Here is a 55,344-nt window from a genome sequence, read left to right on the forward strand (position 1 = left end):
TATCCGGGCAAGTGCTTCTTAGGGACTCCAGGCGATGACCTGTCCATAGAGCTGAAGACCTGATCCCATGTTTTCTTGTGAGTAGTGCTGGGCACGTCAGGTGGGGTACCCGGCTTTAGGTGCGCGTCAGGTGCGTGATGTCGCGTTTCCGAGGTGGTCACCTGGCTGTGGTTGCGTCACAAGCGCTTTGGATAAGAGCGGGGTGGTCGGCGGCGGTTTCGGTGGCCGATCAAACCCGCGAGATGCCCGGCGCCGGTTTCGGTGCGCGATCAAGCCGCAAGGCCACTCTCTTAGAGCTCCGTCCTGGTGAAACCTGTTGGTGCGGAGGGCTTCGCAGGGCGTGCATACCCTTCACAAAGGCTTTATACCCTGTGAGCCGTCGGGTAAGGGACCGGCTTAGGCAGCCCGAACCCGTGATGGTTCAGACACAGCGGTGTACGGATAGGTCTTCGCGTTTCTACCTGGCCGTGGTTGCACCCTGCTGGCTCCGACGCGATGAAACCCGTTGGTGCGGAGGGGTTCACAGAGTGTGCATACCCCTCACAGCGTGTCTAACTGTTGTGAGGGGTATGCACGCTCTGTGGGTCCGACGTAGGCGGGCCGCATCGCACTAAATCTGCACCCTCACTCGGGATCTGCACTCGGAATAGGGCCCTAAAGTCAGTGCCGATCCCGAGTGAGAGTGCAGATTTGCAGAGTGGGTGTGGCTGTTTGCTGCCCGGGGTTGGGCGCGGTGGGTCGCCGGGATTCGCACCCCTCGGAGCACCCCAAAGGGGTGCGAATCCCGAAAACGACCGCAGCTCCCCAGAAATCACCACCCACTCTTCCCTGCAAACCTCTCGGCGGGGGCGGCCCAACCTCACACCGATTCGCGCAGCTCCGGGGGCAGGCCGAAGAGGGGGAACAGTTTTTCCGTGTCGAGGAAGAAGCACATGCCGGAGATGGCGTTGGCGTCGAGTTCGAGGACGATGACCGACCAGGGGATCCATACGCCGGGCTCGTCGCCCGGCTTGTACTGGCCGAAGGCGGGGTCGCCGTTGGCGCCTTCCAGTCGGATCATGCGGGAGTCGCGGCAGGCGTTGCCGTGGCCCAGCATGAATGCGGCCACGTTCGCGGGGCCGGAGACCCAGAATTCGAGTGGCGGCATGGACAGGGAGACATCGGTTTTGAGCAGGGTGGTGAGGGCGTCCATGTCGTACGCCTCGAACGCCTCGACGAAGTTGTCGATCAGCTTGCGCTGATCCTCGTTCGATTCGTCGTAGGTGTCGGTGGCGGCGGGCTGCACCTTCGACATGGTGGCGCGGGCGCGTTGCAGCGCGCTGTTGACCGACGCGGGGGACATGGTGAGGGCCTCGGCGGTCTCGTTGGCGGAGAAGCGCAGCACCTCCCGCATGATCAGGATCGCGCGCTGGGTGGCGGGCAGGTGCTGACAGGCCGCGACGAAGGCCAGGCGCAGGGTGTCCTTGGCCGAGGCGTGGTCGGCCGGATCGGCGCCGAAGGCCAGGGCGTTCGGGATCGGCTCGATCCAGACGTAATCCGGCTGTGGCGCGGGTAGTGGTGAATCCGGTCGCGACGGTCCGGACAGGTCCATCGGCCTGGCGCGCCGCTGCGGTCCGTCGAGCATGTCGAGGCAGACGTTGGTGGTGATCCGATACAGCCAGGAGCGCAAGCTCGCGCGCCCTTCGAAGGAGTCGTAGGACTTCCACGCGCGGGTGAAGGTCTCCTGGACGGCGTCCTCGGCCTCGAAGGAGGAGCCGAGCATGCGGTAGGCGTAAGCGCACAATTCCCGGCGGTGCTTCTCGAAGGATTCGAGCACGTCGGGAGCGAGGCCGGCGGACGAGCCGGACAAGTCGTTCATGGGTGTCACCCTGCCACAGCCCACCGACACATCCCAGACCCAAAAGCCTGCCACCAGCGCGATCAAGATCATCGCCGGGCTCGCCGCAGTGCGGCCTGTCACATCGTGTGGGCGAGCGATGAGTTCGGCAGCCGGGGTTCGTCTCTATTTGTGCGCAACTAAACAGGCGGACTACGAAAAGGTGCCGACATGACCAGCCGGATGATTTTCCTCAACCTACCCGTCGCCGAACTGAACCGGGCGAAGGGTTTCTACGAGGCACTCGGCTGGAAGGTCAACCAGGAATTCTGCGACGACAACGCGGCCTGCATCGTCATCGACGACAACATCTGCCTGATGCTGCTGACCAGACAGTTCTTCACCACCTTCAGTAAGCGCCGGGTCGCGGACACCACCGAGAACATCGGTGCCAGTTACAGTTTGGCGCTGACCAGCGTCGCGGAGGTGGACGCGCTCGCGGCGGCGGCACTGGCCGCGGGCGGTACCGAGGAGATCAGCGAGGACAAGCGGGCGCAGGAGGAGCAGGTCGGCATGTACAGCCGCACCTTCCTCGATCCGGACGGTCACCAGTGGGAGCCGTTCTGGATGGACTACCCGGGCTGCTGAGCACGGCGAGGGGTCGCCCCCGGTACCGAATGGTGCCGGGGGCGTTGCTTTCTCAGCTGCCGGTGAAAGTCGGCTTGCGCTTCTCCGCGAAGGCCTTCGGGCCCTCCTTGGCGTCGGTCGAGCGGAAGACGGCGGTGCCGAGTTTCGCGTCGATCTGGAATGCCTCCTCCTCGTGCATGCCCTCGGTGTCGCGGATGGTGCGCAGGATGGCCTGCACGGCGAGCGGACCGTTGGCGGCGACCAGCGCGGCGAGTTCGAGTGCCTTGTCCAGCGCGCTGCCGTCGGGCACCACGTGGCCGATCAGCCCGATCTCCTTGGCCTCGGCGGCGGTGACGTGCCTGCCGGTCAGCAGGATGTCGGCGGCGACGGTGTACGGAATCTGACGGACCAGCCGCACCGCGGACCCGCCGAGCGGGAACAGCCCCCAACGCGCCTCGGACACACCGAATTTCGCGCTTTCGCCGGCCACCCGGATGTCGGTGCCCTGCAGGATCTCGGTGCCGCCCGCGATGGCCGGGCCCTCGACCGCGGCGATCAGCGGCTTGCTGAGCCTGCGACCCTTGAGCAGCGCCTCGATCTTGGACAGATCCCAGCCGCCGCCCGCGAACGAATCGCCGGGGTGCTGGGTGGTCATCGCCTTGAGGTCGGCGCCGGCGCAGAACGCGCCGCCCGCGCCGGTCAGGATGGCCACCCGGATGTCCGGATCGCTGTCCACCTGGTCCCAGGCGTCGCGCATGATCGCCATCATTTCCGCCGAGAGCGCATTGCGCGCCTCGGGGCGATTCATCGTCACGATGAGGACATGGTCGCGTTTCTCGACGAGGCAATGTGGCATTGGCGAATCTCCTGACCTTCGAGCCGATCATTTCGAGCGACCTGCACGCAGTCGCACGGCCTTGCCAGGAACGGTAACACGTTCTATTTTTAGGCTTGTGAGCTACAACATAGCGGACCTTGTCGAACACTCCATCGACCTGATGCCCGACCGCGTCGCGCTCGCTGACGACGGCCGCGAGGTGACCTACGCACAGCTGGAGGAGCGCGCCAACAAGTTGGCTCACTACCTGCTCGAACACGGTGTGAAACCGGGCGACAAGGTGGGCATCTACTCGCGCAACACGATCGAGGCCGTCGAGGCGATGGTCGCGGTCTTCAAGGCACGGGCAGTGATGATCAACGTGAACTTCCGATACGTCGAGAACGAGTTGCAATATATCTTCGACAATTCGGACATGGTCGCGCTGATCCACGAGCGCCGCTACACCGATCGAGTGGCCGGGGTCCGGCCGAATACGCCGCTGCTGCGGACGGTGCTCGTCGTCGACGACGATACGACCGGCACGGTCGCGACCGCAGCGGATTCGGTCGAATACGAGGCGGCGCTGGCGGCCTCCTCGGGCGAGCGGGACTTCGGCGAGCGTTCCCCGGACGACGTCTTCATGCTCTACACCGGCGGCACCACCGGCCTGCCGAAAGGCGTGATGTGGCGGCACGAGGACTGGTGGCGGGTGCTCGGCGGTGGCATCAACTTCATCACCGGTGAGCCCATCGAGGACGAATGGCAGCAGTCCAAGGTCGGTGCCGCCAACAATCCGAGCATGGTCCGGTTCCCGATTCCGCCGATGATCCACGGCGGCTCGCAGACGGCCACCTTCCACAGTCTGTTCGACGGTGGCAAAGCGGTGATGCTGCCCGAGTTCAGCGGGCACGGGGTGTGGCAGGCGATCGACCGGCACAAGATCAACCTGATCTTCATCACCGGCGACGCGATGGCGCGGCCGATGCTGGACGCGCTGATCGAGGGCAACCCGGAAACCGGTCAGCCCTATGACCTTTCGAGCCTGTACGTGATGGCCAGCAGTGCGGCGCTGTTCTCGCCCGCGATCAAGGACCAGTTCCTCGAGCTGCTGCCCAACCGGATGATCTCCGATTCCATCGGCTCCTCGGAGACGGGATTCGGTGGCATCTCGATCGTGGCCAAGGGCGTCAACCACACCGGTGGGCCGCGGGTGAAGATCGATGGCTCCACCGAGGTGCTCGACGAGGAAGGCAATCCCGTCCGGCCCGGCTCGGGGCAGGTCGGCATCCTGGCCCGCCGCGGGCACATTCCGCTCGGCTACTACAAGGACGAGGCGAAGACCGCCGCAACGTTCAAGGAGTACAACGGGATTCGCTACGCCATCCCCGGCGACTACGCCAGGGTCGAGGAAGACGGCACGGTCACCATGCTCGGCCGCGGCTCGGTCAGCATCAACAGCGGCGGCGAGAAGATCTACCCCGAAGAGGTCGAGGGCGCGCTCAAGACCCACCCGGAGATCTTCGATGCCCTGGTGGTCGGTGTCGACGACGAACGCTGGGGGCAGCGCGTCGTCGCGGTAGTGCAATGCCGTGGCGAAAACCGTCCCACCATCGATGATCTGCGTCCTTTCCTCACCAAGGAGATCGCGCCCTACAAGCTGCCGCGCAGCCTGTGGTTCGTCGACGAGATCAAACGCTCCCCGGCGGGCAAGCCCGACTATCGTTGGGCCAAATCGCAAACCGAGGAGCGCGCCGCCGACGAGCACGCCGAGGCGAGCCGCAAGTAGCACCATCGGAAACAGGGGGAAATCGAAAGTGGTTGTCCGCTACGGGTATTTCGAGGCGACCGAGCGCGGCTTCGAGCCGTTGCCGTTCGCCGCGAGCGCTTGGTCGCCCACGATGATCAATGGGCCCGCCGTGTGTGGACTGATGGCCAGAGCGCTGGAACAGCAACATTGTTCGGCAGGCTTCCAGCCCGCCAGACTGACCGTTGATCTGTTCCGGCCGACGCTGGCCAAACCGCTGACCGTGGTGACCGAGCTGGTTCGCGACGGTCAGCGGATCAGAGTCGCCGACGCCGCCCTGATGCAGGACGGCGTGGACGTCGCCAGGGCGACGGTCGTCTTTCTCAAGCGATCGGTGCAGCCGCCGGGGCAGTTGTGGACGCGGGCGGAGGTCCCGCAGCCGCCGTCGGTGCCGGTCGCCACGGAACCTACCCGTCCGCTGTGGGGCAGTGATGCCCATGCCGACGGTTGGTCGGGCGACATTGCCGAGCACCAGAACGACAGTCGAAAGCGCATGTGGCAGGTGCCGTTATGCGTGGTCGAGGGTGAGACACCCTCACCCTTCGTCGGTGCCGTGGTGATCGGCGAGGCGACAAGTCTGATGACCAACTGGGGCAGCGCCGGGGTCGGCTTCATAAATACGGATATGACCCTGGCGCTGGCCCGGCAGCCGGTGGGGTCCGAGGTCGGCGTGGAGGCCGACAGTCACATCAGCGCGGACGGTGTCGCGGTCGGTAGCGCGACCCTGTTCGACCGAACCGGATCCTTCGGCACCTGCGTGGTGACCGCGCTGTCGAATGCGCAGCGTCAGGTCGACTTCACCAACGAGGACTTCCGCTCGGCGAAAGCCAGTATCCAGTAGCGCCTTTCAGCGGTTCGCGAGTTCGGCCAGTCGGTAGGCGAGGCCGCTGCGGACGGCGGGGATGGTGGTGAGGGTGGACATGGCCAGATTGCGGACGGCGCGGGCCGAGGGGGAGCGCAGGGTGCCCATACGGGTCATGCGGTCGGTGAAGCTGACCACGTCGAGTGCTATTGGGCGCCTGGTGGTTTCGTAGGTGTTGAGCAGTGTTTCCGGTTCACCATTGAGTGCGCGGGCGAGGAGCGGGCCGAGGGTGGCGGCGTCTTGGATACCGGTGTTCATGCCCTGGCCGCCTGCGGGGCTGTGCACGTGAGCGGCGTCGCCCGCCAGGAAGATTCGGCCGGCCCGGTAGTGATCGGCCACGCGGTGGTGGACGCGGAAGCGTGAACTCCACAGCACCTCGCGGACTTTGATGTCGCCGCCGGGGCCGCGGGTGTCGAGGATGGCCTGGACGTCGTCGCGGGTGGGGTGTTCGGGTGCCTCGTCGACGGTGGCGACTACGCGGTACCGGTTCGGTTCGGCTTCGTCGGGGAGTGGTGCGACGACGGTGACGCCCTCCGGTGAAAGATGCAGCGCTACTTCGTCGCGGGCGACCGGCCAGTCCATTCGGACGTCGGCGAGCACGAAGGAGGCGGGGTAGGTGTCGCCGGTGAAGGCGATGCCCGCCTGGTCACGGACGACGCTGTGCATGCCGTCGGCGCCGATGACGTAGTCGGCGCGCAGGGTGCCGGTGCTGCCTGCCGCGTCGGTGTATTCGACGGTGACGCCGTTGTTTTCGTCGGCGACCCGGGTGACCTGGTACGGCCGGTGGACGTCGCCGCCTGCCTTGCGCAGCCGGGCGAGCAGTACCGCCTCGGTGATGTCCTGCGGGGCCATCAGGGTGAAGGGGTACTGCGTGGGGAGGTTGTCGAATCGGATGGTCGCCAGGGTGCGCGAGCCGTCGTGCACGGTGAATCGCGGCACCACAAGACCTTTGGCGATGAGCTCCTCGGCGATACCGAGTTCGTGCAGCACCTCGAGGGTTCTGGCGTGCACGACGGCGGCGCGAGAAGTGTTGGCGCCTTCGGCAAGACGGTCCAGCAGCACGAAGTCGACGCCGGCGTCCGCGAGGGTGATCGCCGCGGTCAGCCCGGCGGGGCCCGCGCCGACGATCGCGACGGAAGTGCTGTCCGGCAGCGGATTCTGGGTGGTGTTCATCGGAACTCCTGAGGTCAACATCTGTAGGCCAACGCCTGTTGGCATAACGGTAGCGCGCCTCGCATTGCGAAGTCAACAGTTGTTGGCCTACATTCGTTGGCATGAAGATCGAGCCTGATCAGCAGCCTGTGCGCCGCTCCGACGCGACCCGCGCGACCATCCTCGACGCGGCCCGTGCCCGGTTCGCCGCAGAGGGCTACGGCAAGGCGACCATCCGCGCCATCGCCGCGGACGCCGCCATCGACCCGTCCATGGTCATGCGCTACTTCGGCAGCAAGGACGGTCTATTCGCCGCGGCGGTCGACATCGATCTCGCTCTACCCGACCTGGCCGCCGCCGACCAGGACGCCGTCGGCGAACTGCTGATCCGCCGCTTCCTCGCCCTCTGGGAGGAGCCCCCCGGCAACGAAGTGCTGCTGACCCTGCTGCGCTCATCCATCACCGACGAAGCGGTCACCGAACGCTTCCGCGACGTCTTCGCGCAGCAGGTTCTCCCCGCAGTCCTGCGCTTCGGCGACCCCGCCGATGCCCCCCGCCGCAGCGCCCTCGTCGTCACCCAGCTCCTCGGCATCGCCCTGTGCCGCTACATCCTGCGCATCCCCCCGGTCGTCGCCTTCACCCGCGACGAGCTCATCGCGGACATCGCGCCGACTCTCCAGCGCTACCTGACTTCGACCAAGCCCTGAGCGCTGGCCGGCTCGCGGCAGTCGGAGGTCCGGGACGCGGCCTCGTGCCAGGTACTCGGCGCTTCGGTCTCGATGTCGGGATGCGCGGTCGCTGCCGGAGCGGTGCCCGAGACGGCGAATACTTCGAGGATTGCAACCGAGATACGAGCGAGGGTGGACCGTACGGTGGGGATATCGTCCTCCGGAATCGTCGGGGTGCACGGTGCGCGCACCGCGGTGTCGTGTGGAACCTCTCGATATTCGGTGCGAGTGAGCGTTCGGATCGGTGTCGATGTCGACCGAGGGCAGGCTCGACGCTCGCAAAATCGCTTTGCCTGCAACGGAACTGGTGAAGGGCACATCCCGAATGAGTTCGGCACAGACAAAAGAACGCCCCGCCGAGACCGGCGGGGCGTTCCAGTGCGACGGATCAGGACGGGGTAGCCGCCAACAGCGCGCCGAGGGCGCGGAGGTGGTCGGTGCCGCCGCCGAGGGCGAATTCGTGGTGCTTCGCGGCGGTGAAGTAGTTGTGCACGATGTGATCTCGGTCGATGCCGACGCCGCCGTGGATGTGCACGACGGTGTGCGCCACCCGGTGGCCCGCGTCGGCGGCCCAGAACTTGGCGGTGTGCACGGCTGCCGCGCTGGGCAGGTCTTCGGAGATCTGCCAGGCGGCCTGGGTGAGCGCCAGGCGCAGGCCTTGGACGTCGATGTAGGCGTCGGCCAGGCGCTGGGCGACGGCCTGGAAGCTGCCGACGGCCTTGCCGAATTGCTCACGCTCGCGGGCATATTCGGCGACGAGGTCGAGTGCGCGTTCGAGCGTGCCGAGTTGGAGGGCGCTGAGTCCGAGCCAGGCGCGGGTGAGCAGCCAGTCGAGGATCTCGGCGCCGTTCTCGACGGTGCCGATCAATTCGCCGGGGGTATCGGTGAGTTCAACGGCGTACTCGGGGGTGCGGTCGACGACCTCTTGCGCCGTCACCGTGGCTGCCGCCGGATCGACCAGGAATACCGCAGTGGCGCCGGACACCGTGGCCGGGACCAGGATTCGGTCGGCCCGGTTGGCGAACGGCACCGTGATCTTGGCGCCGGTGAGCCGCCAGCCACCGTCCGCCGCGACGGCGGTGGTGGTGGGCCGGGCGGGTTCCCAGTTGTGCTCCTCGGTGAGCGCGGCGGTCAGGATCACCTGCCCCGCACCCGCCTGCCTCGCCCGATCCTGTTGCGCCGCATCGCCGAACTTCGCCAGTGCGCCCGCACCGACCACGATCGACCACAGGTACGGCACCGCGGCGACGTACTTGCCGAGCTCACGCAGGACGGCGGTCTGCTCGAGCACGCCGAAATCGTTGCCACCAACGGACTCCGGAAGTGCCGCCGCGAGAACACCGGTCTCGGCAAGTGAACTCCAGAGCGCCTCGTCGAATCGCTCGGCCGCGGTGTCGAGTTCGCGCAGCCGGTCGGCCGTGACGAGCTTGCCGCATACCTCGCCGGTCAGCCTGCCCAGGTCGAGCTGGGCTTCGGTGGGAGTGAAATCCATTTCTGCTTACCTGCTTTCCGACTCAGCGCGCCGACGCGGGCTGCTTGAGGGCGGTCATCGCGATGATGTCGCGCTGCACTTCGTTGGTGCCGCCGCCGAAGGTCAGGATCAGCGCGGCCCGGTGCATCCGCTCGAGCCGTCCGCGCAACGCCTCGCCGGGCGAGTCCTGGCGCAGATATGCCTGCGGGCCGAGGACTTCCATGAGCAGCCGGTACGCCTCGGTGGCCAGTTCGGTGCCGTACACCTTGCAGGTGGAGGCGTCCCACTGGCGCGGCGCGGCGTCGCCGCCCGCGTCGGCCCGGCTGGCGATCTCCCAGTTGAGCAGCTTCAGGTATTCGACCTTGGCGTGCACCCGCGCCAGGTTGAGCTGCACCCATTCCTGGTCGATGACGCGGGAACCGTTGGCCGCCTTGGTGTTGCGGGCCCATTCCACGGTCTGGCTCACGGCCAGGCCCAAAGGTCCGGCCGAGGTCAACGCGACCCGCTCGTGGTTGAGCTGGTTGGTGATCAGCGACCAGCCACCGTTTTCCTGGCCGACCAGCGCGCTCGCGGGCACCCGGACGTCCTGGTAGTAGGTTGCGCTGGTGTCCGGCCCCGCCATGGTGTGCACGGGTGTCCAGGAGAAGCCCTCGGCCGTGGTCGGCACGATGAGCATGCTGATGCCCTTGTGCTTCTTGGCATTCGGATCGGTGCGCACCGCGAGCCAGACGTAGTCCGCGTAGGCGATCAGGCTGGTCCACATCTTCTGGCCGTTGATCACGTAGTCGTCGCCGTCGCGCACCGCGTTGGTGCGCAGGCTGGCCAGGTCGGTGCCCGCGCCGGGCTCGGAGTAGCCGATGGCGAAGTGCAGCTCGCCCGCCGCGATCTTGGGCAGGAAGAAGCGCTTCTGCTCCTCGCTGCCGTAGTGCATGATCGTCGGCGCGACCGAGTTGATGGTCAGGAACGGCACCGGCGCGCCCGCGATGGCCGCCTCGTCGGTGAAGATCAGCTGGTCCATCGTCGGCCGGTCCTGGCCGCCGAACTCCTTCGGCCAGGCCAGGGTGAGCCAGCCGTCGCGGCCCATCTCCTGCACCACCTCGCGGTACACGTTGCCCTGGCCGTACTCGCCGGTCTGCGCGCTGAGCGCAGCCCGGCGCTCCGGGGTGATGAGTCGCGCGAAGTAGTCGCGCAGCTCCGCGCGTAGCTCCTCCTGCTGCGGCGTGTACGCAATGCGCATGGCAAATACCTCAGGCCTTCGTCGATGTGGGTTCACCCGATCATTGCATATGGACTGAAACATGTTCCAGTATTGAGGGGGAATCGGGTCGATGGCGCCACGTCCGGCGGCATCGGCTTGTTAGGCTTCGGCAAGGATCGCGGTAAAGGAGTTCTCATGAAGGTCAGCGTCGATCTGGATCAGTGTGAAGCGAACGGAATCTGCGTCGGAATCGCCCCCGACGTGTTCGAACTCGATGACGAGGACCAGCTGCACATCCTCGAGGCCGACGTTCCGGCGGACCGTTTGGCCGACATCGAGGACGCGGTCGCGCAGTGCCCGAAAGCGGCGCTGCGGCTGCAATGAGACCGACCCTTGCCATAGAATGGAACACGTTCTAGGGTCGGGCTCGTGAGTGATGATGTGAGTCTTGCTGGGCGGGTGGCAATTGTGACGGGGGCCGGAGCTGGGCTGGGGCGGGCAGAGGCGCTCGCGCTGGCCGGGGCCGGCGCTTCGGTCGTGGTCAACGACCTGTCGGAGTCCGACGCGGTCACCGACACCCTGTCCGACATCCGCGCGCTCGGCGCCAAGGCCGAATTCGTCGCGGGCAGCATTGCCGAACGGGCGACCGCGGACGCGTTGATCCGCACCGCGGACGAGGCCTTCGGCAGCGTCGACATCGTGGTGAACAACGCGGGCATCACCAGGGACCGGATGCTGTTCAACATGTCCGACGAGGACTTCGACGCCGTTGTCGCGGTCCACCTGCGCGGTCATTTCCTGTTGTCCCGCAACGCCGCAACGTACTGGCGCGGCAAGTCCAAGGCGGCAGGCGCGCCGATCTACGGCAGACTGATCAACACCTCCTCCGAGGCGGGCCTGCTCGGTCCGGAGGGGCAGGCCAACTATGGTGCTGCCAAGGCGGGCATCACCGCGCTGACCCTGTCGGCCGCGCGGGCGCTGTCCCGGTATGGCGTGCGCGCCAACGCGATCGCGCCGCGTGCGCGGACCGCGATGACCGAGGCCGTGTTCAGCGCCGCGCCCGAGGGGGAGGTGGACCCGCTCTCGCCCGATCATGTGGCCCGGCTGGTCGCTTACCTCGCTTCACCCGCCGCCGACACGGTGAGTGGCCAGCTGTTCGTGGTCTACGGGGGGATGGTGGCGCTCATGGCAGCCCCTGTGGTCGAGCAACGCTTCGACGCTACCGGCGGGCAGTGGTCCGCCGATGATCTCGCCGCCACCCTCGGCGGCTATTTCGCCGAACGCCCTGCCGGGCAGACATTCTCGGCTTCGGCCCTGATGGATCTAGGCTGAGTTCGTTCGATGCGGTCCCGCCGCGCGAAACATGCGCGGCGAGGACCCACTTCTGCAAGGCCCGCTGACAATGAACTGCTGATCGGCCGTCCAACTGTTGATCAAGGGTCGGGCACTTGGTAGACATTGGTGTGTGAGATGTGTGCCGCCTCACAAAGGTGGGATCTATCTCCTGACACTCGTTCCAAATTCACATGCCGATGTAAAGAAAAAGTGCAGTTCAAAAGTGGCAAACATCTTCCGGCAACGCAGTGAACGTGTTCTAATCGTGGAGGCGGTGCGGCCTCGGTGAAGAATCGTGCCGTGAGTAGTACGCGCAGATTTCAGCAAGGAGGTTCAAAGATGAACGAGGTCCTTGCTGTGCCATTGCGGGCGGTCGGCGGGTTCTTCGAACTGACGGCCGAAGTCGCGCGTTCCAGTGTGCGCAGACCATTTCAAGGACGCGAGTTCATCGACCAGTCCTGGTTCATCGCACGCGTTTCCATCGTGCCGACGCTGTTGGTCGCGATTCCATTCACCGTTCTGGTGAGCTTCACGCTGAACATCCTGTTGCGCGAGATCGGCGCGGCCGACCTGAGCGGGGCGGGCGCGGCCTTCGGCGCGGTCACCCAGGTCGGCCCGATCGTCACCGTGCTGATCGTCGCGGGGGCCGGCGCCACCGCCATCTGCGCTGACCTGGGTGCCCGCACGATTCGCGAGGAAATCGACGCGATGCGGGTGCTCGGCATCAACCCGGTGCAGCGGCTGGTGGTGCCGCGCGTGCTCGCGTCGATGTTCGTCGCGCTGATGCTCAACAGCCTGGTGTGCACCATCGGCATCGTCGGCGGATTTCTGTTCTCGGTCTTTCTGCAGGACGTGAACCCCGGCGCCTTCGTCAACGGCATCACGCTGCTGACCCATTTGCCCGAATTGGTCATCTCGGAGGTGAAGGCCGGATTGTTCGGGCTGATCGCCGGGCTGGTGGCCTGTTATCTGGGTCTGAATGTCAAGGGTGGTCCCAAGAGTGTCGGTGATGCGGTGAATCAGACCGTTGTCTTCGCGTTTATGGCTTTGTTCGTGGTGAACGTCGTGGTCACCGCCGTTGGTATCAAGTTCACGGCGCGGTGACCGCATGGCCTTCGTGATCGAATCCCGCTTCCCGCGTACCGTGCGACGAGTGCGTCGGATGTCGGACTCGCTCGATTCTGTTGGTAAACATGCTGTGTTCTATGCACAGGCCCTGGGGGCTATTCCGCGTGCCTTGACGCACTATCGCACCGAAACCATTCGGTTGATCGCCGAAATCAGCATGGGCAGCGGTGCTTTGGCGGTGATCGGCGGCACCGTGGTGATCGTCGGCTTCCTCACCCTGTTCGCGGGCGGCACCATCGCCGTGCAGGGTTACAGCTCGCTCGGCAATATCGGTGTCGAGGCGCTCACCGGCTTCTTCGCGGCATTCATCAATGTCCGCATCGCGGCGCCGGTGATTTCCGGCATCGGACTGGCCGCCACCATCGGGGCCGGGTCGACCGCGCAGCTGGGCGCCATGCGGGTGGCCGAGGAGATCGACGCGCTGGAATCGATGGCGATCCGGCCGGTGCCGTATCTGGTCGGCACCAGGGTGCTCGCCGGGATGATCGCGATCGTGCCGCTGTACGCCCTCGCGGTGATCGCGTCGTTCCTGGCCAGCCGGTTCGCGACGGTGGTCATCTACGGGCAGTCGGCGGGCGTGTACGACCACTACTTCTCCACCTTCCTGATCCCGAGCGACATCCTCTGGTCGTTCGCCCAGGCGATCTTCATGGCGCTGGCGGTCATGCTGATCCACACCTATTACGGCTTCCATGCCTCGGGCGGACCGGTCGGGGTCGGCGTCGCGGTCGGCAACGCGGTGCGGGCCTCGCTGGTCGCGGTGGTCACGGTGACCCTGCTGATCTCGCTGGCCATCTACGGCACCTCCGGCAACTTTCACCTCTCCGGGTAAACCGATATGGCGGATTCGAACAAAGTGCGCGCAGCAGTGGGATACAAGTTGGCCGGTGCCGCGATGGTGCTCGCGCTGGTCGCGATCGTCGCCGTCGCGTTGGTGATGTTCGTCGGCGGGTTCACCTCGACGGCCACCGTGACGATCGACGCGCCGCGCGCCGGGCTGGTGCTCGACCCGGACGCCAAGGTGAAGGTGCGCGGGGTGGAGATCGGGCGGGTGGTCTCGATCGATCAGACCGCCGACGGCGCCAGCCTGAAGCTCGCGCTCAATCCCGGACAGCTGAAGCTGGTTCCGGCCAACGCGGGCGTCGATATCCGCTCCACCACCGTCTTCGGCGCGAAGTACGTGAACTTCACCGTGCCGCAACAGCCTTCGTCGGCCTCGTTGCAGCCGGGCGCGCGGGTGACCGCGCAGCACGTGACCGTCGAATTCAACACGCTGTTCCAGCACCTGTCCGACGTGCTGGCCAAGGTGCAGCCGGAGAAGCTGAACGCGACGCTGTCCGCGCTCGGCACGGCGCTGCAGGGCCGCGGCGAGAAGCTGGGCGACCTGCTCGCCCGCAGCGACGCCTACCTGCGCGACATCAACCCGTATCTGCCCACGCTGCAACAGGATCTGGTGAAGACGGGCGACGTCACCAACCTGTACGCCGACACCGTGCCCGACCTGTTGCGCACCGTCGACAACGCCACCGTCACCAGCCAGACGCTGGTCGACGAGCAGCAGAGCCTGGACGACGTGCTGGCCAACCTGATCGGCTTGGCCGACACCACCGGATCGGTGTTGCGCGAGAACGAGGCCAACTTCAGCACCGCGCTGGATCTGCTCCGGCCGACCACGAGCCTGCTCTTCGAATACGCTCCCGCGCTCAGCTGCATCATCAACGGCCTCGGCCCGATGATGCCGCTGGCCGAGGAGGTGTTCGGCGGCAAGCTGCCCGGCATCGGGATGAACACCAACTTCATGTTCGGCGCGCAGCCCTACAAGTATCCGGACGACCTGCCGAAGGTGAACGCGACCGGCGGCCCGCACTGCGAGGGCGTGGTCGATCGGGTGCCGGACAGCCATGCGGGTTACGTCGTCACCGACACGAACCAGGGAGCTCCGTACGTGCCGAACACGGGTTTCACCAAGCCCAATGAAGCACCGAAGGTGTTCCAGCTGTTGTTCGCCGGGCTGCCGGGGGTGGGCTCGCTGTGAAGAACACCGCCACGACGGTCAAACTGCTGATCTTCACGCTGGTGATGGCGCTGGTGTTCGCCGGTCTGGTGATCGTGTTCAGCCAGATGCGCTTCGCCAGGGAGTACGGCTATCACGCCGTGTTCACCAGTTCGTCGGGGATGTTGCCCGGCTCGAAGGTGCGCATCGCCGGTGTCCCGGTCGGCTCGGTCTCTTCGGTGAAGGTGGGCAAGGACCATCTCGCGCACGTCGAGTTCGACGTCGACCGCAAGTACCGGCTGCTGACCAGCACCCGCGCCACCGTTCGTTACGAAAACCTGGTCGGTGACCGGTATCTGGAGCTGCTGGAGGGGCCTGGCACGAACGAGGTGCTGCCCGACGGCGGCACCATCGACAAGGACAAGACGGCACCCGCGCTGGACCTGGACATGCTGCTCGGCGGGTTCCGGCCGCTGCTGCGCGGTCTGGACCCGGCCCAGGTGAACGATCTGACCGGCGCGCTGCTGCAGATCTTCCAGGGCCAGGGCGGCACCCTGGTGTCGCTGCTCAACAGCGGTGGCTCGTTCGCCAAGACCCTCGCCGATCGCGACGAGCTGATCGGCAATGTGATCAACAATCTGAACACGGTGCTGGCGACCATCGATCAGCGTGGCGACCAGTTCGCCACCACGCTCGACGAATTGCAGCGGCTGGTCAGCGGTTTGGCCGCCGACCGGGACCCGATCGGTGACGCGCTGCCCCGCATCGCGGGCGCGACCCGCGACCTCACCGGACTGCTGCAGACGGCCCGGCCGGACCTGCGGTCGACCATCGAGCAGACAGGGCGGCTGTCCACCAATCTCGACAACGGCTCGGACACCCTGCAGTGGGTGCTCGACAAGTTGCCCGACACCTACAAGAAGCTGATCCGCATCGGCGCCTACGGCTCGTTCCTGCAGCTCTACGTCTGCGGGACCAATTTGGTCGTGGACGGCCCGAACGGGCAGCCGATGCAGGTCAACCTGCCGGGTAAGCAGACGACCGGAAGGTGCACGCCCTGATGAACGAGCGATCACGCGCCGTCACCATCGGCATCGTCGGGTTGGTTGTCGCGGCGTGTGTTGCCCTGTCCGCCTTGCAGTTCGGCCGGTTACCGTTCATCCACGGCGGCGCGACCTACACCGCGTACTTCGCGGACGCGGGCGGCCTGCTGCCCGGCGACGCGGTCCAGGTGGCCGGTGTGCGGTCCGGCGAGGTGGACGACGTGCGCTTGGACGGCGCCAAGGTGCTGGTTCGCTTCACCCTCGACGAGTCGATCGTGCTGGGCCAGAAGACTTCTGCCGCGATCAAGACCAACACCGTGCTCGGCCGCAAGTCGCTCGAGCTGACCCCGACCGGATCGGGCACGCTGCGGCGCACCGACCCGATTCCGTTGGACCGCACCACGTCCCCGTACTCGCTCAACGACGCGCTCGGCGACCTCGGCCGCACGGTGCAGGGGCTGGATATGGATCAGGTGGACAAGACCCTGGACACGCTCTCGGCCACCTTCGCCGACACCCCGGCGCCGCTGCGCGCGGCGCTGGACGGCGTAACCGCCTTGTCGCGCAGCATCAATGCCCGCGACCAGGCCCTGTCCGAGCTGCTGACCAGGGCACAGAACGTCACCAAGATCCTGGCCGACCGGAGCAACCAGATCAACGCGCTGCTGCTGGACGGCAACAACCTGCTCGGCGAGCTGGACCGGCGCCGCGCCGCGATCGGGCAGCTGATCGTCTACGTCAACGAGGTGGCCAAGCAGCTGTCCGGCCTGGTCTCGGACAACGAGCCGATCCTCAAACCCGCACTGGACAAACTGAATTCGGTGCTCGGCCTGCTGCAGCGCAACAAGCAGAACATCTCCGACGCGCTCGACAGCCTCGGTCCGTACGCCGCGGCGCTCGGCGAGCAGGTCGGCAACGGGCCGTGGTTCAACGCCTACGTCGTCAATGCCACCAGCACCGAGTTGCAGCCGCTGGTCGACGCGCTGGTGTGGCCGGAGCATCTGCCCGAGGACCTGCGCAATATCTTCACCAACCCGGCACCGCCGTCGATCGGGCCCGCCATTCAGGAGCCACCGCGATGAACATGCTGGACAGAGCTCGCAAGTTGCCGCGCTGGGCGCTGCTGGTCGCCGGTGGGCTGGTCGCCGTGCTGGTGCTGGCCGGGGTGTACACCGGCGTGAGCCGGATCGGGAAGACCTCGATCACCGCGTATTTCCCGTCGACGTCGGGGCTGTACCAGGGCGACGAGGTCCGGGTGCTCGGCGTCAGCGTCGGCCGGATCGACTCGATCGAGCCCGGCAAGGACCGGGTGAAGGTCAAGATGACCGTCGATCGCGGGATCGACCTGCCCGCCGACGCACGCGCGGTGATCATTTCGCCGTCGCTGGTATCGGCGCGGTTCATCCAGGTGGCGCCCGCCTACGTCAGCGGCCCGAAAATGCGTAGCGGCGCGGAGATTCCGCTCGAGCACACCGCAGTGCCGGTGGAGTGGGACGACATCAAGGCCGAACTGTCCAAGCTGTCAACGACTCTCGGTCCGGTCGGGGACGACGCGCAGGGCTCGTTCGGGCGCTTCGTCAACACCGCCGCCGACAATATGGACGGCAACGGGCAGAAGCTGCGCGACACGTTGCGCGAGCTGTCCGCGACCCTGAATACCTTGTCGGACGGGCGAACCGATCTGTTCGGCACCATTCGTAATCTGCAGAAGTTCGTCGACGTGCTGTCGGCGAGCAACGAGCAGATCGTGCAGTTCGGCGGCAGGCTCGCGTCGGTGTCCTCGGTGCTCGCGGGTACTTCGCAGGAACTCGGTGCGGGACTGGACAATCTGGATACCGCGCTCGGCGACGTGAAGCGATTCCTCGACGGCAGCGGCGCCGAACTCACCGAGGGCGTGCAGCGGCTGGCCGATGTCACCCAGCAACTGGTGGACAAGCGGCCCGAGCTCGAACGAGTACTGCATTCCGGGCCGACGGCGCTGGTGAACTTCTATCAGATCTACAAGCCTGCCCAGGGCACGCTGGCCGGCGCGGTCTCGCTCAACAACACGGCCGATCCGCTCGGCTTCCTCTGCGGCTCGGTGCGGGCGCTGGAAACCAATGACTCGGATCGCTCCGCCGATCTGTGCGCGCAGTACCTCGCGCCGGTAATCAGCTCGCTCGCCATGAATTACGCGCCGATCATGCTGAATCCGGCCACCGGCGTGCACGCGTTCCCGAACCAGCTGACCTACAGCCCGCCGAGCCTGGCCGGGCAGACCGCACCGCCGGCGCCGGCGCCCGGACCGGCTCCGGTGACCGTGCCGAACGGCCTTACCGGACTGGCTATTCCAGGAGGAGGGCGATGAGGCGGCCGCGCCGGATGGCCATGCTGGTGGTGGGTCTTGCGGTGGCCCTTGGCATCTCGGGCTGCGAGTGGGACGGACTGAACTCGCTGCCCATGCCGGGCACCGAGGGCACCATGGACGGCGCGTACAAGGTGCGCATCCAGATGCCGAATGTGACCACGCTGACCAGGAACTCGCCGGTTCGGGTCGACGACGTGACCGTCGGAACCGTGTCGAATATCGAGGTGGAGGGCTGGCACGCGCTGGTCACCGTCACGTTGAATCCCAGCGTTCGACTACCCGCCAATGCCGTCGCCAAGATCGGGCAGACCAGTCTGCTCGGCAGCAACCACGTCGAGCTGGCCCCGCCGAGTGATGCGGTGCCGCAAGGACAGTTGAAGGACGGCGACCTGATACCGCTGGCGCGGGCGGGTGCCTATCCGACGACCGAGCAGGTGCTCTCGTCACTGTCGGTGGTGCTCAACGGCGGTGGCATCTCGCAGCTGGAAACGATTACCCGCGAACTGAATTCCGCGCTCAACGGGCGGGCCAACGATATCCGCGATCTGCTGCCGCAACTCAACGAGCTGACCACCAACCTGGACAAGCAGCGCAACGACATCATCGCGGCGATGAGCGGACTGGACCGGCTCGGCGGCCAACTGGCCCAGCAGCGCGACGTGGTCGCCGCCGCCATCGAGCGCATCCACCCCGCGCTCACCGTGCTCGCCGACCGCACCAAGAACATCACCGCCACGATCAACGCGCTCGGTGACCTCAGCGACGTGACCGATCGGCTCATCGCCAGCAGCGGCGACAACCTGAAGGCCAATCTGCGCAGCCTCGCCCCGGTGCTGCAGACGCTGGCCGACACGGGGTCCAACCTCATCGAGTCGCTGAAGATCATCCCGACCTTCCCGTTCCCGATGAAGAACCTCGACAAAGCGATCATGGGCGACTACCTGAACCTGTTCATCACCGTCGACCTCACCGGAAAACGCCTGGACAGCAACTGGTTGACCGGCACGCCGCTCGGCGGCCGATTCGGCGGCGTCGAGGGTGTGATCGGCAGTTTCGCGCCCGACACCGCGACGCAGAGCGGTAATCCGGCGACCGGACCGCTGCAACCGGGGCCCGCTCCCGGCGCCCAGCCCACGCCGACCATTCCCGGCCTGCCGCCGATTCCCGGTCTGCCCGCCATTCCCGGGCTGACCGTGCCGCTGCCGGGAAACACTGCGCCACAAGGGGGTCCGGGCCGATGACGCTCACCCGATTCGTCCGCGTCCAGCTGTCGATCTTCGCCGTGCTCACGGTGATCGGCCTGGTGATCATGGGCGGGGTGTATGTGAAGGTGCCCGCGATGTTCGGCATCGGCCGCTACGACGTCACGGTGCAGCTGGAGGCGACCGGTGGGCTCTACCCGACCGCCAATGTGGCCTATCGCGGCACGAATGTCGGTGTGGTGCAGGATGTTCGGCTCACGTCGAGCGGGGTCGAGGCGAAGCTGTCCATCGACAGCGACTACAAGGTGCCCTCGGACGTGAACGCGTGGGTGCGCAGCGTCTCCGCGGTCGGCGAGCAGTACGTCGACCTGATTCCGGCCGACCACCCCGTGGGCGGCAACCTGGCCGACGGCGCGGTGATCCCGGTGGGGCGCACCAAACTTCCGCAGGACGTCGGCTCGCTGCTCGACCAGTCCGACCGGCTGCTGTCCAGTGTCGCCGACACCCGGCTGCGGCAGGTGATCGACGAGGCGTTCAAGGCGTTCAACGGCGCGGGTCCGGACCTGCAGCGGTTCATCGACTCGGCCTCGCTGCTGGTGCAGGAGGCCCAGAACAGCGCGGAACCGACGAAGAAGCTGCTGGATCAGATCGGACCACTGCTGGACACCCAGATCCAGTCCGACGCGGCCATCCGATCGTGGACCAGCGACCTGGCCACCGTCACCGACCAGCTGCGCGCACACGATCCGTCGCTGCGCAATGTGCTGCGCGACGGGCCGTCGGCGATGCGGCGGGTCAGCGCGCAGTTCGAATCGCTGCGCCCGACGCTGCCGCTGCTGTTGACCAACCTGGTCAGCACCGGGCAGGTCGGCGTCACGTATCACGCTGGGCTGGAACAACTCCTGGTGGTCTTCCCGCCGCTGATCGCGGCGCTGCGGACGATCATCCGCGGACCGGTGGAATACGGCGCCATGGTCGACTTCATGGTGGTGGTCAACGACCCGCCCGCCTGCACGACCGGATTCCTGCCGCCCAACGAACGACGCTCGCCGAGCGAGCTGGATTCGATCCCCTCACCGCCCGGCCTCTACTGCAAAGTGCCGCAGGACTCGCCGGTCGACGTGCGTGGCATCCGCAACACGCCGTGCGCGGAATTCCCCGGCGTGCGAGCGCCGACACCCGAGCTCTGCCGGACCGGTTATGTCCCGCAAGGGGACAACCCCGCGTTCGGTCCGCCGCGCCCGGTAGCGCCCGCGTCCACGCCGGTCGCGCCGGGCTCGACACAGGTGGCACCCGCCGCGTACGGCACCGGCACGCCCGCTGCCGCGAGATCCTATGACCCGTCCACCGGCCAGTACATCGGCCCGGACGGCCGCACCTACCGGCAGGGCGATATCGGACCGGGCGGTTCTGGCACGGTACCGTCGAGCTGGCAGGCGATGCTCGAGGAGCAGCAACGATGAGTAGTGAAAACGCAGATCAGCACCGGACGCGGCGACGCGCGGTGCGTTCGGTGGGTCCGCCGGCGGACGAGACGGCGAGCCCCGCTGTGACGTCGGTTCCGGTCGCGAAGGCCGACACCGCCGCGTTCACGGCTCGGGCCGCGGCGCTGGGCAGTCAGGACAAGACTGCCGCCGACGCCGAGAACACGTCCGGTGTCACGGCTTCCGCCCCGGCGGCGAAGGAGGCGGCACCTGTCGACGCCGTTGTCGCCGACAGCACCGTCGTCGACCTTGCGAAGGGCGTGCCCACCGACGCGCAGGACGCCGAACCCGAGCGGACCGCGCGCGGTGCATGGCGCACCATCGGCGCCGTCGCGGCCGCGGTGCTGGTGCTCGCGCTGCTGGTCGGCGCGGGCTTCGCCGGAATGAAGGTGCGTTCGATCGACGCCCGCGACGAGCGTCGCGGCGAATACGAGCAGACCGCCCGGCAGGCCATCCTCAACCTGACCACCATCCGCGCCGATTCCGCCAAGGCCGATATCGACCGGATCCTCTCGGTGGCCTCCGGCCAGTTCAAGAACGAATTCGACGGGCGGGTCGACCCGTTCATGAATATCGTGCAGCAGGCCAAGGTGGTCTCCAACGGCGAGATCATCGACGCGGCGCTGGAAAGCGACAGCGACGATTCCGCGTCGGTGCTGGTCGCAGCCAAGCAGTCGCTCACCAACGCGGGCCAGCAGGGTGAGCAGACGCGGTTCTACCGGTTCCGGGTCACCGTGAGTCGCGGCGACTCCGGCATGACGGTTTCGAAGGTGGAGTTCGTCGGATGACACTTCGTGGAATGACCAAGCGCGGCAAGATCTTTCTGGCCACCCTGAGCGTGCTCGCCCTCGCGGCGGTGGTGGTGCTCGGTGTCAGCGGATACCGGATCTGGAACGACAACCAGGCCGAGCAGGCGCGTAAGGACGCGGTGACCGCCGCGAGCCGGACCGTCTCGGCCATGTTCACCTACGACTTCCAGACGGTGGACAAGGAACTGCCGAAGGCGGCCGACAACCTCTCGCCGAAGTTCAAGGACGACTACCTGAAGCTCATCGAGCAGGCAATCGCCCCGGGCGCCAAGGAAAAACAGCTCAACGTGAAGGCGACCACCCAGGCGGGCGGTGTCGTCTCCGGCGACAAGTCGCGGGTGGTCGTGCTGCTGTTCCTCAATCAGGTGACCACCAGCAAGGATTCACCGGAGGGCACCACCACGGGTAGCCGGGTGCGGGCCACGGTGGAGAAGGACGGCGACCGCTGGCTGGTCGATCAGGTCACCCCGGTCTAGCTGAAAACTGCTGTCACGCAGTGGTTTCGCGCGGCAGCCGGACGGTGAAGGTGGTGCCGACACCCTCGGTGCTGCGCACATCGACGGTGCCGCCATGCGCGCTGACCAGCGCCTGCACGATGGATAGCCCGAGCCCGGTGCCGCCGCTGGTGCGGGCGCGCGAATTGTCGGTGCGGTAGAAGCGTTCGAAGATGCGGTCGGCCTCGTCGGCGGGCAGGCCGGGGCCGGTGTCGGCGACCTCGAGCAGGACCTCGTCGGCGGTGGGCGTGAGGCGGACCGCGACCGAGGCGTCCGGCGGGGTGTGTGTGAGCGCGTTGTTGAGCAGGTTGGCCAGCACCTGGCGCAGCCGGGTCTCGTCGCCGGTGACCTCCAAAGTGCCTTCACCGGTTTCGATTTCGAGTTCGATGCGGCGGCTCGCGCCGTTCGGATGCTCGGCGGCGGCCATCGCCCGCGCGCTGTGCACGGCGTCGCTGGCCACGGCGAGCAGATCGACCTGGCCCTGCTCCAGCGGGCGCTGAGCGTCCAGCCTGGCCAGCATCAGCAGGTCCTCGACCAGGATGCCCATCCGCTGGGATTCGCGTTCGATGCGGTCCATGAACAAATCGGGTTCGGTGGTCGCGCCCTGGCGGTAGAGCTCGGCGAAGCCGCGGATGGTGGTGAGCGGGGTGCGCAATTCGTGGCTGGCGTCGGCGACGAACTGGCGCATCTTCGCCTCCGACCGCCTGGCCGCGGCCTCGGACGCCTCGGTTTTCGCGAACGCCTGCTGGATCTGGGTGAGCATGCCGTTCAGCGAACGAGACAGCCGGTCGACCTCGGTGTTGCTGCCGCGCACCGGAACTCGGCGATACAGGTCACCGCGGGCGATGGCGGCGGCGGTGTTCTCCACCCGCAGCAGCGGACGCAGGCTGCGCCGGATCACGAAGTACGCGGCGACGGCCAGCGCGGTCAGCACGATCAGCCCGACGACCAGTTCCAGCATGACGAGACGTTGCACGATGTCGAAGTTCTGGTTGAGCGGCAGCGCCACCGTGGTGGTGCCGTCCGGCACGCGGACGGTCAGGGTCCGCCATTCGATCGGCCCGCCGCCGATCGAGCGCACCGTCATCGGGCCGATCTCCGGCGAATCCGGCAGTGCGGGATCGACATCCAGACCGAACGCCTTGATGACGTAGACCCGTCCGTCGTCCTGCACCGAGCGGACATAGAACTGGCTGGTGTGCCGCGGGTCGCCCGGCAGACTCGGCGGCGGCGGTACCCGGCGCCGCGACCATTCGATCGCGCCGTTGCGCAGCTGCTGATCGGTGCGGTCGGTCAGCGAGCGTTCCAGGCCCGAGGTGACCACCATGCCGGAGATCAGCAGCCCGAGTCCGGCGGTGGCGACCAGAATCAGCATCAGCGTCACCCGCAGGGGGATCGCTGACAACACACCGGAGGTCTTGGCGCGCAGCGCCGCGATCCGGCCCTCCGTCATTTTCCAGCCGACCGGCTGCGACTCGGTGCGCGCATCACGTAGCCGACGCCGCGCAGGGTGTGGATGAGGCGCTCGTCGCCGGTGTCGACCTTCTTGCGCAGATACGACACGTAGGTCTCGACCACGCCGACCTCGCCGCCGAAGTCGTAGCGCCACACGTGATCGAGGATGCGCGGCTTACTCAGTACCGTGCCCGCGTTGACCATGAAGTACCGCAGCAGGGTGAACTCCGTGGGCGACAACGCGACCGGCTCGCCTGCCTTCCACACCTCGTGCGTGTCGTCATCGAGTTCGATGTCCTCGAACCGGAGCCGGGAACTCTCCCGCTGCGGCGCGGCGTACCCGGCGCGGCGCAGGATCACCCGCAGCCTGGCCACCACTTCCTCCAGGCTGAACGGCTTGGTGACGTAGTCGTCGGCGCCGAGGGTGAGGCCGGTGATCTTGTCCTGCACCTCGTCGCGCGCGGTCAGGAACAACACGGGGGAGTCGATGCCGTCCGCGCGTAGTCGGCGCAGCAGGCCGAAGCCGTCCATGCCGGGCATCATCACGTCGACGATCAGCGCCTGCGGCCGGAAGCTGCGCGCCTTGTCCAGCGCCTGCGCCCCGTCGACGGCCGTGTCCACCGCGAAGCCCTGGTAGCGCAGGCTCACCGCGAGCAGCTCCACGATCATCGGCTCATCGTCGACTACCAGCACCCGCGCCTCGGGTGCCTGCTCCGCAGGCGCACCACTCATGGATTCATAGTCCGTTATCCGGCTGCGAACTTGCTGGACCAAACCTGGGTGATTCCTGTGAACGCGGTTAGCGTGACGGCTGCCGCTCCTCCGGGTAGGTGTCGTCGTCGGTCAGCAGTGCGCTGCCCGCGACCTGACCCTGCGCCAGTGCCTCGAGGAAGGCGCGGGCCCAGCGGTCCACGTCGTGTGCGAGGACCTGGCGGCGCAGCGAGCGCATGCGGCGGCGTTTGGTGTCGCGGTCGTCCTCGATGGCAGAGACGATGGCGTCCTTGACGCTGTCCAGGTCGTGCGGGTTGCACAGGTAGGACTGCCGCAATTCGGCTGCGGCACCGGTGAATTCGCTGAGCACCAGGGCGCCGTTGAGGCCGCTGTGGCAGGCGACGTACTCCTTGGCGACCAGGTTCATGCCGTCACGCAATGGCGTCACCAGCATGACGTCGGCCGCCACGAAGAAGGCGATCAGCTCGTCGCGCGGGATGGGCCGATGCAGATAGTGCACCACCGGGTAGCCGACCTGGGCGAACTCGCCGTTGATCCGGCCGACCTGGCGCTCGATGTCGCCGCGCATCTGGATGTAGCTCTCCACCCGCTCGCGACTGGGCGTGGCGAGCTGGACCATGACGGTCTCGGACGGATCGATCCGCTCCTCCAGCAACAGCTCCTCGAGCGCGTTGAGCCGGATGTCGATGCCCTTGGTGTAGTCCAGGCGATCGACGCCGAGCAGGATGTTCTTCGGATTGCCCAGTTCCGCACGGATTTTCGCGGCGCGCTCGCGGATGGAGCGGCGCCGGGAATGCTCGTCGAGTTCGGCCGAGGAGATCGAGATCGGGAACGCACCGACCCGGACCGTGCGGAAGCCGACCTGCACCACGCCGAGCTTGGAGCGGACACCGACAGTGCCGCGCGAGGTCGGCTGTCCGGCCAGCCTGCGGGCCAGGTACAGGAAGTTCTGCGCGCCGCCGGGCAGGTGGAAACCGATCAGGTCGGCGCCGAGCAGGCCCTCGACGATCTCGGTACGCCATGGCATCTGCATGAAAAGCTCGACCGGCGGGAACGGGATGTGCAGGAAGAAACCGATGGTGAGGTCGGGACGCAGCATCCGGAGCATCTTCGGCACCAGCTGCAGCTGATAGTCCTGCACCCACACGGTGGCGCCCTCGGCGGCCACCTTCGCGGTCGCCTCGGCGAAACGCCGGTTCACCGTGACGTAGGCGGCCCACCACTTGCGGTCGTAGACCGGGCGCACGATCACATCGTGGTACAGCGGCCACAGCGTGCCGTTGGAGAAGCCCTCGTAGTAGTCGGCGACCTCGGCGGCCGTCAGCGGCACCGGATGCAGCTCGAGGCCGTCCTCGATGATCGGATCGACGTCCGCGTCGGGCACCCCCGCCCAGCCGACCCAGGCGCCTTTGTTGTTGCGCAGCACCGGTTCCAGTGCCGTGACCAGACCGCCCGGACTGCGTTTCCAGCGGGTCGTGCCGTCGGGCAGCCGTTCCAGGTCGACCGGCAGCCGGTTGGCCACGACGACGAAACCGGAACCGGATGCGGCCGGACCGGTGCTCGTCGCGGTGGTGTCGTCAGGTGCCGTGTCTAGGGCGGGGTCGGAGTCGTCGGACGAAGTCATCTGGTGCACTCACGCATCCTTTGCGCGTCGCTGGGTCCCCCGGGGAGTCCGGTGCGTCGACGTCGCCGTTGGCGTCGAAAGGCTGGGCTTATTCTGCCCGGGCGCTCGGTGCGATGCCGAGCATCGACAACAGCATCCGGCACTCGTCGGCGTCCTCGGCGTAGGCCGCGACAACGCGCTGTGCCTGACGTGCGGTTTCGTCGGCAAGTGGTTCCAGATCGTCGTCCGCGATGTCGTTCGCGCTGCCCTTCGCGGCCATCTTCAAGTCCTCCCGGTTCACTACGCTCGTACGTGCGAATAGTCAATGGTATCTGTCCTCAGCAGGCGCGGGTGGCACCCGCGTCAGACCGGCCCCCGGCCGGTGTGCCGACTCCCTCCGCCCCTATACCGTGGGGCGGAGCATCAACTCCACGAAAGGGTCGATATGCCGCTGGCCACGGTGAACGGAATTTCCCTCAACTACCAGGTCAAAGGTGACCGTGCGCGGGGTACCGATGTCAAGGGTTCCGGGCCGCTTGTGGTCATGATCATGGGCACCGGCAGTCCCGGCCGGGTCTGGGAACTGCACCAGGTGCCCGCGCTGGTCGCGGCGGGATACCGGGTGTGCACCTTCGACAACCGCGGGATCGCGCCCTCGTTCGAGGCCGCGTCCGGCATGACCGTCGATCAGCTGGTCGCTGATACCGCCGGACTGATCGAATTCCTCGGCGAGGGGCCCGCGCTGGTGGTCGGCACCTCGATGGGTGCGCGGGTCGCGCAGGAGCTGGCGCTGGCCCGGCCCGAGCTGGTCCGCAAGGCGGTCTTCATGGCGGGCCACGGACGCCTCGATCAGTTCCAGAAAACACTCTCGCTCGGCGAGCACGACCTCGACGCCAGCGGGGTGAAGCTGCCGGAGAAGTACGAGGCGGCGGTGACCGCGGTGATGAACCTCTCGCCCGCGACGCTGGCCGACCCGAACTCGGCGCGCGACTGGCTCGATCTGTTCGAATTCACCGGCGGCCCGGTGACTCCGGGCATCCGCGCCCAGCGTCGGATGGATCACGATTTCGACCGGGTGCAGGCCTACCGCGCGATCACGGTGCCCTGCTTGGCCGTCGGCTTCGCCGACGACCGGATGATCCCGCCCTACCTGTCCAGGGAAGTTGCCGAGGTCATCCCCGGTGCGCGCTACCAAGAGGTGCCGGACGCCGGTCATTTCGGCTACCTGGAGCGGCCTGAGACAGTGAACAAGATTCTGCTCGACTTCTTCGCGAGCTGAGATTCCGCGGCCAGAGGTAACCGCCCAGGCGTAACGTCTCCCTTGCTAGGGTCGAAACAACGCTCGGGACTCCAACGGCGCGCAAGTCTGTGGAACCTCTCGGTTCGTCGGACCCGGCGCCGGGCGATCCACGAGCGATCCCGTACATAGCGCCAGTATCCAGTGAGGTGAAATTGAGCACCAACCCCTTCGATGATGAAGACGGCCGCTTCTTCGTTCTGGTCAACGACGAGGAACAGCATTCCCTGTGGCCTGCCTTTGCCGAGGTTCCGGCCGGATGGCGGGTCGTGTTCGGCGAAGACAGCCGCGCTGCCTGCGTCGAGTACGTCGAAAAGAACTGGACCGACATGCGTCCGAAGAGCCTGCGCGACGCGATGGCCGCCGACGACGCGGCCCGTCAGGGCGCCCAGTCCTGAACTCGCGGTAGCTGAATACTGCGCCGGGACACCCGCCGACTGCGTGATGCCATAAACCCGGTATCACGCAGTCGGTGTGCCCGGCTATGATGGCAACCGCTTTTCCAAGACACCCGCCTCCTTAGCTCAGTGGTAGAGCACCGCTCTTGTAAAGCGAAGGTCGTCAGTTCAATCCTGACAGGGGGCTCCAGTACGAGCGCGTCGGTAACGGCGCGCTCGTTCGCGTAGTAGAGGCCCTTGGCTGGAACAACCGTCGCCCAGCACACCTCAGCTTTGTGACAGGGCGAAGGCGAGCATTGCGGTTGAGGTGAAGTCGATCGAGGGTTCCACGCTCTGCCATGCGCCGACGTTGTCGAGGAAGCGGGCCTCGTGCCCGTCGAAATCGGTCCAGGGCGTACCGGGATCGGCGGAGCAACGTTTCATGGTCGGGAAGGTATTGAGTTCGTCGAGTTTGTCTGCGGCGTTGGGGCCGTTCACGACGGCGCCGCGCAGGATGTCGCCGTTGCCGTCGAGGGCGCCGGCGAGGTTGGCCACTTGGTGTTCGGGGCAATGCGGGTAGACCTCGCCCGCACCGATGATGAAAGTGCTGCCCCAGGAGTTCGCACCAAGCGCCCAACTGCGCTGTTGCGCGCCGAAGGCGTCGTAATTGTGGTCACCGGTGGCCTTGCGGTACAGCTGTGCGGTAGCGACGAGGCCGAAAGTGTGTGGCACCGAGTCGAAGTCGGTGTACACCGCCCCTGCCCGGAAGGGATCTTCGGCGGCCCGGCGCATGCCGTCGTCCAACTGTCGGCGCAGGTCTTTCCGCAGGTTCTCGCCGTTCTCGTTGCCTGCGCGCAGGAGTGTGAGGAGGTCGGCGTGGGCGAGAGCGCTGACGTCGGCGACGCCGAGGGTGCCTGTGGTGTCGGCGGAAATGTACTGTGCCGCCCAGCGGGTGGCTTGCTGTTTCCAGTCGGCGGCGCGGGGGTCGGCCAATGCTGTTGCGGCCAGGCTCATCTCGGTGGCGCCGAACTCCATATCGTCCTGCCAGGAGTTCTCGGGGTAGAAGTTGTGCGGGAAAGCGGTGATCAACGCGTCGCCGGGCTCGGTATTCGCCTTGGCATAGACAGCAGCCGCTTTGCTCAGCCAGGATTTGGCGGCAGCGGGATCGTCGTTGGCGCTGTTCTGCGCGGCGAGCGCGAAGACTGCGGCCACGCGTCCGGCCAGGTTGGGGCTGATCGGTGCGCCGGGCTCGTTGGCCCGCAACACCGGCCGATTCTTGATCAGGTAGTCCGGGTCGCCCGGTCGCACGGTCAGGTCGTCGTCGGTCTCGGGTAGCCGCCAGATGTCGTGGTCGGTGCGGACGTTGTCGTTGCCGGCGCCGATGCCGACTTGGGCGTAAAGGGTGCCGCTCTTGTCGTCCCACATCTTGTCCAGCCAGGACAGTCCATGGTTGGCCTCCTGCGCCAGGCCCGCGGCGTGCGGTGCGATACGCAGCGCCAGCAGGAGTTCGGCGGTGCTGTACGCGGTGGTGTGGGTGAATTTCAGGAAGTCACCCGCGTCGAACCAGCCGCCGGACACGTCGACGGGTCCGCCGACCGGGGTCAGCACCGCGTCGAGCAACTCGTTGCCTTCCTCGTTGTATCGGGGAGTGGCGTACACGATGGCCTGGCGGTCCGCCAGGTGTGCGGGCTTGCGGTGCAGCACATTCGCGAGCACGTCCGTACCGTCGCGCTGGGCCTGGAAGAAACGGATGTTGTCCTCGATGAGTGGGGTGAGCAGCTGCGCGGCGGGCGCGATGCGGAACGTCGGGGAGCTGCCCGACGCCGTGCCGGTGAGTTCTACGTGGTAATTACCGGGGGTGTCGAGGCTGGAGAGGTCCACGAGGTGGACCGCGGGGTACTTGCTGCTCCACGTTCCGGTGCGGGCGCCGACCTGGCCGGTGGTCAGGGTGGTGCCGTGTTCGTCCACCACCCGGTAGCCGGCCTGGCTCAATTCCGTGCTCGAACCCATGACGAAAGCCTGTTTGGCCTCGCCGACCCCGTAGCCGGCCTGGTTGACCCGGATCGCGGGCGGCCTTGTGCTGGAAGGACCTTCGTCGTCAGGTCTGTTCCTGCTCGCAGGCAGGGCGCAGGCGGTGATCGCGACGGTGAGAGTTGCCAGCAGAGTGGTGGCGCGCAGGCTCCAGGTGCGGCCGAGTCGGAAAGTGGACATGAGCCTCACCTTCCTCGGGCGATTGCCGGGCCGAGCTCGGAGTCGTCCTCGAGGATCAATAGGCGCATGAGGAGCGACGCTACTCGGCCAGATCGTCAGTTCAATCCTGGCCGGGGCTCATCTGCAAAAGGGTGGTCAGACCGAGTTTCGGTCCGACCGCCCTTTGCTTTGGGCCGGAGCGACGTTCAGTCCGGGACGTTGGCTCCGTAGCCGAGGTCGCGCAGGGCCTGTTTGATCTTGGCCTGGGCCTCGTCCATCGATTCGGGGGTGGGGTCGGTGTCGGCGCCGGAGATGTCGAAGTCGCCCATGGTGAAGGCTGGGAAGACGTGTACGTGCAGGTGGGGGACCTCTAGGCCGGCGATGAGCAGGCCGGCGCGCGGTGCGTCCCAGGCGGCGCGCACGGCCTGGCCGATCTTCTGGGCGACGACGTTGAGGCGGGCGAAGGTGTCCGCGTCGATGTCCTGCCACTGATCGATTTCCTTGCGGGGCACCACGAGGGTGTGCCCTGGGGTGACCGGTGCGATGGTGAGGAAACCGACGAATTCGTCGTCCTCCCAAACGAATCGACCTGGTAGCTGACCGGCGATGATCGCGCTGAAGACAGAAGCCATGCCCCGCAGGCTACGCCGAGGTGAAATGCGACAGGATGCCCTGCACCTCGTAGATGTCGACCTGGCGGTTGAACCGTTTCTGTAGCGGCTCGTGGCTGCCGGAGATCCAGATGCAGAGCTCGGCGTCCAGGTCGAAGGTGCCTGCGGTCTCCACCGAGAAGTGGGTGATCGCACGGTAGAGGATGCTGTGATAGCTGACCTTGCGGCCGGTCACGCCCTGCTTGTCGACCAGGATCAGGCGCCGGTTGGTGAACAGGATGGCATCGCGCACCAAAAGATATGCGGCGTAGATCTGTTCGCCCTCGCCCATCAGTTTCGCGTATTCCTGTTGCGCTCGGCCGGGATCGATCCGCCCGGCATTGCCCATCAGTCCGTCGATCAGACCCATCGTGTGCACATCCTTCGCGCGGTGTGGGTGGCGTGGCCCGGCTGAGGTATGCCGGAACCATCCCTTTCCATCATCCATGTCGCGAGACCGATATTCGATGGTCGACCGCTGTTCATGAGTGAGCGCAGAGCTTCCTGGGCCTTCACCTAAGCTGTCTGCCGTGCGCGTACTCGTCATCGGTTCCGGAGCCCGTGAACATGCCCTCGTCCTCGCGTTGCGCCGCGACCCCGCGGTCAGCGCGATCGTCGCCGCCCCGGGCAACGCGGGTATCGCGCAGCACGCGACGACCAGGCCGGTCGATCCGTGCTCCGCGGAGGCGGTGGTCGCGCTGGCCACCGAGTCGGCGGCCGATCTGGTGGTGATCGGGCCCGAGGTGCCGCTGGTGCTCGGCGTCGCCGACGCGGTACGGGCGGCCGGGTTCGCCTGTTTCGGACCGTCCGCCGCGGCCGCGCGGATCGAGGGTTCCAAGGCCTTCGCCAAGGACGTGATGGCGGCCGCGGGAGTGCGCACCGCGCACAGCGAGATCGTGGACACCCCGGCCGACCTCGATGCCGCGCTGAGCCGGTTCGGGCCGACCTGGGTGGTGAAGGACGACGGTCTCGCCGCGGGCAAGGGCGTGGTGGTCACCGCCGACCGTTCCGCGGCCCGCGATCACGGCGCCGAACTGCTGGAGCAGGGGCACCCGGTGCTGCTGGAGTCGTTCCTGGACGGGCCGGAGGTTTCGCTGTTCTGCCTGGTCGACGGCGAGACGGTGGTGCCGCTGCTGCCCGCGCAGGATCACAAGCGGGTCGGCGACGGTGACACCGGACCGAACACCGGCGGCATGGGCGCGTATACGCCGCTGCCGTGGCTGTCCGACGAGGCGGTGACCGCGATCGTCGATGATGTGGTGAAACCCGTTGCGGCCGAATTGGTTCGCCGGGGCAGCGCGTTCTCCGGGCTGCTCTACGCCGGCCTCGCGATGGGGGTCGCCGGGCCCGCGGTCGTCGAATTCAATTGCCGCTTCGGCGATCCCGAAACCCAGGCCGTGCTCGCCCTGCTGGAAAGCCCGCTGGCCGAGCTGCTCAACGCCACCGCCACCGGCGCCCTCGCCCAGGTCGACCCGCCGCGTTGGCGCGACGGCGCCGCGATCACCGTGGTGCTCGCCGCCGAGAACTACCCGGGCCGCCCGCGCGTCGGCGACGTGATCACCGGTGCGGGCGACGGCGCGGGGGACGACTCCGCCGCGGTGCTGCACGCCGGAACCGCCCAGCGCGAGGACGGTGCGCTGGTTTCCGCCGGTGGCCGCGTGCTCAATGTGGTCGGTGTCGGCGCCGACCTCGCCGAGGCGCGTGCGCACGCGTACGAGCGCATCGCCTCGATCAAACTGCCGGGCAGCCACTACCGCACCGACATCGGCCTCGCCGCAGTGGAAGACCGGATCGCCGTCCCTAGTTGACGGTCAGGCCGTGTAGGGCCAACCACGGTTGCGGGTCTACATGTTGCCCGCCGATGATGACCTCGAAGTGCAGGTGCGGGCCGGTGGAGTCGCCGCGGTTGCCGACGCGGGCGATCTGCATCCCGGCCGGGACGCGTTCGCCCCGGGAGACGAAGAAGTCGTACATGTGGCCGTACACGGTGATGGTGCCGTCGTCGTGCCGGATGCGCACCCACAGTCCGAAGCCCTCGGCCGGGCCCGCGTCGATGACGGTGCCGTTGGCGACCGCGTAGATCGGGGTGCCGATCGGGGCCGCGATGTCGATGCCCGCGTGGAAAGTGCCCCAGCGGGAACCGAATCCGGAGGTGAAGGTGCCGTGCGCGGGCAGGAAGAAGCCGCCGATACCGGGCAGGGTCACGCCGGGCAGCGTCGTCGCGCCGCCGCCGCCCATCCACGGCTGCCATTCGCCCGCCGCCGCGGCGGCGGCCTCGGCCTTGGCGCGTTCCAGCGTGGCCCGCGCGGCCGCCGCGACCACGGCCTGTTCGCGCAGGCGTTCACCGTTGTCGATGGCGTTCAGGTACCGGCGCACCGACGGCGGGGTGGACTGCACCTGCAGCGGATAGGCCACGGCGACGCGCTGCACGTGGTCCTGATCCGGGGTGCGATCGCTGATCGCGCCGGCGAAGGAGGCATCGCCCGCGGCGACGACGGCGGTCACCGCGAGCCCGGCCAGCAGCACCCGATGCTTGCGCAGCAGCGCGAGCAGCCGGTCGCGGTCGGGTCGTCTGTCCCACCTGTCGCGCAGCTCGGAGCGCCGCCGCCACAGTTCCCGCGGATCGGGCCGCCGTCGCAGGATCTCCCGCACGTTGCGCCGATCGAGCAGGGCCCGCAGGCCGCGTGCCGGTCGTTCCCGCAGCCGAGCACGCCAGTCCGGCGGAATGACCCCGATGCCACCCACTCCGCGCACCCGGTCGAGCCCAGCTCGTCGAGCATTCTCGAGCATCAAGCCGACCATAACCCTGGTGGGAGGGGAGCGCACGACCGGCGCTGGGTTGCCCGCGCCGAGCCGGAGTCTGCCGGGCACGACGAAAGACGACCGTCCGCGAGGTGTCGTCGCGCCGCACCGTCTACCGTCACACGGGTGTCCAGAGAATCTCGCCGGTCGACCATTCCACCTTTCTACGTGATGGATGTCTGGAAAGCTGCGGCGCAACGGGCCAGGACGCACGGAGATGTGCTGGTGCTCGCCGCCGGACAACCGTCGACGCCCGCGCCCGCGCCGGTGCTGCGCGCGACCAAGGCCGCGATCGAATCCGAATTGCTCGGCTACACCGAGACTTTCGGCATTCTGCCGTTGCGCGAGGCGATCGCCCGGCATCACACCGAGACCTACGGCTACGCCGTAGACCCGGATGACGTGGTGGTCACCACCGGATCGTCGGGCGCCTTCTCGCTGATCTTCCTGGCCGCCTTCGATCCCGGCGACACCGTGGTGGTGGCCCGCCCCGGCTATCCCGCCTACCGCAACACGCTCACCGCGCTCGGCTGCCGGGTGGTGGAACTGGATTGCGGTGCTGAAACCAGGTTCCAGCCGACGGTCGCCATGCTGGACGCGCTGCCCGAACCACCGGCCGGACTGGTGGTGGCGAGCCCGGCCAACCCGACCGGCACCATGATCGCCCCCGCCGAACTCGCCGCGCTGGCCCGCTGGTGCGATGCGCACGGCACCCTGCTCATCTCCGACGAGATCTACCACGGCATCACTTACGACAGCTCGGACACCGGAACCTCCTCGTCCTGGGAGACCTCCCGCGAATCGGTGGTGATCGGCTCGGTGTCGAAATACTTCTCGATGACCGGCTGGCGGCTCGGTTGGATGTTGGCGCCCAGCGGATTACGCCCCGCCCTGCAGCGGCTGGCCTCCAACCTGACCGTGTGCCCGCCCGCGATCTCGCAGTACGCGGCGCTGCACGCGTTCGGCGCCGAGGCCAAGGCCGAACTCGACGGGCATGTGCGCCGCTATGCGATCAACCGCCAACTTCTGCTGGACGGCCTGCCGAAAATCGGTATCACCGACCTGGCTCCGGCGGACGGCGCCTTCTACGCCTACGCGGATATCGGCCATCTCACCCATGATGCGCGCGCGTGGTGCGCCGACGTGCTAGACAACACCGGGGTCGCGCTCGCCCCCGGCATCGACTTCGACACCGTGCACGGAAACCGGACAGTTCGCTTCTCCTTCGCGGGCGCCACCGCGGACATCGAGGCGGCGCTGGTTCGTCTAGGGCACTATCTGGGTGTTTGATCGTCGTGTCCGGCAAGAACTTTCCGCAGTTCGGCACCGTGGCCGCGCGGATACGGTAGAACATCGATGGTTGCTTTTCCTCGCTGATTTCCCCTGGAAGAACTGATGACGACTGGCACGATGGCACGGTGATCACCGCGACGACCCCGAAAGGCGAACGGCGTCGCCAGGCTTTGGTAGCTGCCGCCGCCGAGTTGTTGCTCGAAGGCGGGTTCGAGGCGGTGCGGCATCGGTCGGTGGCGACCCGTGCTGATCTGCCGCTGGCGTCGACCACCTACTATTTCGAATCGCTGGAAGACCTGATCGCGCGCGCGGTCGAATTCAGCGGCAATGTGGAACTCGACGCGATGCGCCGCCGCGTGGGCGAGGTGAGCCACCGTCGCCGCGGCGCCGAGGCGACCGTCGATCTGGTGCTCGATCTGCTGGTCGGCGTCGACGGGCACTGGCACGACGAGGGGGCGCGCGGGCAGTTGATCGCGCGCTACGAGCGGTCGGTGGCCTCCGCGCGGCACCCCGAGCTACGCGAGGTGCAGCTACGCCTGCGAGCTCAGCTCGACGAGCTGCTCGCCGATGTGCTGCGCCGCTCCGATCGATTGGTGCGGCCCGAGCAACTGCGCAGGCTGGTCGCGGTGGTGGACGGCGCGGTGGTCGCGGCACTGACCGAAATGGAGCCGGAACCGCGCAGAATGGCCCGTGGCGCGCTGCTCGAGGTGATCGACATCGTCGCACCGGCGACGCCCCAGCAAGTGGACCGTTTCCGCGCATTAGACTGACAACACGTGAGCCTCGTTCCGAACGTCCTTGCCACCCGATACGCCAGTCCCGAACTGGTGCGCCTGTGGTCGCCCGAGAACAAAATCGTGCTCGAGCGGCGGCTGTGGCTGGAGGTGCTGCGAGCCCAGTCGGAACTCGGAATCGAGCTGCCCGCAGGCGTACTCGACGACTACGAGCGGGTGATCGACCAGGTCGACCTCGCCTCCATCGCCGAGCGCGAGCGGGTCACCCGGCACGACGTGAAGGCGCGCATCGAGGAATTCAACGCACTCGCCGGGCACGAGCACGTGCACAAGGGTATGACCAGCCGCGACCTCACCGAGAACGTGGAGCAGCTGCAGATCCGGCTCTCGCTCGAGCACGTGTACGCCCACGGCATCGCGATCGCGGCCCGGCTCACCGAGCGGGCCGCCGAATATCAGACGCTGGTGATGGCGGGCCGCTCGCACAATGTCGCCGCGCAGGCCACCACCCTCGGCAAGCGGTTCGCCTCGGCCGCCGACGAGCTGCTGATCGCGCTGACCCGGGTGCGTGAACTGATCGACCGGTACCCGTTGCGCGGCATCAAGGGCCCGATGGGTACCGCACAGGACATGCTCGACCTGCTCGGCGGCGATCCGGCCAAGCTGTCGCAGCTGGAGCAGCAGGTGGCCAGGCATCTCGGCTTCGCGACCGTGCTCACCAGCGTCGGCCAGGTGTACCCGCGCTCGCTCGACCACGACGTGCTCTCCGCGCTGGTTCAGGTGGGTGCCGGCCCGTCCTCGTTCGCGCACACTATCCGGCTGATGGCCGGAAACGAGCTGGTCACCGAGGGCTTCCAGCCCGGCCAGGTGGGCAGCTCGGCGATGCCGCACAAGATGAACACCCGCTCGTGCGAGCGCGTCAACGGCCTGCAGGTGGTGCTGCGCGGTTACGCCTCGATGGCCGCCGAACTGGCCGGCGCGCAATGGAACGAAGGCGACGTCTTCTGCTCGGTGGTGCGCCGCGTCGCGCTGCCGGACGCCTTCTTCGCCATCGACGGCATGATGGAAACCTTCCTCACCGTGCTCGCCGAATTCGGCGCCTACCCCGCCGTCATCGCCCGCGAACTGGACCGCTACCTCCCGTTCCTCGCCACCACCCGCATCCTGATGGCCGCTGTGCGCGCCGGCGTCGGCCGCGAGACCGCGCACGAGGTCATCAAGGAGCACGCGGTCGCGGTAGCCCTCGCGATGCGCGAACAGGGCCGCGAACCCGACCTGCTCGACCGCCTCGCCGCGGACGAGCGCCTCCCGCTGGACCGCGCCGCCCTCGACGCTGCCCTCGCCGACAAGTCCGCCTTCATCGGGGCCGCCGAAGCCCAGGTCGCCGACGTGATAGCCGCAGTCCAGAAACTCGTTGACCAGAACCCGGCCGCCGCCAACTACACCCCCTCCCCAATCCTGTAGCGGGAGCGGTTGTTTCGCTGCAAATTCGCTAGCAGGTGTCATAGCCGACGGATATCGTCCCATGGTGGCCATTCACGCCTTTGTGGACGAGTCGATTCGTCGCGACCGTTACCTCCTCTGTGCTGCCCTCATTCCGCCTGAGCGGTTGGCCGCTGCGCGGTCGCTTGTGCGCGGCCTCTGTTTGCCTGGGCAGCGGCGCTGGCATTTCGCCAAGGAGCCGGACACTCGTCGGCGGTTGATTCTTGCTGCGATGGCGCGATGTGAAGGTGTCCGCGTGGCGATATTCGTGGGGCGGGGGATCGAGGTTCGCGCTCGCGACGAATGCATGGCTCGATTGGTGACGCACCTGGTGGACTTGAAGGCGGAGCGGCTGGTGATCGAATCGCGGGAGAGCCTGGACCATCGTGATCGACACTGCATTGCCGGGGTGCTTCGTAAAGCATCGGCGGATCTGCCATACGTGCACATGCTCCCGCATTGTGAACCCGGGCTGTGGTGGCCGGACGCGGTCGCCTGGGCGTTTGGTGCGGGTGGGGTGTGGAAGGCGATGGTCGCGCCGTTGGTGCAGGACGTCTACGAGGTCGAAAACCCTCGTAGATAGCGCGAAACCCGACTGCTCACCGTCCGGAGAGGAGCCGGGTCCACTTCTCCCAGCTAGTGCCGGGAGCTGGTCTCGATATTACTGCATCTTATGTTTGATGGCTATGTAATTGCGATGCGCCGATGTGCGGCTGCTGTGAGCGCGGAACCCGGCTTCCCACCGTCCGGTGACGAGCCGGGCCCACTTCTCCCAGCTAGTGCCAGGAGCTGTTGCAAGTATGAGGTCGCAGCGCAGTCGGCACCAGTGAATTTTTCGTAGATGGGGGTGGTTGTGCGGGTTAGGGTTTCGGCGTGAATCCGTACACGGTTTTTGGGGAGATCATTGCTGGGCGGGCGGCGGCGAGCCGGGTGTATGAGGACGCGGATGTGTTGGCGTTCATGGATATTCGGCCGATGACGCCGGGGCATGTGCTGGTGGTGCCGAAGGTGGTTGCGCGCAGCCTCGCCGAGTTGGATCCGGTGATCGGGGGGAAGTTGTTTCAGGTGGGGCAGCGGGTGGCGGCGGCGTTGCGGGCGAGTGAGGTGGGGTGTGATGGGGTGAATTTCTTTCTCGCCGATGGGGTGACGGCGGGGCAGGAGGTGTTCCATGTGCATCTGCATGTGATTCCGCGGACGCCGGGGGATGGGTTCGGGTTGCGCGGGCGGCCGACGAGTCCGCCGCGGGCCGACCTGGATTATCTGGCCGGGTCTATTCGAGGGGCGCTCGGTCGTTCGGATTCGTGAGTTCGGCGGGAAGCATGTGCCGCATCGGCTGATTTGCTGTTAGAACGCCGAGAGCTAGATCACTTCCGCAACAACCCACGGTGAGTTACCTTTAAAAGCCGTTGTGATGCGGCGATGGAGGTGTGACCGTGCGTCGAACACCAGTTGCTGTGATAGTGCTGACCGTCGCGTTCGGCGTGCTCGGGCCTGCGGTCATCGGACCTGCGACCGCCTCGGCCGCGCAGGTCGAGCGGATCGACAACCTGAGCCCGACGCGCACCGCGATGTTCATCGATTCGCCCGCGATGGGGCGCACGATCCAGGTTCAGGTGCTGCATCCGGCGGGCGGCGGCCCGCGACCCGCGTACTACCTGCTGGACGGCCTCGATCCCGGCACCAGCCAGAGCACCTGGACCAATGCCACCGACGCGGAACGGTTCTTCGCGGGCTCGAACGTCAATGTCGTGCTCCCGGTCGGCGGTGAGGCCAGCTACTACACCGACTGGCAGCAGGACGATCCGCAACTCGGTCACTACCAGTGGGAGACGTTCCTGACCGAGGAACTGCCACCGCTGATCAACACCCGATTCAACGGCAACGGCGTCAACGCGATCGGCGGACTCTCGATGGGCGGCAACGCGGCCTTCATCCTGGCCGCCCGCAACCCGTGGCTGTACCGCGCCGTCGCGGGCTACAGCGCCTGCCCCGACACCGGCCTGGCGATGGGCGCGATGATGTTCTCCATCGCCAACCGCGGCGGCAACCCGCTCAATATGTGGGGACCTCCCGGCAGTCCGGCCTGGGCCGAACACGATCCGGCGCAGCTGGCAGAACGACTGCGCGGCAAGACAATCTATCTGTCCAGCGGCACCGGCATCCCGGGCCCGCACGAGACGGAGATCAAACCCCAACTGGCGGAGAACATCTTCCTCGGCGGCCCGGTCGAGGTCGGCGTCAACGCCTGCGTGGTCGCGTTCGAACAGCGGCTGCGCGGGCTCGGCATCCCCGCCCGGGTCGACTACAGCGCCACCGGAACTCACTCCTGGTCCTACTGGCAGGACATGTTGCACGCGTCGTGGTCGACCATCGCGCCGTCCATCGGAGCCTGAATTCCGCACGGGCGCAGCGGATTCCCTAGTTCCGCCCGGCATTGAGCACGACAATCGCGATCTGGACCCGGTTTTCGGCGTCGAGTTTGGTGAACAGCCTGCTGGTATACGACTTCACCGTCGCGATGCTCAGGTGCATTTCCTTGGCGATGTCGGAGTTGGACAGGCCACGGCCGATCGCTTCGGCGACGTCGCGTTCGCGCGCGGTCAGCGCGGTGAGGGCGGTGCGGGCGCGCTCGCATGCCGCGACGTCGGAGCTCGGCCCGGCGGTGGCGACCGAGATCAGTTGCGCGGTAACGCTCGGCGAGAGCGTCGGCCGGCCCGCTGCCACCTGCTTGACCGCGGCGACGATATCGGCGGGCGGTGTGTCTTTCAGCAGGAAGCCGTGTGCGCCGATTCGCAACGCCTGCAACACCATGTCGTCGGCGTCGAACGTGGTCAGCACCACCACCCGGGGCGGGTCGGCCCGGCTCAGCAGTTCGCGGGTGGCGTCGAGCCCGTCCCGTACCGGCATCCGGATATCCATCAGCACGATGTCGGGAGATTGTGCGCGGACCACCGTGAGCGCCTGTTCGCCGTCGGCGGCCTCGCCGACCAGTTCCAGCTCCGGATCGCCGCCGAGGATCATCGTCAATGCCGAGCGAGCCAATGGCTCGTCGTCGACGACGACCACCCTGATGCGTGCGTTCATCTGTCGCTCGTCGCGACAACGGCGGGCCACGGCAGCACGGCCCGCAGCCGGAAGCCGCCGGTCGGGTCGGGGCCGTAATCCAGTGTGCCGCCGACCAGTTCGGCGCGCTCGGTGAGACCGAGCAGACCGTAGCCGGAGGACGGCAGCGCGAAGCCGGGCCGGCGCGGCGCGGAGTTGCCGACGTCGACGATCAGATCCTGGCCCGGCCTGCCGTCGATGCGCACCCGGACCGCGGCCCCGGGAGAATGCTTGCGCGCGTTGGTCAGTCCCTCCTGGGCGATGCGATACGCCGTGCGCGCGCTGGTCGCCGGGAGGTCGGCGGTCGTGGTGTCGGTGATCGACACGTCCATGCCCGTCGAGCGTGCCTCGTCGACCAGGCGCGCGAGGTCGGCGAGGGTGGGCTGCGGCGGTTCCGGGGTGCCGGTGAGTGAGTCGTCGCTGGTGCGCAGCACGCCGAGCACCTCACGCAGTTCTTGCAACGCGAGATGCGCGTTCTCGGCAATGGTTTTCGCCGTCGCGGCGGTCTGCTCCCGGGTCAGGTCGGTGCGGAAACCGAGCGCACCGGCATGCATCGCCACCACCGAAATCCGGTGTGCCAGTACGTCATGCATCTCCCGCGCGATGCGATTGCGTTCCAGCAGCCGCGCCTCGGCGGCCCGCGCGTGCTGTTCCCGCTCGGCGGTTTCGGCACGAGACCGTAACGACCACACCAGATCTCGCCGAGCGCCGACCGCGAAGCCGATCGCGACAATGGTGGCGATGGCCGCCGTGAGCACCGCCGGTCCGACCCAATACGGCTGCACGTCGTCGGTCGGGTAGAGCACGCTGTCGGTGAGCAGGCCGGTCCCGATGCTGACGACCGCCAGCGCGATGGTCTCGGCATAGCGCCGCCGGGTGGCCAGCGAACACAGCACCAGGGCCGCCGCGCCATTGGCGGTGACCGACGCGGTGGACAGCACCGTCACGATCGCCGCGATGGCCACCGGATACCGGCGCCGCAGCAGCGTGAGCAGCATGCACGCCACACCGAGCAGCGGATCCCCGATCTGGAACCAGGTGCGTAACGCGCCGTCGATCGGTGTCATCTGGTCCTTGGTGGTCGACCAGGCCAGTAGTCCGATGCCCGCGACCGCCGCGAGCCGCCAGGCGTGCGACCACGGCCGAAGCGGTGGCGCCGACGACAGGGGTGCGGGGGACATGACGCGACTGTAGGTGGCGTGCGTTCGCCCGCGCATCGGTCTCCAGGGCGAATTCGGGTCGACCAAAGGATGAACTCGCCGCCGACCGATGGCCGATGTGCGATGACCTGCCTCGGGGCAATTATGAGATACGTCGATGCTGGCCAACGGAGGAAACGGAGAGTGTGATGGGCAAGAACGTGTGGGTCGGACTGCAGATCGTCGGCATGGTCTTGCTGGTCGCGTCGGCCCAGGCCGTCATCCGCCTGTTCATCGATCACCACAAATCCCAGGTGTGGGGCCTGCTCGACTGGGTGCCCGGCGGCTGGGGCGGTCAACTCGTCGCGCTCGTCGTGCTCGCCACCTGCGGCGGGATCCTCGCCGAACGCGCGAACAACAAAGTCGAACTGCTCGAAGCCTGAAACCCCGATGCCCGGCCCCGGGAAAACCCTGATGCCGCGTCCGAAACTTCCCGCCGCGCACATAACTGCCGGCAATTCTGTGCGCGGCAGGACGATTCGTTCGCGCCGGAATCAGCGGGCCGATACTTCGGCGGGTTGCCAGTGCGGGTAGTCGCTGTAGCCCTCGGCGGTGCGGCCGTAGAGCAGGTGTTCGCGGATCGGGGCGAGCGGGAGGTCGTGGGTGATGCGATGGACCAGGTCGGGATTCGAGATGAAGTTGCGGCCGAACGACACCAGGTCGGCCAGGCCCGCGCGCAGCACCTCCTCGGCGGCCGCCGCCGTTGTCGGCGCGCGGTTTTCGCCGACATTGGCGATGAGGGTGCCGCGCCAGCGTGGCCGTAGGTCGGCCAGTGCCCGATAGCTGTCGTTGTCGGTCAGGTGCAGGTAGGCCAGGTCTCGGCGGTCGAGTTCGGTGACCAGCGTGCGGTAGAGCGGGGCCGGATCGGCTTCGGCCATATTGAACTGCGGGTTGCCGGGGGACAGGCGGATTCCGGTGCGGTGCGCGCCGATCGCGGCGGCCACGGCATCGACGACGGCCAGCGGCAGGCGCATCCGGTTCTCGATCGACCCGCCGAATTCGTCGGTGCGCAGGTTGGTGTTGTCCGCTAGGAACTGATGCACGAAATAGCTGTTGGCGCCGTGGATTTCGACGCCGTCGAAATCGGCGGCGATGGCGTTGCGGGCGGCGATGGCATGCTGCTCGACGGCTGCTTCGATAGCGGCGCGGTCGAGTACCGCCGGTGTGATCGGCTCGCCCTTGCCACCGTCGATCAGGTGCACCCGATCCTCGTCCAGCACCGCCGACGGACCGGCGGGCCAGGAGCCGTCGATCCGGGCGAGCGGGTGTCCCTTGCGTCCACCGTGCATGAGTTGCGCGAAGATTCGCCCGCCGTTCGCATGGACGGCCGCGGTGACCCGGCGCCACGCCTCGACGTGCCGTTCGGTTTGCAGCCCGGGCACCCAGGCCTCGCTCTGCCCGGTCGAATGCGGCCAGATGCCCTCGGTCACGATGAGCCCGGCCGCCGCGCGCTGGGCGTAGTAGTCGGCGACATCGCTGGTCGGCGAGCCGTCGGGTAGCGAGCGCAGCCGGGTCATCGGCGACATGACGATCCGATTGGGCAGTGCCCGTTCGGAATTGCGGTATTCGGTCAGTAGCAGCATTCCTGTACCGTAAAACCTGACATCAATGTCAGGTCAAGGAGCGATTGTGCGCATCGGTGAACTGGCCGAGCGGACCGGCGTCAGCGTCCGGTCGCTGCGGTATTACGAGACCAAGGGACTGCTCGCGTCGGAGCGGACCTCCGGCGGGCAGCGCGAGTACCCGGCGTCGGCCGTCGACCGGGTCCGGCGCATCCAGGAGATGTTCGCCGCGGGCCTGCACAGCGACACCGTCGGGGAACTGCTGCCCTGCATCCACGACGTGGACGGCAGCCCGAACGCGGCCGCCACTCCATTCCTGGTGCAGAAGCTCACCGGGGAGCGCGAGCGGATCGAACAGGCCATGCGCGACCTGGACCGCACCCGCGAGGTGCTCGACAGCGTCATCGAGGCCGCCTCCGGCACCGAGCCGCGCACCGAAGGTCGGGGATAGATCAGCGATACCGCAGTGCGACGCACTCGAGCAGCGCGGTTGCCGGGTCCTGGCGGGACGGGCGGGGCCCACGCCGCTACGGTGGAACCCATGGCTCTCGACAGCGGTACCGGAACGATCTCAGACCTCGACGGGGTGACGGCACCGATCGCCAAGACGGTGCCCACCGAACGCGTGCATCACGGCGACCTGTTCGTCGACGAGTACGAGTGGTTGCGGGACAAGGAGAACCCCGAGGTCATCTCGCACCTCGAGGCGGAGAACGCGTACACCGAGGCACAGACCGCGCATCTGGCCGAGCTGCGCGACTCGATCTTCGACGAGATCAAGGGCCGCACCCAGGAGACGGACCTGTCCGTGCCGACCAGGATGGGCGAGTACTGGTACTACTCGCGCAGCTTCGAGGGCAAGCAGTACGGCGTGCACTGCCGGTGTCCGATCGCGGCCGACGCCGAAGGCATCGATGCCTGGACCCCGCCGCAGCTGGAGGCGGGCACCGAGGTGCCGGGCGAACAGATCCTGCTGGACAGCAACGTGGTCGCCGAGGGACACGACTTCTTCGCGCTGGGCGCGTTCTCGCTCAGCCATGACGGCAACCTGCTCGCCTACTCCGTAGACACCGTCGGTGACGAGCGGTACGTGCTGCGCTTCAAGGATCTGCGCACCGGGGAGATGCTGTCCGACGCGATCGCCGAGACGGCGCCGGGCGCGACCTGGTCGCTGGACGGCACGCACGTCTTCTATCAGACGGTCGACGAGTCCTGGCGGCCCGACACCGTGTGGCGGCACCGGCTCGGCGCCCCGACCGCCACCGATGTGCAGGTGTTCCACGAGCCCGACGAGCGCTACTGGGTGAGCATCACCTCGACCCGCTCGGAGAAGTACCTGATGATCTGGGTCGGTTCCAAGATCACCACCGAGGGCTGGGTGCTCGAATCCGACGATCCCGAGGGCGAATTCCGGGTCATCCTGCCGCGTCGCGAGGGCGTCGAATACTCCGCCGAGCACGCGGTGGTCGGCGGCGAGGACCGCTTCCTGATCCTGCACAACGACGTCGTCGACGGCGTGAAGGCGGAGAACTTCGTGCTCGCCGACGCCCCGGTCGCCGATCCGTCGGACCTGACGCTGCTGATCGAGCACCGCGACGACGTGCGGCTCGAGGACGTCGACGCCTACGCCGATCACCTGGTGCTGAGCTACCGGCGCGAGGCGCTCACCCGGGTCGCGGTCTGGCCGCTGACCGACAGCGGGTACGGCGAGCGGCGCGAGCTCGACTTCGATCTGGAGCTCTTCGCCGTCGGCGCGGGCGCGAACCCGGAGTGGGCGCAGCCGACCCTGCGCATCGGGCTGACCTCGTTCATCACGCCGGTGCAGGTGTTCGACTACGTGCCGGCCACCGGCGATCTGCTGCTACGCAAGGAGCAGCCGGTGCTCGGCGGCTACGACGCGAACGATTATGAGCAGCACCGGGATTGGGCGATCGCCGAGGACGGCACCCGGATCCCGATCTCGCTGGTGTGGAAGAAGGGTCTCGCGGTGGATTCGCCGAAGCCCCTGCTGCTCTACGGATACGGCTCCTACGAGGCGAGCATGGATCCGTCCTTCTCGGTGTCGCGGCTGTCGCTGCTGGATCGCGGCATGGTGTTCGCGGTCGCGCATGTGCGTGGCGGCGGCGAGATGGGCCGGCTCTGGTACGAGAACGGCAAGACGCTCACCAAGAAGAACACCTTCACCGATTTCGTTTCCTGCGCAAGGCATTTGATCGATACCGGCAAGACCGCGGCGGATCGGATGATCGCCGACGGTGGCAGCGCGGGCGGCCTGCTGATGGGCGCGGTGGCGAACCTGGCGCCGGAGCTGTTCGCGGGCATCCTGGCGAATGTCCCGTTCGTCGATCCGCTCACCTCGATCCTGGATCCGTCGCTGCCGCTGACCGTCATCGAATGGGACGAGTGGGGTAACCCGTTGGCGGACAAGGACGTCTACGACTACATGAAGTCCTACGCCCCGTACGAGAACATCGAGGCCAAGGACTACCCGGCCATCCTGGCGATCACCAGCCTCAACGACACCCGGGTGCTCTACGTCGAACCCGCCAAGTGGGTCGCGAAACTCCGTGCCACCAAGACCGGCGACGCCCAGCTGCTGCTGAAGACCGAGATGAGCGCGGGCCACGGTGGAGTCAGCGGCCGATACGAGAAGTGGAAGGAAGTCGCCTTCGAGTACGCCTGGGTGCTGGACCGGGTGGGCTTGGCCGACGCGTAATCCGGGCGGCCGGTTTCCCGAAACCGGCCGCCACCGCGCGGGGATGTCCGGCGAGAACGTGTGTCACGGTGTTCGTCGCCCGGTCATCCCGCCTGCACGCCCAGTACATCTGCCCCTGGCACCGTAAATTCATGAACGCTGAGCTGGTCGTATCCATTTCCGGGATCAGGGACACCACTCGGGACGCGGCGATCGAGTTCGCCGCCGAGATGGACCAGCGCGGGGTGCCACTGTCGCTGCTCGTGGCGCCCCGGTTGAAGGGGAAGTACAAGCTGGTCGATGATCCGGCGACGCAGGCCTGGCTGCGCGGCCGCCGGGCCCGCGGCGACGCGATCGTGCTGCACGGCTACGACCAGGCGGCGACCAAGCGCCGCCGGGCCGAATTCGCCACGCTGCCAAGGCATGAGGCGCGGCTGCGGCTCACCGCGGCGGATCGGGTGATGGAGCGGGTGGAGTTGCGCACCCGCCTGTTCGCCGCACCGCGCTGGGACGCCTCCGTCGGCGCCATCGAGGCGCTGCCCGAGGTCGGTTTCCGGGTCGCGCTCGGCCTGACCTCGATCCTCGACCTGGAACACAATGTGGCACAGAAGGTTCGGGTGTACGGCATCGGCGAGGGTTTCCGCGCCGAACCGTGGTGGTGTCGCGCGCTGGTGATGGGTGCCGCGCGCACCGCGCGTCGCGGCGGCATGCTGCGTCTCGCGGTGTCGGCCGCACAACTGGAACGTTCCGGCCCGCGCCAGGCCATGCTCGACGCCGTCGACCTGGCTCTGTTCCACGGCGCGACCGGCGCCGTCTACCGCTGGGAACCGCCCGCCATCGCGCGCGCGGCTTGAAAAACGCCGCGGCGTGGTGTGGTCGGGCACCGCGGCTCGTGGTTATCGGCACCGCCGAGCGTGTCGCCGATCGGCGCCGCCGCTCGTGAAATGGCGTGAATCGAGCGGCGGCGCTCCAGCGTAGGCCCGCTCACGCAGGCTCGATCTTCTTGTCCGGCACCATCGCTCGCGCACTGTGCGTGAACCCGCCCGCCTCCTGCCGGGTGAGCGAGGTCGAAAACGGATGCCGCGCCAGCTGTTTCATGCATCGCTCGAAGTCGGCCAGCAGCAGCTCGGCCAGGTCGACGGTGAAGCCGTGCCGGATCACCGCGCGCATGATCGTCTCGTCCGCCCGGTCCGCGGGTAGCGGATACGCGGCGATCAGCCAGCCTCTGCTGCGCAGCCGGTCCGACAGGTCGTACAGGTTGAACCCGGGATCGCCGATCAGTCGCCACGCCACCGCGGTGATGCCCCGGCTCGGGTCACCGTCGTGGATCATCTCGAACACCCCGAGCTCGCGCAGCCCCGCCGCCAGATGCTGGGCCGCGTGATAGATCGCGGACTGGACGCGGGTGTATCCGGTGCGGCCGAGCCGGATGAACTCGTAGTACTGGGTGATCGCCTGCCCGCCGGGCCGCGAGAAATTCAGGTTGAACGTGCCGATGCTGCCGCCGAGGTAGTCCACGTCGAAGATCAGCTCGGCGGGCAGGTCGGCCGCCTCACGCCAGATCGCCCAGCCGACGCCGAGCGGCGCCAGCCCGGTTTTGTGGCCGGAGGCGTTGATCGACTTGACGCGCGGCAGCCGGAAATCCCACGCCAGATCCGACGCGGTGAACGGGGCGAGGAAACCGCCGCTCGCCGCGTCGACGTGGATCGGGATATCCAACCCGGTCGACTCCTGCAGCTGATCGAGGGCGCGGCTGATCCCGGCGACATCCTCGAACAACCCGGTGAAGGTCTGGCCGAAGGTCGGCACCACCATGATGGTTCGCTCGTCGCAGTAGGCGGCCACGTCGTCCGGGTGCATGGTCAGGCGGTCGCCGCGCAGCGGGATCTGGCGGATCTCGACGTCGAAGTATCTCGCGAATTTCTCCCAGCACACCTGGACCGGCCCGCACACGAAATTGGGTGTGCCGGTGCCGCCGCGTTGCCGCCAGCGGAACTTGGCGGCCAGCCCGCCGAGCAGCGCGGCCTCGCTGGACCCGGTGGTCGAGGTGCCGTGCGTGCCCGCCGGATCGGGGGAGTGCCACAGGTCGGCGATCATCCGGACGCAGCGTCGCTCGAGCTCGGCGGTCTGCGGATATTCGTCCTTGTCGACGATGTTCTTGTCGAGCGCTTCGAGCATCACCCGGCGGGCCTGGTCGTCCACCCAGGTCGTGCAGAAGGTGGCCAGATTCATCCGCGAGACGCCGTCGAGCATCAGCTCGTCGTGCACGATCTCGTAGGCGACCTCGGCGAAGAGTTCGTGATCCGGGAAACCGGCCTTGGGCGCGACCCGGCTCATGCCGGGCCGGGCGAACAGGTCGTCGGAGTCTGCGCTGTGGGACATCGGGTGGCCTCCGGAGTATCGGCTCGCGTGGTGGTACCGAACTGCAGTCACCCAACACAATCACACCGAGGTCGATCGAGCAGCCGATGCCGTCGCCGGAAGTCGGCCGACACGGACTGCTCGGTCGACTAGATTTCCAGCTCTGTATCAGTTGGTTCGTGCGAGAGTGGGACAGCGGCGCTGTCGGCCGCTGCCGCCCGGACCGTCCCGGCATTCGGGTGCGCGACATGGAGCGCGACGACACGAAGAAGTGAGGCGCTGGCAATGACCGACGATTCCCGCACCGCCGAGCTGCGCGCGAAGGTAGCCGCGCTCATGCCACAGGCGAAAACCGATCTGACGCAGCTTGTTTCGTTCAAATCGGTGGCCGACGCCCGCCAGTTCCCGCCGGAGGAATGCGAGCGGGCCGCGCAGTGGGTCGCGGACGCGTTCGTCGCGGCGGGCCTGACCAGGGCCGGGCTGCACGAGACGCCGGACGGCAGCAAGGCCGTCATCGCCGCCCGTCCCGCGCCGCCCGGCGCGCCGACGGTGCTGCTGTACTGCCACTACGACGTACAGCCGCCGCTGGACAGCGCGGCCTGGCGCACGCCGGTCTGGGAGCTGACCGAGAAGAACGGCCGCTGGTACGGCCGCGGCGCCGCCGACTGCAAGGGCAACATCGTCATGCACCTGACCGCGCTGCGCGCGCTCGGGCCCGACCTGCCGCTCGGTGTCATGGTGGTCGCCGAGGGTTCCGAGGAGCAGGGCACCGGCGGGCTGGAGCGCTTCGTCGAGGCCAACCCGGAGCTGTTGCGGGCCAACGCGATCCTGATCGGCGACTGCGGAAACTTCGCCGCGGGCGTGCCGACGCTGACCGAAACCTTGCGCGGCAACGTGAGTGTCGTCGTCACCATCCGAACCCTCACGGGTCCTTTGCATTCCGGCATGTTCGGCGGACCGTCTCCGGACGCGCTCGCCGCGCTGATCCACCTGCTCGCCACGCTGCGTGACGAGCACGGCAACACCACGGTGGCCGGGCTGCCGAACGATCAGCGCTGGCCCGGCGTGCAGTACCCGGAGGACCAATACCGCACCGACGCAGGCGTATTGCGCGGCGTCGAGCTGATCGGTGACGGCACCGTCGCCGACATGCTCTGGGCGCGACCGGCTTTGACGGTGCTCGGGATCGACGTTCCGCCGGTGGTCGGCTCGGCCGCCGCCATCCAGCCGTCGGCCCGCGCCAGGCTCAGCCTGCGCATCCCACCGGGCACCGATCCGGAGCAGGCGCACAAGGCGCTCGTCGCGCACCTCGAGGCGAACACCCCGTGGAATGCCGAGCTCACCATCGAACTGGAGGGTGTCGGCGCGCCGTTCCGTTCCGGCGCGGGCGGTCCGGCGCGGGAGGCGATGGAGACCGCGCTGGCCGTCTCGTACGGTCGCGCGGCGACCACCCAGGGGCAGGGTGGCTCGATTCCGCTGTGCAACGTCTTCGCCGACACCTACCCGGACGCCGAGATCATGCTGCTCGGCGTCGAGGAGCCGACGTGCCTGATCCACGCCCCCAACGAGAGCGTGGATCCGTCCGAGATCGAGCACATGGCCCTGGCCGAGGCGCTGTTCCTGCTGAACTACGCCGAGCAGCCCGGATAGCGCCGTGCCGAGCAGGCCAGCGCTAGAACTCGCGCTGGTCTTCCGGCTCGACCACGGTGAATTCCGTGCCGGCCGGACCCATTTCGGACAACCGGCCGAAGTAGATGCTCTGCGCCGCCTGCTCGATGATGCCGTAGTGAATGGGCAGCGCGGTGCGCGGCGCGACCGCGCGCAGGTAATCCACCGCCTCGCTCAGCTTCATCCACGGCGCGGCCGCGGGGATGGCGAGCACGCCGACCTGGACCGGCGGCACCCACAGCGAGTCGCCGGGATGCACGAGTTGCGCCGGATCGTCCGGGGTGCCGAGCTGGAACACGGTGTTGTCCACCACCGGAATCTCCGGGTGGATCACCGCGTGCCTGCCGCCGCCTCCGGTGATCCGCAGCTCGCCCAGCGTGAGCACGTTGCCCGCGTGCACCGCCTCCCACTTTTCGCCGCGCTGCTGCGCGGTCTGCGGATCGGCGAGCAGCCGGGCGCCGGGATTGGCGTCGACCAGTGCCTCGATCCGGTTCGGATCGATGTGGTCCGGATGCTGATGGGTGATCGCGATGGCGTCCAGATCGGTAAGCCCCTCGAAGCCGTGCGAGAAGGTGCCCGGATCGAACAGCACCTTCTTGCCGTGTAGCTCGACGAGGAGGCAGGAATGGCCGAAGTGAGCTATGCGCATTCCGCCATGTTATTGCGCGACCAGAATTCGGGCATGCGATGCGAATTTTGGCCGACCCCGGGGACGGCGCGGGCAACCAGCACAACTACGCTGCTCAGGTAACCCCCCACCACCACATGAGGAGCAACGCGTGGCACGAGTCGTGGTCGAGGTGATGCCGAAGGCCGAGATCCTGGACCCCCAGGGACAGGCCATCGTCGGTGCGCTCCCGCGCCTGGGATTCGAGGGCATCTCGGATGTACGGCAGGGCAAGCGATTCGAACTCGACGTCGACGACAGTGTCGGTGACGCCGAGCTCGAGCAGATCGCGGAGGCACTGCTGTGCAACACCGTGATCGAGGAGTGGAAAGTCACCCGGCTGTCATGAGCGCCCGTATCGGAGTCATCACTTTTCCGGGGACGCTCGACGATGTCGATGCGGCCCGGGCGGTGCGCCTGGCCGGTGCCGAGGCGGTCAGTCTCTGGCACGCCGACGCCGACCTGAAGAACGTCGATGCGGTGATCGTGCCCGGCGGCTTCTCCTACGGTGACTACCTGCGCGCGGGCGCCATCGCCCGGTTCGCGCCGGTGATGGGTGCGGTCGTGCGTGCCGCGAAGACCGGTCTGCCGGTCCTCGGCATCTGCAATGGCTTCCAGGTGCTGTGCGAAGCGGGTCTGCTGCCCGGTGCGCTGACCCGCAACGAGGGACTGCACTTCATCTGCCGCGACGAGTGGCTGCGGGTGGAATCGGCGTCGACCGTGTGGACCTCGCGCTACGAGGCCGGTGCCCAGATCCTGATCCCGTTGAAGTCCGGCGAGGGTCGCTTCCAGGCCTCGGCCGCCGTGCTCGACGAGTTGGAGGGCGAGGGCCGGGTGGTCTTCCGCTACGCGGGCGACAACCCGAACGGTTCGCAGCGCGGCATCGCGGGCATCGCCTCGGCCGACGGTCGCATCGTCGGCCTGATGCCGCACCCCGAACACGCCACCGAGGCACTGACCGGCCCGAGCGACGACGGCCTCGGCCTGTTCCTCTCGGTGCTGGACACCCTGGTCTCGGCGTAATCGCATAACCACCACGAGCCGCACGCTTTTCGATCCACCGCGCCGATCAGCGCGCGGGAGTTCGAAGAGGGTGCGGCTCAGGTGATTCTGGCGACGATATCGAACCGGACGCCGTTCGCGCGGGCTATGTAGCCGTGCTGGATGGCCTGGTTGCCTTGGAAGGCACGCTGCCCGCCGGGGGTCTCCAGCAGCACGCCGTGGTCGATCGCGCCGAGCACGTCGGGCACTCGCAGCGAGCCCACCGCGTGTGCGAGCCCGGCCAGCGTGTGGATGGCCTCGTAGGTCATGTTGCTGAAACTGGTCAGCGCCGGTGCGAATTCGCCGTGCAGCTTGCGATAGCGGTCGACCCGGTCCCGCCCGTCCGGGGTGTGCTCGTCGATGAAGAAGCTCGACGCGACATAGAAGTTGTGGTTGGCGCTCGCGCCGCCTGCCAGTAACACGTTCTCGTCGGCGGCGGGGCTGATCCGCAGCTGCTCGGCGGCCCGTCCGGTCGCGGCGAACTGCCGGTTGAACCGGGACACGTCCGCGCCGACCATCAGGATCACCACGCCGTCGGCCTGGTCGAGTGCCGGATGATTCAGGAAGTCGCCGAAATCGGGTGCGCCGAGCGGGACGAATCGTTCCAGCACTACGTCGGCGGGGTCGGTCAGGCTGTTGCGGATGGCTTTGGCCGACTCCCGCGGCCAGATGTAGTCGTTGCCGATGATGGCCCAGCGGCGCACCCCGTGCTCGCGCGCGAGCCAGCGCAGGGCGGGCAGCGTCTGCCCCGCCGGGTGCTCGCCCAGCATCAGTACGCCGGGTAGCTCGTCCGGTAGGCCCTCGTGCCCGGTGGCGAATAAATAGGGCACCCGGCTGTCGGTCGCCCGGGCCACCACCCGGCGCACCGCGGAGGTGTGCCAGCCGGTGATCGCATCGACCATGCCGGTGGCCAGCAGCGCGGAAACCTCGCTGGCCACCTCGTGTGGCGGGCGCCCGCCATCGATATTCGTAGTACGAATTTCGCGCCCGAGAATTCCTGTGCCCCGGTTGATTTCGTCGACCGCAAGGGAAATCGCCGCGTCGCAGGAGGGGGCCACGATACCGCCTGGTCCCTGCATCGGGACTATGTTCAGGATCTCGATTGTGCCCTCTGGGCTCTCGCCGAACGCCGGCATTCGGTACTCTTCTTCTCGTTAGAGCGAAATTCATGGCAGGCAGGAATAACAATGACGACCATTGTAAGCGGATATTCGACGCTGCATGGTGCGCTGCGTGCCGCGGAACGCGGTTGGCTGCGTCACTTGGACGCCGCACTGTGTGCCAGGCAGCTCACACCCGACCAGTGGTCGATGTTGTCGAATCTCTCCAGTGAGACCGGCATCACCATGAGCGAGCTAGCGGCCAGGTCGCAGCTCGCCCCGTCCTCGGCGACCAGGCACGCGGACTACCTGGCCGAGCGCGGTCTGATCTTCCGGCTGGCGGCGCAGGACGACCGCAGGCGGATCCTGATCGGGCTGAGCCGGCTCGGCGCGGAGTTGGTCGCTTCCGTGCGGGCCGAGGAGGCGCGGGCGGAGCAGGAACTGCGGTCCCGGATCGGCGCGCGCCGCTACACCGAACTGATGCGTTTGCTGGAACTCGTTTCAGTGAACCCCGAGTAGCGCTAATTCAGCGGACGAATGTCCCGAAAGTCCGATCCGTGGTGATTGCCGCGATCGGCCGCCCACTCGTCAATTCTGTGTGGAATTGATCGACCGCGAACGATTCGTTTCATCCGAAGCGTAATCCTTTCTGATTCGCGTCGTTGACGCGACGACATCCGTGTGATTGCGATCCGTGCATCGCGATCGTGCTGGCCGTTCCGGTCTCCCGTTGCGTCCGGTGGCGCCCTTTGTCGGCCCCGTGGGCCGAGTTTCCACTCCTGCGCTTTTGCATATATCGCGGGACGGATGGTATGGGGATTGCCCGATGGGCTGCGTTCGATGGATTTGCTTGCGCCGGTTGAGCATTCGGCTGGTCGGTCGATCGTCCAATTTGATTAATGAGTATTGGCGTCCAATTAAATTCGCCGCCCAGATCGGGGGTGTGTCGTTGAATTTGCCGACACGCCGAGTCGGTTCGAGGTTTGTTCCTCGACAGTTGGCATGATCACCAACGCTAAGTCATCCATGGATCGACCTACTATCAGGAGGAACAATGCTGCTGCCCGTGGTTGGAAGTATGGCCGGAGCCGCTGTTGCCGCGCTGACCGTCATTCTCGGCATCATCATCGCGGTCATCTAACTTTCCAACCGACCGAGTTCGTCAAACGCCTCCGATGTGAGGCAACGTCGGCTACTTTCTGATATGTCGAGGAAGTCGACAGTCTGAAATCGGCGGTGGCGTCCGCCACCGATCGATCAAATGGTTCGACCTACTATCAGGAGGAACAATGCTGCTCCCCGTCGTTGGAAGTATGGCCGGTGCCGCTGTTGCCGCTCTGACCGTGATTCTCGGCATCATCATCGCGGTTGTCTAGTTCACTGAGCTGATCGAGATCACGAAGCCGCCTCCGCAGTGAGGCGGCCTCGGCCGATTTTCTTATCGGCCACCCATGTTCTACAGTCTTCACTCGGCAGTCGGCGTCATCGCTACTGCTCGATCAATTGATCCACCGACAAACAGGAGAAAAAATGCTGCTCCCCGGTGTTGGTAGTTTCCTCGGTGCTGCTGTCGCGGCCCTCGGCGTGATTCTGGCGATCATCATCGCCGTCGTCTAGTCAGCAGCCTTTCAGCTAGCTGAGTTCGTGAAATGCCTCCTCGGTGAGGCGAACCTCGGCTGATTCGCTGTGGTCGAGGCAGCTCGACATCTGATCAAGCTCGACCGACAAACAGGAGGAACTGTGCTTCTGCCCGGTGTTGGTAGTTTTCTGGGTGCTGCCGTTGCGGCCCTCGGCGTGATTCTCGGAATCATCGTCGCCGTCGTCTAGCTAGAAACCGTCCGGCCGGCTGAGGTCGAGATCGTGCCGGATGCTCCGCATCATCGAGCGTCCGACTGGAAGTCTCCGAGCAGGTCGAGATCATGAACGCCTCCCGAGTGAGGCTGTTCGACATTCACAAGCCACAAACTGGCAATGATGACCACTGCGCATCGCAGTGGATCAATCCATAAACAGGAGGAAGAATGCTGCTCCCCGGTGTTGGTAGTTTTCTCGGTGCTGCTGTCGCGGCCCTCGGTGTGATTCTGGCGATCATCATCGCGGTCGTCTAGTTTGCACCCGCCCGGCTGGGCCCCTGCCTAGCCGGACAGATATTCGAGATCGTGCCGGACGCACTGCAGGCGTCCGGCACGATCTCGTTTTGCGTATAGGTATGTACGAGAAACCGCACTGTATTCCTGACGTGCCTGCGTGGGTAACTCTCGATGTCGTAGCTCAGAGCACCCGGTGGGGGCTTTCCCCGCCGCGTCCCCACGGTCTTCCTTGTCCCACACGGTGACTCACGCCGGCCGAACGCAAGGAAGGACCGGGCGGCCGATGGAACTGGCCGTACCCGGTCCTCCAGGACCGTCTAGCAGCTGGTCGGTAGCGGTTTAGGCAGGCAGGCCCATGCCGTGCGCGAGCACCGGCCAGGACGCCTTCAGCTCGTCCTGCCAGTAGCCCCACGAGTGCGTGCCCGAATCGCGCAGCGCGTAGGTCGCCGGGATGCCGAGCTCGTTCAGCCTGGTCCGCAGATTCTGCGCGCAGTTGTTCGTGGCCGCCTCGATCATGCCGCCGATCAGAATCTGATTGGCGAGGCCGCTCACGCCCGGCTGGGTGTGCGGGCCGTCGAGGGTGTCATAACGGCCGGGCAGGCCATTGCCCGACGAGATGTACAGTTCCGTGCCGCGCAGCCCTTCGGCGTTGACATAGGGATCGTTGGCGAGCCAATCGGGCGATCCGGTCGGCCCCCACATGTTCTCGTGGTTGGCATTGCCGTACCCGTCGACCACGAATTTCACGAACCGGGAACCGAGCGGGTCACTGGTCTGGGCGCAACCGCTATAGGCGGCAGCCGCTTTGAAGAGACCGGGCTTGGCGATGGGCAGCGCGAGCACCGTGGTGGCCGAGGTGGAGATGCCCGCGATGGAATTCACGCCATTGGTGCCGAGTGCGGCGTCGATGATCGGCGGCAGTTCCTCGGTC

At 67.0% G+C, this 55,344-nt stretch carries 54 protein-coding genes and 1 tRNA gene (1 of these 55 only partly in view); 35 read left to right on the forward strand and 20 right to left on the reverse strand.

Going from position 1 to position 55,344, the window contains the following annotated elements; genetic code table 11:
- Positions 1–859: 859 nt before the first annotated feature.
- Positions 860–1,858: a sigma-70 family RNA polymerase sigma factor gene (locus ACFWF1_RS20765; RefSeq protein ID WP_379282072.1), complete on the reverse strand. Its 999-nt coding sequence runs from the start codon at positions 1,856–1,858 to the stop codon at positions 860–862.
- A 189-nt stretch (positions 1,859–2,047) separates the two neighbouring features.
- On the opposite strand from ACFWF1_RS20765, the gene ACFWF1_RS20770 reads away from it, so the two are divergent.
- Entirely contained in the window at positions 2,048–2,464 is a 417-nt protein-coding gene (locus tag ACFWF1_RS20770; protein ID WP_379282073.1) for a VOC family protein, read from the forward strand.
- 52 nt (positions 2,465–2,516) lie between these two features.
- On the opposite strand, the gene ACFWF1_RS20775 is transcribed toward ACFWF1_RS20770, so the two are convergent.
- Entirely contained in the window at positions 2,517–3,299 is a 783-nt protein-coding gene (locus ACFWF1_RS20775; protein ID WP_379282074.1) for a crotonase/enoyl-CoA hydratase family protein, read from the reverse strand.
- A 97-nt stretch (positions 3,300–3,396) separates the two neighbouring features.
- On the opposite strand from ACFWF1_RS20775, the gene ACFWF1_RS20780 reads away from it, so the two are divergent.
- Positions 3,397–5,049 carry an acyl-CoA synthetase gene (locus tag ACFWF1_RS20780; protein WP_379282075.1) on the forward strand — a complete coding sequence of 551 codons (1,653 nt, stop codon included), beginning with the start codon at positions 3,397–3,399 and terminating at the stop codon, positions 5,047–5,049.
- A 28-nt stretch (positions 5,050–5,077) separates the two neighbouring features.
- Positions 5,078–5,908, forward strand: a complete 831-nt coding sequence (locus tag ACFWF1_RS20785) for a thioesterase family protein (RefSeq protein WP_379282076.1) — start codon at positions 5,078–5,080, stop codon at positions 5,906–5,908.
- Between the two features lie 6 nt (positions 5,909–5,914).
- Here the strand turns inward: ACFWF1_RS20785 and ACFWF1_RS20790 are convergent, their stop codons facing one another.
- Complete coding sequence (locus ACFWF1_RS20790) at positions 5,915–7,102, reverse strand: FAD-dependent monooxygenase (protein WP_379282077.1); 1,188 nt, start codon at positions 7,100–7,102, stop codon at positions 5,915–5,917.
- Positions 7,103–7,203: 101 nt separating this feature from the next.
- Here ACFWF1_RS20790 and ACFWF1_RS20795 point away from each other — a divergent pair, with 101 nt between their 5' ends.
- The gene (locus tag ACFWF1_RS20795; protein ID WP_379282078.1) at positions 7,204–7,788 is read left to right on the forward strand and encodes a TetR family transcriptional regulator; all 585 of its coding nucleotides are present in this window, start codon (positions 7,204–7,206) and stop codon (positions 7,786–7,788) included.
- 409 nt (positions 7,789–8,197) lie between these two features.
- Here ACFWF1_RS20795 and ACFWF1_RS20800 read toward each other — a convergent pair whose 3' ends face one another.
- Together ACFWF1_RS20800 and ACFWF1_RS20805 are read right to left on the reverse strand one after the other, a co-directional pair.
- Complete coding sequence (locus tag ACFWF1_RS20800) at positions 8,198–9,301, reverse strand: acyl-CoA dehydrogenase family protein (RefSeq protein ID WP_379282079.1); 1,104 nt, start codon at positions 9,299–9,301, stop codon at positions 8,198–8,200.
- Positions 9,302–9,323: 22 nt separating this feature from the next.
- Positions 9,324–10,517, reverse strand: coding sequence for an acyl-CoA dehydrogenase family protein (locus ACFWF1_RS20805; protein ID WP_379282080.1), 1,194 nt, complete (start codon positions 10,515–10,517; stop codon positions 9,324–9,326).
- 156 nt (positions 10,518–10,673) lie between these two features.
- On the opposite strand from ACFWF1_RS20805, the gene ACFWF1_RS20810 reads away from it, so the two are divergent.
- The 12 genes from ACFWF1_RS20810 (at position 10,674) to ACFWF1_RS20865 (ending at position 22,295) form a co-directional block, all read left to right on the forward strand.
- Positions 10,674–10,862: a ferredoxin gene (locus tag ACFWF1_RS20810; RefSeq protein ID WP_379282081.1), complete on the forward strand. Its 189-nt coding sequence runs from the start codon at positions 10,674–10,676 to the stop codon at positions 10,860–10,862.
- 45 nt (positions 10,863–10,907) lie between these two features.
- Entirely contained in the window at positions 10,908–11,810 is a 903-nt protein-coding gene (locus ACFWF1_RS20815; protein ID WP_379282082.1) for a 3-oxoacyl-ACP reductase, read from the forward strand.
- Positions 11,811–12,152: 342 nt separating this feature from the next.
- Positions 12,153–12,917, forward strand: coding sequence for an ABC transporter permease (locus ACFWF1_RS20820; RefSeq protein WP_150403813.1), 765 nt, complete (start codon positions 12,153–12,155; stop codon positions 12,915–12,917).
- A gap of 4 nt (positions 12,918–12,921) precedes the next feature.
- Positions 12,922–13,773: an ABC transporter permease gene (locus ACFWF1_RS20825; protein WP_357379630.1), complete on the forward strand. Its 852-nt coding sequence runs from the start codon at positions 12,922–12,924 to the stop codon at positions 13,771–13,773.
- Between the two features lie 6 nt (positions 13,774–13,779).
- Positions 13,780–14,976 (forward strand): MCE family protein, encoded by a 1,197-nt coding sequence (locus ACFWF1_RS20830; protein ID WP_379282083.1) that lies wholly within the window; start codon positions 13,780–13,782, stop codon positions 14,974–14,976.
- On the forward strand, positions 14,973–15,995 hold the full coding sequence (locus ACFWF1_RS20835) for an MCE family protein (protein WP_357379626.1): 1,023 nt from the start codon (positions 14,973–14,975) through the stop codon (positions 15,993–15,995). The genes ACFWF1_RS20830 and ACFWF1_RS20835 overlap by 4 nt, the downstream gene beginning before the upstream one ends.
- Positions 15,995–17,059 (forward strand): MCE family protein, encoded by a 1,065-nt coding sequence (locus ACFWF1_RS20840; protein ID WP_379282084.1) that lies wholly within the window; start codon positions 15,995–15,997, stop codon positions 17,057–17,059. The genes ACFWF1_RS20835 and ACFWF1_RS20840 overlap by 1 nt, the downstream gene beginning before the upstream one ends.
- Positions 17,056–18,324 carry an MCE family protein gene (locus ACFWF1_RS20845; protein ID WP_379282085.1) on the forward strand — a complete coding sequence of 423 codons (1,269 nt, stop codon included), beginning with the start codon at positions 17,056–17,058 and terminating at the stop codon, positions 18,322–18,324. Before ACFWF1_RS20840 ends, ACFWF1_RS20845 begins: the two co-directional genes overlap by 4 nt.
- The gene (locus ACFWF1_RS20850) at positions 18,321–19,565 is read left to right on the forward strand and encodes an MCE family protein (protein ID WP_379282086.1); all 1,245 of its coding nucleotides are present in this window, start codon (positions 18,321–18,323) and stop codon (positions 19,563–19,565) included. Before ACFWF1_RS20845 ends, ACFWF1_RS20850 begins: the two co-directional genes overlap by 4 nt.
- Positions 19,562–20,989, forward strand: coding sequence for an MCE family protein (locus ACFWF1_RS20855; protein ID WP_379282087.1), 1,428 nt, complete (start codon positions 19,562–19,564; stop codon positions 20,987–20,989). Before ACFWF1_RS20850 ends, ACFWF1_RS20855 begins: the two co-directional genes overlap by 4 nt.
- Positions 20,986–21,798 (forward strand): hypothetical protein, encoded by an 813-nt coding sequence (locus ACFWF1_RS20860; RefSeq protein WP_379282088.1) that lies wholly within the window; start codon positions 20,986–20,988, stop codon positions 21,796–21,798. Before ACFWF1_RS20855 ends, ACFWF1_RS20860 begins: the two co-directional genes overlap by 4 nt.
- On the forward strand, positions 21,795–22,295 hold the full coding sequence (locus ACFWF1_RS20865) for a h domain protein (RefSeq protein WP_379282089.1): 501 nt from the start codon (positions 21,795–21,797) through the stop codon (positions 22,293–22,295). Before ACFWF1_RS20860 ends, ACFWF1_RS20865 begins: the two co-directional genes overlap by 4 nt.
- 13 nt (positions 22,296–22,308) lie before the next feature.
- Here ACFWF1_RS20865 and ACFWF1_RS20870 read toward each other — a convergent pair whose 3' ends face one another.
- The 4 genes from ACFWF1_RS20870 to ACFWF1_RS20885 all read right to left on the reverse strand — a co-directional run bounded on the left by ACFWF1_RS20870 (position 22,309) and on the right by ACFWF1_RS20885 (position 26,404).
- Complete coding sequence (locus ACFWF1_RS20870; protein WP_379282090.1) at positions 22,309–23,766, reverse strand: sensor histidine kinase; 1,458 nt, start codon at positions 23,764–23,766, stop codon at positions 22,309–22,311.
- Entirely contained in the window at positions 23,763–24,500 is a 738-nt protein-coding gene (locus ACFWF1_RS20875) for a response regulator transcription factor (protein WP_379282091.1), read from the reverse strand. The genes ACFWF1_RS20870 and ACFWF1_RS20875 overlap by 4 nt, the downstream gene beginning before the upstream one ends.
- Positions 24,501–24,567: 67 nt before the next feature.
- Positions 24,568–26,124: a trehalose-6-phosphate synthase gene (locus ACFWF1_RS20880; RefSeq protein WP_379282328.1), complete on the reverse strand. Its 1,557-nt coding sequence runs from the start codon at positions 26,122–26,124 to the stop codon at positions 24,568–24,570.
- Between the two features lie 88 nt (positions 26,125–26,212).
- The gene (locus tag ACFWF1_RS20885; protein ID WP_150403824.1) at positions 26,213–26,404 is read right to left on the reverse strand and encodes a hypothetical protein; all 192 of its coding nucleotides are present in this window, start codon (positions 26,402–26,404) and stop codon (positions 26,213–26,215) included.
- Between the two features lie 144 nt (positions 26,405–26,548).
- Between ACFWF1_RS20885 and ACFWF1_RS20890 the strand changes: the two genes are divergently transcribed.
- From ACFWF1_RS20890 to ACFWF1_RS20900, 3 genes are all read left to right on the forward strand, one after another.
- Positions 26,549–27,382, forward strand: a complete 834-nt coding sequence (locus ACFWF1_RS20890) for an alpha/beta fold hydrolase (protein ID WP_379282092.1) — start codon at positions 26,549–26,551, stop codon at positions 27,380–27,382.
- Positions 27,383–27,555: 173 nt separating this feature from the next.
- Complete coding sequence (locus ACFWF1_RS20895) at positions 27,556–27,798, forward strand: MbtH family protein (RefSeq protein WP_011207082.1); 243 nt, start codon at positions 27,556–27,558, stop codon at positions 27,796–27,798.
- Between the two features lie 115 nt (positions 27,799–27,913).
- Positions 27,914–27,988 (forward strand) — tRNA-Thr (locus ACFWF1_RS20900).
- Between the two features lie 77 nt (positions 27,989–28,065).
- On the opposite strand, the gene ACFWF1_RS20905 is transcribed toward ACFWF1_RS20900, so the two are convergent.
- The 3 genes from ACFWF1_RS20905 to ACFWF1_RS20915 all read right to left on the reverse strand — a co-directional run bounded on the left by ACFWF1_RS20905 (position 28,066) and on the right by ACFWF1_RS20915 (position 30,987).
- Positions 28,066–29,988, reverse strand: coding sequence for a glycoside hydrolase family 9 protein (locus ACFWF1_RS20905; RefSeq protein ID WP_379282094.1), 1,923 nt, complete (start codon positions 29,986–29,988; stop codon positions 28,066–28,068).
- Positions 29,989–30,173: 185 nt separating this feature from the next.
- Positions 30,174–30,599: an HIT family protein gene (locus tag ACFWF1_RS20910; RefSeq protein ID WP_357379601.1), complete on the reverse strand. Its 426-nt coding sequence runs from the start codon at positions 30,597–30,599 to the stop codon at positions 30,174–30,176.
- Between the two features lie 10 nt (positions 30,600–30,609).
- Positions 30,610–30,987, reverse strand: coding sequence for a PH domain-containing protein (locus ACFWF1_RS20915; protein ID WP_379282095.1), 378 nt, complete (start codon positions 30,985–30,987; stop codon positions 30,610–30,612).
- A 160-nt stretch (positions 30,988–31,147) separates the two neighbouring features.
- Between ACFWF1_RS20915 and purD the strand changes: the two genes are divergently transcribed.
- Complete coding sequence (gene purD, locus ACFWF1_RS20920; protein WP_379282096.1) at positions 31,148–32,425, forward strand: phosphoribosylamine--glycine ligase; 1,278 nt, start codon at positions 31,148–31,150, stop codon at positions 32,423–32,425.
- Here purD and ACFWF1_RS20925 read toward each other — a convergent pair.
- Positions 32,418–33,407, reverse strand: coding sequence for a M23 family metallopeptidase (locus ACFWF1_RS20925; protein WP_379282098.1), 990 nt, complete (start codon positions 33,405–33,407; stop codon positions 32,418–32,420). The two genes, purD and ACFWF1_RS20925, sit on opposite strands and share 8 nt — an antisense overlap.
- A 138-nt stretch (positions 33,408–33,545) precedes the next feature.
- On the opposite strand from ACFWF1_RS20925, the gene ACFWF1_RS20930 reads away from it, so the two are divergent.
- The 6 genes from ACFWF1_RS20930 to ACFWF1_RS20955 all read left to right on the forward strand — a co-directional run bounded on the left by ACFWF1_RS20930 (position 33,546) and on the right by ACFWF1_RS20955 (position 39,321).
- On the forward strand, positions 33,546–34,709 hold the full coding sequence (locus ACFWF1_RS20930; RefSeq protein ID WP_379282099.1) for a pyridoxal phosphate-dependent aminotransferase: 1,164 nt from the start codon (positions 33,546–33,548) through the stop codon (positions 34,707–34,709).
- Positions 34,710–34,837: 128 nt separating this feature from the next.
- Entirely contained in the window at positions 34,838–35,482 is a 645-nt protein-coding gene (locus ACFWF1_RS20935; protein ID WP_357379591.1) for a TetR family transcriptional regulator, read from the forward strand.
- A 6-nt stretch (positions 35,483–35,488) separates the two neighbouring features.
- Positions 35,489–36,910 (forward strand): adenylosuccinate lyase, encoded by a 1,422-nt coding sequence (gene purB / locus ACFWF1_RS20940; protein ID WP_379282100.1) that lies wholly within the window; start codon positions 35,489–35,491, stop codon positions 36,908–36,910.
- A gap of 64 nt (positions 36,911–36,974) precedes the next feature.
- On the forward strand, positions 36,975–37,511 hold the full coding sequence (locus ACFWF1_RS20945) for a hypothetical protein (RefSeq protein ID WP_379282101.1): 537 nt from the start codon (positions 36,975–36,977) through the stop codon (positions 37,509–37,511).
- 290 nt (positions 37,512–37,801) lie between these two features.
- Positions 37,802–38,233: an HIT family protein gene (locus ACFWF1_RS20950; RefSeq protein WP_379282102.1), complete on the forward strand. Its 432-nt coding sequence runs from the start codon at positions 37,802–37,804 to the stop codon at positions 38,231–38,233.
- A 128-nt stretch (positions 38,234–38,361) separates the two neighbouring features.
- Positions 38,362–39,321, forward strand: a complete 960-nt coding sequence (locus ACFWF1_RS20955) for an alpha/beta hydrolase (protein ID WP_379282103.1) — start codon at positions 38,362–38,364, stop codon at positions 39,319–39,321.
- A 25-nt stretch (positions 39,322–39,346) separates the two neighbouring features.
- Here the strand turns inward: ACFWF1_RS20955 and ACFWF1_RS20960 are convergent, their stop codons facing one another.
- Both ACFWF1_RS20960 and ACFWF1_RS20965 read right to left on the reverse strand, forming a co-directional pair.
- Positions 39,347–40,012, reverse strand: a complete 666-nt coding sequence (locus ACFWF1_RS20960) for a response regulator (RefSeq protein ID WP_379282104.1) — start codon at positions 40,010–40,012, stop codon at positions 39,347–39,349.
- Positions 40,009–41,211, reverse strand: coding sequence for a sensor histidine kinase (locus ACFWF1_RS20965; protein WP_379282105.1), 1,203 nt, complete (start codon positions 41,209–41,211; stop codon positions 40,009–40,011). The genes ACFWF1_RS20960 and ACFWF1_RS20965 overlap by 4 nt, the downstream gene beginning before the upstream one ends.
- Positions 41,212–41,378: 167 nt before the next feature.
- On the opposite strand from ACFWF1_RS20965, the gene ACFWF1_RS20970 reads away from it, so the two are divergent.
- Entirely contained in the window at positions 41,379–41,612 is a 234-nt protein-coding gene (locus tag ACFWF1_RS20970) for a hypothetical protein (protein ID WP_379282106.1), read from the forward strand.
- A 111-nt stretch (positions 41,613–41,723) separates the two neighbouring features.
- Here the strand turns inward: ACFWF1_RS20970 and ACFWF1_RS20975 are convergent, their stop codons facing one another.
- Entirely contained in the window at positions 41,724–42,812 is a 1,089-nt protein-coding gene (locus ACFWF1_RS20975; protein WP_379282108.1) for an alkene reductase, read from the reverse strand.
- Between the two features lie 46 nt (positions 42,813–42,858).
- Between ACFWF1_RS20975 and ACFWF1_RS20980 the strand changes: the two genes are divergently transcribed.
- The 3 genes from ACFWF1_RS20980 (at position 42,859) to ACFWF1_RS20990 (ending at position 46,340) form a co-directional block, all read left to right on the forward strand.
- Positions 42,859–43,242 (forward strand): MerR family transcriptional regulator, encoded by a 384-nt coding sequence (locus tag ACFWF1_RS20980; protein WP_379282109.1) that lies wholly within the window; start codon positions 42,859–42,861, stop codon positions 43,240–43,242.
- A 90-nt stretch (positions 43,243–43,332) separates the two neighbouring features.
- On the forward strand, positions 43,333–45,507 hold the full coding sequence (locus ACFWF1_RS20985; protein ID WP_379282110.1) for a S9 family peptidase: 2,175 nt from the start codon (positions 43,333–43,335) through the stop codon (positions 45,505–45,507).
- 131 nt (positions 45,508–45,638) lie between these two features.
- On the forward strand, positions 45,639–46,340 hold the full coding sequence (locus ACFWF1_RS20990) for a DUF2334 domain-containing protein (RefSeq protein WP_379282111.1): 702 nt from the start codon (positions 45,639–45,641) through the stop codon (positions 46,338–46,340).
- A 130-nt stretch (positions 46,341–46,470) separates the two neighbouring features.
- Here the strand turns inward: ACFWF1_RS20990 and ACFWF1_RS20995 are convergent, their stop codons facing one another.
- A complete protein-coding gene (locus tag ACFWF1_RS20995; protein ID WP_379282113.1) occupies positions 46,471–47,868 on the reverse strand; it encodes a glutamate decarboxylase in 1,398 nt (465 codons plus the stop codon).
- A gap of 86 nt (positions 47,869–47,954) precedes the next feature.
- Between ACFWF1_RS20995 and ACFWF1_RS21000 the strand changes: the two genes are divergently transcribed.
- Both ACFWF1_RS21000 and ACFWF1_RS21005 read left to right on the forward strand, forming a co-directional pair.
- Positions 47,955–48,122 carry a hypothetical protein gene (locus ACFWF1_RS21000; RefSeq protein WP_379282115.1) on the forward strand — a complete coding sequence of 56 codons (168 nt, stop codon included), beginning with the start codon at positions 47,955–47,957 and terminating at the stop codon, positions 48,120–48,122.
- A gap of 10 nt (positions 48,123–48,132) precedes the next feature.
- Positions 48,133–49,497, forward strand: a complete 1,365-nt coding sequence (locus ACFWF1_RS21005) for a dipeptidase (RefSeq protein ID WP_379282116.1) — start codon at positions 48,133–48,135, stop codon at positions 49,495–49,497.
- 22 nt (positions 49,498–49,519) lie between these two features.
- On the opposite strand, the gene ACFWF1_RS21010 is transcribed toward ACFWF1_RS21005, so the two are convergent.
- Positions 49,520–50,164, reverse strand: coding sequence for an MBL fold metallo-hydrolase (locus ACFWF1_RS21010; RefSeq protein ID WP_379282117.1), 645 nt, complete (start codon positions 50,162–50,164; stop codon positions 49,520–49,522).
- Positions 50,165–50,294: 130 nt separating this feature from the next.
- Between ACFWF1_RS21010 and purS the strand changes: the two genes are divergently transcribed.
- Positions 50,295–50,531, forward strand: coding sequence for a phosphoribosylformylglycinamidine synthase subunit PurS (gene purS / locus ACFWF1_RS21015; RefSeq protein WP_150403849.1), 237 nt, complete (start codon positions 50,295–50,297; stop codon positions 50,529–50,531).
- Complete coding sequence (purQ, locus tag ACFWF1_RS21020; protein WP_379282119.1) at positions 50,528–51,205, forward strand: phosphoribosylformylglycinamidine synthase subunit PurQ; 678 nt, start codon at positions 50,528–50,530, stop codon at positions 51,203–51,205. The genes purS and purQ overlap by 4 nt, the downstream gene beginning before the upstream one ends.
- A gap of 77 nt (positions 51,206–51,282) precedes the next feature.
- Here purQ and ACFWF1_RS21025 read toward each other — a convergent pair whose 3' ends face one another.
- Entirely contained in the window at positions 51,283–52,359 is a 1,077-nt protein-coding gene (locus tag ACFWF1_RS21025; protein ID WP_379282120.1) for a substrate-binding domain-containing protein, read from the reverse strand.
- 51 nt (positions 52,360–52,410) lie between these two features.
- Between ACFWF1_RS21025 and ACFWF1_RS21030 the strand changes: the two genes are divergently transcribed.
- Positions 52,411–52,842, forward strand: a complete 432-nt coding sequence (locus ACFWF1_RS21030; protein ID WP_379282121.1) for a MarR family winged helix-turn-helix transcriptional regulator — start codon at positions 52,411–52,413, stop codon at positions 52,840–52,842.
- Positions 52,843–54,752: 1,910 nt separating this feature from the next.
- Here ACFWF1_RS21030 and ACFWF1_RS21035 read toward each other — a convergent pair.
- On the reverse strand, positions 54,753–55,344 hold the 3' portion of the coding sequence (locus tag ACFWF1_RS21035) for an alpha/beta hydrolase (protein ID WP_379282122.1). Its footprint extends 404 nt past the window's final position; the window shows 592 of its 996 coding nt (coding positions 405–996); the start codon falls outside the window, past its right edge — the gene reads right to left on this strand; it ends in the stop codon at positions 54,753–54,755.

This window comes from Nocardia sp. NPDC060255 (assembly GCF_042727395.1).
Classification (GTDB): domain Bacteria; phylum Actinomycetota; class Actinomycetes; order Mycobacteriales; family Mycobacteriaceae; genus Nocardia.

What these genes read in the sequence shown, in the direction of transcription:
- ACFWF1_RS20765 (WP_379282072.1), bottom strand. Translation starts at nt 1,858, where the DNA reads ATGAACGACTTGTCCGGCTCGTCCGCCGGCCTCGCTCCCGACGTGCTC.
- ACFWF1_RS20770 (WP_379282073.1), top strand. Translation starts at nt 2,048, where the DNA reads ATGACCAGCCGGATGATTTTCCTCAACCTACCCGTCGCCGAACTGAAC.
- ACFWF1_RS20775 (WP_379282074.1), bottom strand. Translation starts at nt 3,299, where the DNA reads ATGCCACATTGCCTCGTCGAGAAACGCGACCATGTCCTCATCGTGACG.
- ACFWF1_RS20790 (WP_379282077.1), bottom strand. Translation starts at nt 7,102, where the DNA reads ATGAACACCACCCAGAATCCGCTGCCGGACAGCACTTCCGTCGCGATC.
- ACFWF1_RS20795 (WP_379282078.1), top strand. Translation starts at nt 7,204, where the DNA reads ATGAAGATCGAGCCTGATCAGCAGCCTGTGCGCCGCTCCGACGCGACC.
- ACFWF1_RS20800 (WP_379282079.1), bottom strand. Translation starts at nt 9,301, where the DNA reads ATGGATTTCACTCCCACCGAAGCCCAGCTCGACCTGGGCAGGCTGACC.
- ACFWF1_RS20805 (WP_379282080.1), bottom strand. Translation starts at nt 10,517, where the DNA reads ATGCGCATTGCGTACACGCCGCAGCAGGAGGAGCTACGCGCGGAGCTG.
- ACFWF1_RS20810 (WP_379282081.1), top strand. Translation starts at nt 10,674, where the DNA reads ATGAAGGTCAGCGTCGATCTGGATCAGTGTGAAGCGAACGGAATCTGC.
- ACFWF1_RS20820 (WP_150403813.1), top strand. Translation starts at nt 12,153, where the DNA reads ATGAACGAGGTCCTTGCTGTGCCATTGCGGGCGGTCGGCGGGTTCTTC.
- ACFWF1_RS20825 (WP_357379630.1), top strand. Translation starts at nt 12,922, where the DNA reads ATGGCCTTCGTGATCGAATCCCGCTTCCCGCGTACCGTGCGACGAGTG.
- ACFWF1_RS20830 (WP_379282083.1), top strand. Translation starts at nt 13,780, where the DNA reads ATGGCGGATTCGAACAAAGTGCGCGCAGCAGTGGGATACAAGTTGGCC.
- ACFWF1_RS20840 (WP_379282084.1), top strand. Translation starts at nt 15,995, where the DNA reads ATGAACGAGCGATCACGCGCCGTCACCATCGGCATCGTCGGGTTGGTT.
- ACFWF1_RS20845 (WP_379282085.1), top strand. Translation starts at nt 17,056, where the DNA reads ATGAACATGCTGGACAGAGCTCGCAAGTTGCCGCGCTGGGCGCTGCTG.
- ACFWF1_RS20850 (WP_379282086.1), top strand. Translation starts at nt 18,321, where the DNA reads ATGAGGCGGCCGCGCCGGATGGCCATGCTGGTGGTGGGTCTTGCGGTG.
- ACFWF1_RS20855 (WP_379282087.1), top strand. Translation starts at nt 19,562, where the DNA reads ATGACGCTCACCCGATTCGTCCGCGTCCAGCTGTCGATCTTCGCCGTG.
- ACFWF1_RS20860 (WP_379282088.1), top strand. Translation starts at nt 20,986, where the DNA reads ATGAGTAGTGAAAACGCAGATCAGCACCGGACGCGGCGACGCGCGGTG.
- ACFWF1_RS20865 (WP_379282089.1), top strand. Translation starts at nt 21,795, where the DNA reads ATGACACTTCGTGGAATGACCAAGCGCGGCAAGATCTTTCTGGCCACC.
- ACFWF1_RS20870 (WP_379282090.1), bottom strand. Translation starts at nt 23,766, where the DNA reads ATGACGGAGGGCCGGATCGCGGCGCTGCGCGCCAAGACCTCCGGTGTG.
- ACFWF1_RS20875 (WP_379282091.1), bottom strand. Translation starts at nt 24,500, where the DNA reads ATGAGTGGTGCGCCTGCGGAGCAGGCACCCGAGGCGCGGGTGCTGGTA.
- ACFWF1_RS20880 (WP_379282328.1), bottom strand. Translation starts at nt 26,124, where the DNA reads ATGACTTCGTCCGACGACTCCGACCCCGCCCTAGACACGGCACCTGAC.
- ACFWF1_RS20890 (WP_379282092.1), top strand. Translation starts at nt 26,549, where the DNA reads ATGCCGCTGGCCACGGTGAACGGAATTTCCCTCAACTACCAGGTCAAA.
- ACFWF1_RS20905 (WP_379282094.1), bottom strand. Translation starts at nt 29,988, where the DNA reads ATGTCCACTTTCCGACTCGGCCGCACCTGGAGCCTGCGCGCCACCACT.
- ACFWF1_RS20910 (WP_357379601.1), bottom strand. Translation starts at nt 30,599, where the DNA reads ATGGCTTCTGTCTTCAGCGCGATCATCGCCGGTCAGCTACCAGGTCGA.
- ACFWF1_RS20915 (WP_379282095.1), bottom strand. Translation starts at nt 30,987, where the DNA reads ATGGGTCTGATCGACGGACTGATGGGCAATGCCGGGCGGATCGATCCC.
- ACFWF1_RS20925 (WP_379282098.1), bottom strand. Translation starts at nt 33,407, where the DNA reads ATGCTCGAGAATGCTCGACGAGCTGGGCTCGACCGGGTGCGCGGAGTG.
- ACFWF1_RS20960 (WP_379282104.1), bottom strand. Translation starts at nt 40,012, where the DNA reads ATGAACGCACGCATCAGGGTGGTCGTCGTCGACGACGAGCCATTGGCT.
- ACFWF1_RS20965 (WP_379282105.1), bottom strand. Translation starts at nt 41,211, where the DNA reads ATGTCCCCCGCACCCCTGTCGTCGGCGCCACCGCTTCGGCCGTGGTCG.
- ACFWF1_RS20970 (WP_379282106.1), top strand. Translation starts at nt 41,379, where the DNA reads ATGGGCAAGAACGTGTGGGTCGGACTGCAGATCGTCGGCATGGTCTTG.
- ACFWF1_RS20975 (WP_379282108.1), bottom strand. Translation starts at nt 42,812, where the DNA reads ATGCTGCTACTGACCGAATACCGCAATTCCGAACGGGCACTGCCCAAT.
- ACFWF1_RS20985 (WP_379282110.1), top strand. Translation starts at nt 43,333, where the DNA reads ATGGCTCTCGACAGCGGTACCGGAACGATCTCAGACCTCGACGGGGTG.
- ACFWF1_RS20990 (WP_379282111.1), top strand. Translation starts at nt 45,639, where the DNA reads ATGAACGCTGAGCTGGTCGTATCCATTTCCGGGATCAGGGACACCACT.
- ACFWF1_RS20995 (WP_379282113.1), bottom strand. Translation starts at nt 47,868, where the DNA reads ATGTCCCACAGCGCAGACTCCGACGACCTGTTCGCCCGGCCCGGCATG.
- ACFWF1_RS21000 (WP_379282115.1), top strand. Translation starts at nt 47,955, where the DNA reads ATGCCGTCGCCGGAAGTCGGCCGACACGGACTGCTCGGTCGACTAGAT.
- ACFWF1_RS21005 (WP_379282116.1), top strand. Translation starts at nt 48,133, where the DNA reads ATGACCGACGATTCCCGCACCGCCGAGCTGCGCGCGAAGGTAGCCGCG.
- ACFWF1_RS21010 (WP_379282117.1), bottom strand. Translation starts at nt 50,164, where the DNA reads ATGCGCATAGCTCACTTCGGCCATTCCTGCCTCCTCGTCGAGCTACAC.
- purQ (WP_379282119.1), top strand. Translation starts at nt 50,528, where the DNA reads ATGAGCGCCCGTATCGGAGTCATCACTTTTCCGGGGACGCTCGACGAT.
- ACFWF1_RS21025 (WP_379282120.1), bottom strand. Translation starts at nt 52,359, where the DNA reads ATGCCGGCGTTCGGCGAGAGCCCAGAGGGCACAATCGAGATCCTGAAC.
- ACFWF1_RS21030 (WP_379282121.1), top strand. Translation starts at nt 52,411, where the DNA reads ATGACGACCATTGTAAGCGGATATTCGACGCTGCATGGTGCGCTGCGT.